This is a genomic window from Sphingobium sp. B2 (genome assembly GCF_007693735.1).
GTDB classification, from domain to species: Bacteria; Pseudomonadota; Alphaproteobacteria; order Sphingomonadales; family Sphingomonadaceae; genus Sphingobium; species Sphingobium xenophagum.
Map to the genome: position 1 here is coordinate 1 of NZ_VDBZ01000006.1, position 55,942 is coordinate 55,942.

Below are 55,942 nucleotides of genomic sequence, written 5' to 3' on the forward strand. Positions count from 1 at the left end.
ACGATTGCCATGACGATCGCGCTGCGCGAGGTGCACTCGGCCAATCCGAAGGCGCCGAAGTACGAGGTGCTGGCGCTGTCGGCATCGCGGGCGTGGGTGCAGGTGGGTGCGCTGTTCGAGCTTTTCTCTAACGGCACGGGCGAGGCGTTCCTCAACGGCAAGATCGAGGATCCGAGCCTGGCCGCGCCGCTCTACGTGTCGGCGTTCCGTCAGGAGGACGGCAGCTACAACGTCGTGTGGTCGCGCCCGACGCGCCGCCGCGACCTCGCCTCGGAGATGGCGCCCAAGGCCGACGAGGGCCTGCCGCCGCTGCCCGGTGCCGACGAGACCGCCGGCCCCGCCACACAGGGCACCGAAGCCGGCCTCGGACAGTCCTCCGCAAGCCATGCCTTCGCTGGCTGATCGCACACGCCAAGTCACGAAAGGCCCTCGCTCTTCGCGGAGCGGGGGCTTTTCGCAATTTCCCCGGCCGTGCGGCCGCANGCTGCGAGCCGCAGCAGGAACAGCAGCAGGAAGGCGGACGCCGGCAGCGTCGTCAGCGCGCGCCGGAGCAGGCGGAGGAGCCCGAAACCGTCTGAACCTCCCCGTGCCCGGTCCCACACCTCCAGGCCGGGCACACCCTCCCGCTGGGCTCGCTTCGCTTCTCGCGAAGCGGGCCCTGTTTTCATTTACCCGGCAGCCCGCACGTCTGCATTCCGGCTTCAGTCTCCCTCTTGCGGAACCCGTCGTCGTGCCATGGCCAGCAGCGCAGCGACGACGCATCCCGCGACGATCCCGAAGGTCAGGTCCTTGACCAGGGTCAGCCCAAAGGTCGCCAGGAGCACCAAGGCCGTGGGCCAGCTGCGGATCAGGCGCAGAAACTCCGCCTTCTCGGCCATGTTCCAGCACACCACCAGAAGGACGCCGGCGAGCGCGGAGAGCGGAACGTACCGTGCGAGCGGTGCCGCGACGAGCATGAAGAGCAGGACGAACAGCGCGTGCATCATGCCCGACAGCGGACTGATCGCGCCGGCCCGAATGTTGGTTGCTGTGCGTGCGATCGTGCCGGTGACGCTGATCCCTCCGAACAAGGCGGACACGATATTGGCAAGCCCCTGCGCAACAAGCTCCATGTTGGAGCGATGCTTGCGCCCGGACATGCTGTCGGCGACCTTCGCTGACAGCAGACTTTCGACGCCGCCGAGCAGCGTAAACGACAGGGCCGACGGCAGCAGCTGGAGAACCAGCGCCCACGACAGCTGCGGCGCCTGCGGCGTCGGAAGCCCACGCGGGATCTCTCCGAAACGGCTGCCGATCGTCTCTGCCGGAAGCTGCAGCCAGGCGGCAGCTATCGAGGCCAGGACGACCGCGATCAGCATACCGGGCCAGTTCGGCCGGAACCGGCGCACCACGAAAATCAGCGCGGCGCATCCCAGGCCGAGCACCGCGGCCGCGGGCGTCACCGTCGAAGCCGCGTTGCCCAGCCCCACCAGCTTGGGGATGAGGGGGCCAGGTTCCGCTCCGTCGAGATGAAGACCGAAGAGGTCCCGGATTTCTCCGGAGAAGATCGTCACCGCAATGCCGCAGGTGAAGCCCACCGTCACCGGATGGGGAATATGGCGGATCAATGAGCCCAGCCGCGAAAGTCCAATCAGCGTCAGCAGGGCCCCGGACAGCATCACGGTGACGAGGAGGCCGTTCAGACCGAATTTCGTCGTGGTCGCCGCGACCAGAACAATGAAAGCCCCGGCGGGACCCCCAATCTGATAGCGGCTACCGCCCAAGGCCGAAACGAGGAATCCGCCGATGATCGCGGTATAGAGCCCTCGCTCGGGCGACACCCCCGAAGCCACGGCGATCGCCATCGACAGCGGCAGAGCGACGATCGCGACCGTCACGGCGGCCAGCACGTCCTTGCGAAACGACGAGAAGGAGTAGCCCTCGCTCAGGACCGTGAGCAGCTTCGGCCGGAAGAGATGCGATGTCGCCGTTCCGTCAGGCATCGCTATGACGCCGACGCATTGTCCGGCGTGCGCCGCACGGGCTCGCGCAGGGTCGGGCTGGTGGGATCGCGCAGCCGGACGCCACGCCCGCCACTCGTGCTAACGCTGTTTTCCCGGATGAGTTCGATGCCCTCGCGTTCGAGCGCGTCGACCACCTTGGTCAAGGTGTCGACGACGCCCCGGACATAGCCATCGCTCGCCGCTTCCATCCGCTGGATCGTGGGAAGCGATACGCCGGCGCGCTCGGCGAGCGTGCGCTGGTCGATTCCGAGAAGCGCGCGCGCCGCGCGAAGCTGGGCCGGAGTGAGCATCGGCATGATGTAAAATACATCAGAAATGACGTCAAGGATCGCTTAAAAGCGTTGTAGAGTATCTATCATGCTATCCTAAACTTGCTTTCAGCGCCATCAAACTGCTAACGCTCAGGCACCCAAACCACCTTTTTAACCGCGCGCGCTCGACGCGACGCCCAGGTATTCGGAGAGTTTCGATGTCGGACGCCCTTATCGCTGAAACGCTGGCCGCCCCGACTCGCCATCGTCGCCTCGCCGCCTGGGTGGACGAGATCGCCGCCCTTACCAAACCGGACCGGGTCCACTGGTGCGATGGCTCCGAGGCCGAGTGGGACGCGCTTACCGCGCAGCTCGTCGCCGCCGGAACCCTGCGCCGCCTCGATCCCGCGAAGCGTCCCAACTCCTTCTGGGCCGCATCCGATCCACGCGACGTCGCGCGCGTCGAAAGCCGCACCTTCATCTGCGCCGAGGACGAGGCCGACGCCGGCCCTACCAACAATTGGCGCGCACCGCATGAGATGCGCGATACGCTCCACGGCCTATTCGACGGCTGCATGCGCGGACGCACCATGTATGTCGTGCCCTTCTCCATGGGGCCGATCGGCTCGCCCATCAGCGCGCTCGGCGTGGAGATCACCGACAGTACCTATGTGGTGCTCTCGATGCGCGTGATGACGAGGATGGGCGCACCGGCGCTGGCAGCCCTGGGCGATGACGGCGAATTCGTTCCCGCGGTCCACTCGGTCGGCGCTCCGCTGGCGCCCGGCCAGGCCGACGTCGCCTGGCCCTGCAACGAGACCAAATATATCGTCCATTTCCCTGAAACGCGCGAGATCTGGTCCTATGGATCGGGCTATGGCGGCAACGCCCTGCTAGGCAAGAAATGCTATGCGCTGCGCATCGCCTCGGTCATGGCCCGCGACGACGGCTGGCTTGCTGAGCATATGCTGATCCTCAAGCTGACCTCGCCCGAAGGCGGCGTGCATTATGTCGCCGCCGCTTTTCCCTCGGCCTGCGGCAAGACCAACCTCGCCATGCTGCAGCCAACCATTCCAGGCTGGAAGGCCGAAACGATCGGCGACGACATCGCCTGGATGCGCTTTGGCGACGATGGCCGGCTCTATGCCATCAATCCCGAGGCCGGATTCTTCGGCGTCGCACCCGGGACGAGCGCAACGACCAACGCCAATGCCCTGGCCAGCCTCAACGCCAACACGATCTTCACCAACACCGCGCTCACCGCCGACGGTGATGTCTGGTGGGAGGGCCTGACGAAGGAGCCGCCCGACGGGCTTACGGACTGGCGCGGCCAGGCCTGGTCTCCCGATCTCGGGACGCCGGCCGCCCATCCCAACGCGCGCTTCGCCTGTCCCGCCGGCCAGTGCCCGGCCATCGCACCCGAATGGGAGGATCCCAAGGGCGTCCCGATCTCGGCGATCCTGTTCGGCGGCCGGCGCGCGACGACCGCTCCGCTCGTCACCGAGGCCTTCGACTGGCAGCACGGTGTGTTCCTGGCCTCGAATGTCGCCTCCGAAGGTACGGCTGCGGCCGAGACCAAGATCGGGGATGTCCGCCGCGACCCCTTCGCGATGCTGCCCTTCTGCGGCTACAATATGGGCGACTACTTCGCGCATTGGCTCAAGCTGGGAGCAGAAGCAGCGGATCCAGCCAAGCTGCCACGCATCTTCTACGTCAACTGGTTCCGCAAGGATGCCCATGGCCGCTTTCTCTGGCCCGGCTTCGGCGACAACGCCCGCGTCCTCAAATGGATCGCGGACCGGCTCGACGGGTGCGTCGAGGCGGAAGACAAGGCCATCGGCCGCCTTCCCAATAGGCACGACCTCGATCTGCAGGGGCTCGATCTGTCGGATGACGCGGTCACCGCCTTGCTCGCCGTCGATGACGATGAATGGCGCGCCGAGGCCGAGCGCATCCGCCGTGACTATGCGCGCTTCGGCGACCGCCTGCCCGCCGCCTTGACCGCCGAACTCGGCGCGCTCGAAGCCCGTCTGGCGTGAAGGGCGCCATCGATCGTGACCGACGCAAACGACGACTATGTCTATGACGAAGCCTCTGGCGACTGGATCACCGCTGCCGAGGCAGCCGTGAATGCCCGGACCGCCGAGACGATCGAGGTCCGCGATGCCGTTGGCAACGTCCTCGCCGATGGCGACAGCATCATCACGATCAAGGACCTCAAAGTGAAGGGGGCGGGGCAGACCCTGCGCAAGGGTACCGTGATCAAGGCGATAAGGCTGACCGGCGACGCTCAGGAAATCGACTGCCGCTACGAAGGCATCAAGGGCTTGGTCCTGCGCGCGGAATTCGTCCGCAAGCACTGACATGGCTGGCGAGGCTTCGCCGACCGCTCCAAGGACGAAGCAGGCCGGTGCCCCGCGGCCCGATGGTCATGGAGCCTGACCGAGTTGCGTGGACGGCGTCAGAACCTGCGCCCATCGCCGTCCACGCGGCCGGTGATCATGCCCGACCACTTGGCGCCGCGCCCTTCTCGTGTCTGGCGCTAGCCGAGCGCCGCCCGGCATGACCTGACGGCGTAACGCCGCCGTGGAAGGCGCGCCGATGTCAAGCTGCGACGCAGGCCGTCCCCGACCATTTGGGCACCGATGAATGTCTGACGCGCGCTGCAGTCGTGCTGCCGGCGTGTCTCGCCGTGGCGGGTCCGTGTGAAGACCGTCCATGCCGCGCGCCTTGCCGATATCACCGCGGGGCCATCCGCTTGTCTGGATGAACGCTACGCCCGTGCGGGATCCCCGCAACCCGCCATTTTCCGACCGTGTTGAGGCCTGACGGCCTCTGCCCGCACCACTCGAAAAATGGGGGTTTCCCCGCGCTGAAGCGCAGGTGCGGTGCCCCCTCGATCACGGGCCTTCGCGATTGTTCATCCCAGCGGGATCGGCCCGCTGGCGTGAAACGCGAAAGGCATCAGGCCATGAACAAGGTTTTTCTCTCGGGCCGCATCACCTCGGACATCACCCGCTTCGGCACGGACAGCAAGGGCGGCGTCAGCTTCAGCCTCGTCACCTCGAAGCCGGTGATCAAGGACGGCCAGGTCCAGAAGGACGACAACGGCTACACCGAAACCTACGACGAGTTCCATCAGGTCAAGGCCTTCAACGGCCTCGGCAAGTCGGTCGCCAACAACAAGAAGAAGGGCGACAAGCTCCTGGTGGTCGGCGAGATCCGCTACAGCCGCAACGAGCGCGACGGGCGCACCTACTACAACACCGACATCGTCGCCGAGGAAATCGAGTTCCTCTGACCGTCTCCCGGGCGGTCGCTCGCGGCCGCCCTCCACCTTCCTTCAGATGGAGAGCAAGATGTTCACTCTCACCAGCTTCGACGACATCGCCGGAATCGCCCAGGGCGTCGAGATCACCAACCCCAACATGGTCGAGCGCATCCGCCGCGCGGCAGACAGCCTTAACCGCCACGAGATCGCCGCGCACCTCGGCCAGGCGATCACCGAGGCGACCGACGCCGCGCATGTCCGCGACTTCGAGGAAGTGCAGTTCGGCGAGGCGAGCGCCGATGCGATCGTCGATTGCGAATATTACGAAGATCTCGCCGCAGCCTGGTCGCTGATCGCCAGCGAGCATCAGCTGACCATTCCCCATTCCATCTTCGCGCACGACGGGTCGGTCCACTGACCCGTCACACGCCTTTCGAACGGAGTACCGTCATGATCAAACCTGCCCCTTCGAACACCGCCGCCGCCCATTGCTACGGCATCGTCCTTCACCATCGGCTCGCCTGGTGGCTGGTCGAATTTCCCGAACTCGACGCGGCGCCGACCGCCGCGCGCAAGCTTTCGGGCAAGCTCACGCCGGGCATGGCCGACTGGCTCCGCTCCGAGACCGGCGATGCCGGTCTCGCGGCCGACGTCGCTGCGCTCCATCCCCAGAGCCGGTGCTGGTCCGGCGAATTCTCCTACCTCCCCGCGGCCGGCGCCGCCGACCAGATCGACATCGATGCCCATCCCTGGGGCAGCGAAGCCGGTGAACTCGAGACCCGGCTCGCGCGCACGATGATCGATGCGACACTGCATCCGGTTCCCGCGGGCTTCATCTCAGTCTTCACGGGCCTACCGCCGGAGAACCAGCCCGTGCTCGCGATCAGGTTGAGCGGCTACACCTGTTCGACCTTCGAACTGCTCACCGCCCGGCATATGCCGACCTATCGGCCGCGGTCGCCCTGGCGCGACATCTCGGCCGATGCGGTCAGCGATAGCGGCAGCGACATCATCGGCTGGCAGCCGGCGGCCGACTGGATCAGGCCTATCTGATCCGTGCGGCGAAGCCGGCGAGTGTCGTTGGCTTCGCCCTGCCTTTCGCTCGAGCCTGACTATCATCTGCCCGCGCGAGCGCACAGCCGGGCGCCACCACCGCTGGTGGCGTTTTCCACTTGCCGTGCCCACCTCCCGGTGAAATCCGGACGCCGGCGGCTCCTGTCGTGACCCGGCTCTCATGCGTGCCGCAGGTTGTGCCGCGCCTTGTGCCGCGTGAGGTTCATCGCCCTGCCGCGAGCCGCGTTCACTGCGCCCGGGCCCTATCGCTCAGCCCCGTTCGGACATGCGGGCGCGAGCGTGTCAGCCGGCGATCGAACTGCCTCGCAGCCAGCTCCTCAATCCAGGTGATCGATACCGTGACGCCCCAGGACGTCAGGCACCGGGGAGGTTTGCGGTGACCATCCAGTGCCGGGCGGGCCGGCGAGGTTTTGCCCGGACAAGAAGAAGAGAAGAGGGTTTCGGCGCATCCCGCCCAACGCTTCGCGCCGGGCGGGACCGGGGCTCTATTCGCTAAGCCGCCGCCCGCGCGTACCGCACGTGCCCCGGCCAAGCTCACGGAGCCAGGCCTTCGGCCCGTCTCCGCCCATTCGGGTGACGAACCCGCTTGCGGGATTCCCCCGGTGAGGTTTGAAATCCCTATTCCTCTCTTGTGTCTGCCTAGTTTGGCATGCGGGGTTGGCAGTCCGTCGAGGATGAGCGGTCCCCCCAATTTTTTCGTGCGGCCGCTGCCGCGCCCACCCGAAAAAAATCGGTTCCCCCGCTCCCCGCTGGTGCGGCGTCAACCGGGGTCCGGCCGCGGCCGGCTTCCCGGTTAACGTCCCCGACCTCCCTGACCGCCGCATGTCCTGAACAAGGCCTCATCGCGTGGATGAGACATCCAAAAGCCACGGAGGCCAACATGTCCAAGTCCTTCTCGAACTTCGCCGATTTCGCCAGCTTCATCGCCAGCGAGACGGGAACCGACCAGCGTAGCCCGCTCTACGAAGCCGCCTTCATCGAGCATGACGAGCGCGCCAAGCTTTCGCCTGTCGACGAGAGCGAGCAACTGGAAATGCCCGATCCGGAACAGAGCCGAGCCGCCGTCGAAATGGTGATGGCGACGCTCTTCGATGTGTTCCGCGACACCCGCCTCGAACCCTTCGCGAGCGATCTCGCCTGGGGCTTCGTCAACAGCTTCCATGTGGTGGCGAAGCGCATCAGCGACCGCGAGGACGATGCGGCCAAGGAGCTTGGCGAACTCGCGCGCAGCTTCGATCCCAGCGAAATCTACGCATCGCAGATCGAGGAGGCGCAGCTGCTCTGCCAGACGCTGCAGGGGTGCCGGGATGCCATGGAATGCATGCGCGACCACGCCGCCGACGTCTACCGGGTCGAGACCGGACGGCCCTATTCGCCGACGCGCGGCAGCCGGGTCTCGAAGGGCGTCACCGCCTCGATGATCGACGCCCGAGACTATCTCGCCGCCCGGATGCGGGAACGCCGTGAGCAGTTCGCTCCGGAAGGTCCGGTCGTTGCCTTCTCGGGCGGTCAGGTCTGGGAGGATCATGACATGCTCTGGAAGGGTCTGGACTCGATCCTGGCCCGCATCCCGGAGATGATCCTCGCCACGACAGCACAGACCAAGGGCTGCGATGCCATCGCGCAGGCATGGGCAGCAGCACGCGGCGTGAAGGTCATCATGTTCCGCCTCGACCGCCGGCTGGGGGCCAAGGCCGCCTTCGTCCGCAACGATCGGCTGCTCGCCCTCAAGCCGGTCGAAGCTGTCGTCTGCGAAGGCTCCGGCATCCAGATGAACCTCGCCCAGAAGCTGCGGCAGGCAGGCGTTCCCCTCCACATCGTGAAGCTCGAACCGTCAGCCAAGCCGCAGCCCGCCCAGCCCACCGGCAGAACCGCAAAGTCGCGGGACGAATTCGATCCCTGGACCCAGGACGACTATTACGCCGCCATGGTGAACGGCGGTGGTCGCCGTCGTCGGTGACGCGTCCGGGAGAGGCTCCGGCAATCGCCGGGGCCTCTCCTGCTTTTTCGCTGCGAGGATGCGGTGCGCGGGGGCATCGAACCCCCGCGCACCGCCGGGCGCTGGCGCGCGCCGCACGGACAATACCCGAAAGGGCCAAGGAAAGAGGGGAGAGGCGAGGCGCTTTCAGCCGAGGAGACCAAGCCCGTGTCCATCCTGTTCCGCATCACCGAGCCGGCCGACGATACAGCCTCGCCCAGCGCCATCATCACAGCCCGCAAGCTTGCGGCTTTCCGCCGGTTCCTCCGTTCCGAAGGAGATCGTATCGGCATCGCGCTGCTCGAACCCGACGAATATCTTGGCGACAGCTTCGAGGCGCGCGTCTGTCCACTCGCGCTCGCCGCGATCACGGGCATTTTCGACCACGAGGCCACTGTCATCGCAGTCGTCGAGGAGGCCCAGTTCAGAGGCAAGCGCATCGCGATCCATCACTGCCCGAGCAGCGCCGAGATCATCCTGCGCGTCGCCCTCACGTCCGATCAGGGCGTCGAACTCGATCTCGCCTACGGCAATGCCTACGCGCTGCTCGAAGCGCTCGCGATCGAGCCTGACAGCGTCGGTGACATCCCCATCGATCTCCTACGCGCCCGGCTGTCCGATCCGGCCACGCCGAGCCGCGCGGCGCTGCGCGGTGTCGGTCATTACCTGCCCCGACTAGAGCGTCTCGTCGCGAGCGCGCAGGAGCGCGAGGCTGCCCGCTTCGCATGGGCCTGACATGCGTTAGTCCCGGCAATTCTTCTCCGGCGGGATCCTGTCGGTCCTTCGACGCATGAGGCTGTCGATCGCCGCCTGTAAATGACAGGTCGCCATCTGCTCGCCAGCTTGCTCGAGCGCCGCCATCGCCTCACGCATCAGCACGACTGCGAGGGCCCGGCGGACGTTTGAATCGATTCCCTGCGGATCATATATGTCGATTGATTCCGGCGTGCGCGGTGCGGCTTTCGCGCGGCGGGGAACAATCTCTCGTCCCGAATTGGTCATCCCCAGGCTCCCCGCAATGCGCAAAGGTCGAACCCTTGCTCAAAACTCCCGCGCACGAGGCGCGGGAGCCGGGGCTGGTAACACGTCGAGACATGCGCCTACGCTTTTAGCACCAAGGCACCTGGACATATGCGCAGGCACCCCGGCGTGAGATCACACCGAGCTGCCTTTCTCGACGGGATTACCAGTCCCGGCGCCACGGCCTTCGCGGCGCAAACAGCCACCTATCACAGACATGGGAAGACACCAAGGTGGGTCGTCTGAACAGCGAGCCACAGTGCCTTGCCGGCAGGCACGGACACGTGCCTAAGATGGGAGACGGGACCCAAGCTCTCTCACATCTCGGCATCAGACGAGGCTTCATCGCCAAAGCATGACGCTGGGTGTCGATCGGCCGTCAAGGATCAGCGGTCCCCCCAATTTTGCCGGCCGGCGCGCTGCGCTTCCCGGCGACAAAATCGGCTCCCCCCGCTGCCCGCTCACGCGGCGGCCATGCCGTCCCTGACCGCCTCAACACCGCGTCCAGATGAGCCCATCCTCATCGATGCGAGATGGGGAGCGCACCATCATCAACGGAGGCTTCGATGGACAATCTTCACCACTCCCTGCGCACGCTGTTCAGCACCCCATTCTGTCCAAACTGCACGACCCTCTTCGACGCCGAGCAATATGATCATGTCGACGAACGCGCGCGCTGCTCGCACTGCGGAACCGTCTATCGGATCCCCGACGACCATGTGCCGGACAATCCGGATGACGACATCGACGACGTCCGGCCGGATACCGCCCATATTGTCCAACCGCACGAGCCGGGCTACTGGCCAGCGCAAGCGACTGGCTTCCGGCTCATTCGCCTGCTCGAAAGATATCTCGCACTTACCCAGACCTGCGGGCGCTTAGTCAGCGTTGCCCAAACCTCCACCGAACGGGATTTCTTCAGGGCCGAGCATGACCGGCTCTACCGCCTAACTTGCCGCATCGCACGCCAGGTCGCCCGATCGAACGGCTACGCGATCCTTCGAGCACTCTCGGACGATAGCCCGGCCTATCGCGTGGTGATCCAGAACCAGCCTATCGCTCTATCCGGGGGTTCGTGCATCAAGGAGACGCCGCAGTTTCTGACCCTCGAACAGTTGCGTGCCGACGCGGAACGGCTCGCCGAAGCGGAGATGCGGGCCACCGCCGGCGCGACGTACGAACTCTACGCCCGCCAGTTCTCCACGGCCTGTGCACGCGCCATCAACAAGCTTGATCCGGACCTGCGCCGCTACGCCGTCAAGATCGCCAATGACCACGGCTACATCGCGGGCGAGGACGAGCGATATGCCGACTTCGGACCCGGCCTATGCTCCCTGACCGGCATCGACGAACACTATTGCCATTGCGGCCGTCACCCCTGACGGCAGCCGGGACCGGGCCACGCGCTCGGTCCCGTTCTTTCGACGAGATGGCTCGATGCCCCGGCTCGCTCGCGTGCCATGCGGACCCTTCGGTCCGCACGTCGCTACGCCTCGGCCGAGGTCTCCCGACGAGAGGGAACATCTCTCACAGTCTTCCCATTCTGTCAGACGTCCGAGGCCGCCTCAAGGACGGCGGGGCCCCACGATTTTCTTCGGCGGATCGAGGGGAGGCGCTCGTCCTTCGGCGTGGTGGCCGCCGAAGAAAATCGTGACCCCCACCGCCGCTTCGCGGCCCGCTTCGCGGGTCCTTGACCCGGCCTCGGCCGCCTGACGCGCCGCTCCTGTCATTCAAGACAGACAGGAGCGAATCCATGCAGATGATCTCGACCAGCGCCGCCGCCGACAACGCCGCCTTCTTCGCAGCCATCGCGAACGCCGAACGCCGCGCGCTTCACAGCTACTTCGACCAGCACGTCGTGGCGGACGACGAGGCGGGCTACATCACCATCGACGAGGGCGATTACGGCGCGCTGCCGATGACGATCATCGACCGGATCGTCCACAGCGTGCCGGGCGGACTGCTCGACGAATATTGAGGCAAGACGGGGAGGGGCGCGCACGCGCCTCTCCCTTATGGGATGGCCCGCCCCTTTTCCCCGGCATCAGGTATGATGCCGGTGCTTGAAAAGGAAAGGAGCGGACCGATGTCTATTGTTATCCTTGGCGTTGATTTGGGCAAGAATGCCTGCAGTGTCGTAGGCGTTGATGCAGCAGGCGCTGTCATCGTGCGTAAGTCGATGCGCCGACAGACACTTATCGATTACGTGACCAAGCTTCCGGCTTGCGTGATTGCAATGGAGGCGTGCTGTGGTGCCCACAACCTTGGTCGCCTTTTCGCCGCGCAGGGGCACGAAATCAGATTGATGTCGCCGGAGTACGTACGCCCGTATGTCAAAGCGCAGAAGAATGATGATCGTGATGCGGAGGGGATTGCCGAGGCCGCCTCGCGCCCGACTATGCGCTTCGTCGAACTCAAGACTCAGGAGCAGTTGGACATCCAGACCCTCCACCGCGTCAGGTCCCGCCTGGTAGCCGAGCGCACAAACCTTATCAACCAACTGCGGGCGATCCTCCTGGAGCGGGGGACCATTTTTCCGGCCGGCCGGCGCAAGCTGGAGTTGGGCATTGATGCCATGCTGGCCGCCGAAGATACGGCCCTATCACCACGCTTGAAGCAACTGGTGGGTGAACTGCGCGCCGAATGGCACGAACTTGATACCAAGGTCGAGGCACTGAACGGCGAGTTTGTCGAACTGGCTCGCAATGATGCAGCTGCCCGGCGGCTCACGTCCATCCCCGGCATCGGCACGTTGAACGCAACCGCTTTGATTGCAGCCGTGGGCGATGCCAGCAGCTTTGCCAAAGCGCGAGACTTGGGTGCTTGGCTCGGCTTGGTACCCAGGCAACATACTACCGGCGGCAAGCCCCGGCTGCTCGGCATCTCCAAGCGTGGCAACACCTATTTGCGCACTTTGCTCATCCATGGCGCCCGGGCAGCATTACCGTCACTGGCGCGCAGCGAAACCCCGCTGGGACGTTGGTTGACAGGAATGATCGAGCGAGGAGTTCATCGCAACGCAATCGTCGTCGCATTGGCTAATAAACTGGCGCGGATCGCTTGGGCAGCCCTTCGCAAAGAAGTGAGCTTCGAACGCGGCTATCCAGCAGCGGCATAACGGATCGGCTGCGTGCTTCTGCGCGCGTAGCCCAACGATGTTTGCAGGAAGGATCGTGAAGATGGCCTGACAGTCGATCGGCGTCTGGAAAGCCCGGGCAAAAAAATGGCACCTGTTGCCGGTTCCCTTATTGTGGCTCCAGACGTGCGGATGTCCATCTTGGCCACGGGATGCTCCCGTGAGACCGCATACGTTGACGCAGACTGATCAGAACACCGTAAAATCCTACTTGCAAACGGGGCGGGCCATACGTTTTTTTGTGTGGCGATGTTACGGGCATGGGGGGCATCGAACCCCCCATGCCCGTGCCGCGACAAGGGTCGCGGCGGGGGCTGTTCAGGCCGTGAGGCGCTTTTCCACTTCGTCGATGCCGAGCGACCGGATACGGGCAACGAGCCCACCCAATCGCTTGCCGTCGAGCTTCAGCAGGCCGGTCTTCTCAAGAGCCTGGATCGCGGCCTCGCGTTCCTTCTCTTCCAGCCGTTGCCGTCGCTCCTCGAGCTTGCGGCCTTCCTCTTCTATCGCTGCTCTTTCCTGTTCCAATGTGCGTGCCATGAAGGGCCTCTCGGTTCACGCTGATCGGGCTATGAACAGGCCCACTATAAGCGCTCACCGGCCATGCCGGAAGCACGGAATGCGCGCCCGCCAAGCGGTTGGTCAACTGCCGCAACCATGGCTTTCCTTCCGTCCACCGGACGGCCTGGCGTCCCGCCGGAGGCGCTTCCCCATGCCATTTGATCGCGTCACAAGACGCCCCGGGGAGTGGATCAGCCCTGGTGCAGAGAAGCACACCGAACGCACCTCGGTGCATTGGGTTCTGGAACAATTCCAGCGACTTATGGCGGTCTTGGTGCGTGTGCGGCTGTGGGACAGGATTTCGCTGCCCACAAAACACACGAAAATCGGCCATTTCAGCGTGTTACACGAGAACACGCTCCGCGCCGCGCATGCGATTTTCTTGCTCCACCGACACGATTGCGCTATAAGTCGGATCGGTTTCTGAGACCCCACCAGCCTCCCTGCTAGGAGGCTCGGTTTGACCATTCCCTACAAGCATTGCTCGGTCCGGCTCGACCGGAGCAAATATGATCGCCTCGTAGCGCTCGCCGCGGAGCGCGGATGCACGCCGTCCGACCTGCTGCGCGCGGCCGTCGATGCCTTCCTGGGATCCGGCCAGCTCTTGACCTCAAGCCACCGTCGGATCGCCCGCATCAGCGAGTTCCAGCATCTCGCGCTCGACATCATCATCCGCGAACAATTCCCCGAATATCGCGACCGCATCATCGCGGAAACCGACAAACGTCTGGAGCAATATCATGGCGCGTGAGGACATCCGCACGGACGGGCGTCCCGTCCCGCTCACCCATCATTCGGCGCGCGGCCGCGTGCAGCGCAATGCCGGCAATTTCACCCGCGGCAGCCAGCTACTCACCCATGAGATGCTGATGTGGTTCTCGGGCGCCAAGCTGCCCTTCATCCTCTGGTTCTTCGCCTTTCTCGCCGCCTGGTTCATCATCATGTCGCTCAAGCTCGACGAGCATGGTTTCCAGCTCGTCTGCATGAAGGTCTATGCGACCCTCTGGAACTGGATCGACCTCAATCCGAACAAGCGCGTCAACGTCACGCTGCCGAACGGCGACCTCATGCGCACCGTGATGAAAGCGGTGCCCTATATTCCCGAGGTCATCACAGCCTGGGCCGTCGCGATGCGGGGCCTCATCGGCGCTTTCCTGATCTCGGTCTTCATCACCATTCCGGCCGCCATCTGGTTCGTCGACATCTCGCATCGGCGCGGCCGTTCGATCCTTCAGGAACGGCATGAACGCGGCGCCATGCTGGTTGATCGCAGCGTGCTTCTGGTGGAGATCAACGAGCATAACCGGGTGAAGTTCGAAGAGGAGGCGGCCGACCTCTTCCCCGGCCTGTCCTCGCGGCAGGTTCTCGCGCTCCCGTTCCGAGCGCGCAAGGAAGCCGGCATCCATCATCCCTACACGCTCGCGGGCATCCCCTTTCCGCACCGCACCGAACAATCCCATGCGATGCTCATCGGCACCACCGGATCAGGCAAGACGACCGAGCTCAGAAGCCTCGTCACCCAGATGCGCGAGCGCCAGGACACGGCCGTCATCTTCGATCTCACCGGCGCCTATGTCGAAGCCTTCTACGATCCCACACGCGACACGATCCTCAATCCCATGGACGCGCGCTGCCCGGCCTGGTCGATCTTCAACGATTGCCGCACCCACAGCGAATTCACGGCCGCCGCGGCGGCGCTAATCCCTTCGGATGGCGGTTCGTCCGAACCCTTCTGGGCGCTCGCAGCGCGCACCCTCTTCATCGAGATGTGCATTCGCCTGATGGAGCGGGGGCAGACCAGCAATCTGGCGCTGTCCGAGAACCTGATGACGGCCGACCTGAAGCGCGTCCACCGCTTCCTCGCCAACACCATCGCCGACCCGCTCACTGCCCCCGAAGCGGCCCGCATGGCGGAATCGATCCGCGCCGTCTTCAACACCAATGCGCAGGTCCTTCGCTTCCTTCCCGACGAGGGCGAATCCTTCTCGATCCGCGACTGGATCACGCGGGACAAGAAGCCCGGATCGATCCTGTTCGTGACGTCGAACTATGTCGATCTGCCGATGAACCGGGCGCTGCTCACGCTGTGGATGGATCTCGCGATCAACCGGCTGATGACGCTGCCGCGCACCCGCAGCTTGCGCACCTGGTTCATGTTCGACGAGCTTGGCGCACTGCATCGCCTTCCGGCGATCGAGAATGGTCTCCAGACGGCGCGCGCGTTTGGCGGCGCGATGATCCTGGGCATCCACAGCTTCGAGAAGCTGGTCGAAGTCTATGGCGAGCAAGGGGCACGCAATCTCGCCTCGCTCGCCCGCTCCAAGCTCATCCTGTCTCTTATACACATCTAGATGTGTATAAGAGACAGCTCCAAGCTCATCCTGTCTCTTATACACATCTATCCACAGCTTCGAGAAGCTGGTCGAAGTCTATGGCGAGCAAGGGGCACGCAATCTCGCCTCGCTCGCCCGCTCCAAGCTCATCCTCGCGACGGCCGATCTCGACACGGCCGAGCAGTGCGCGCGCTACATCGGCAACCGCGAGGTTCGCCAGATGGATGAGGCCTATAGCTACGGCTACAATAACACCCGCGACGCTTCGACCCTGACCCCGCGCAAGCAGGTCGAACCACTCGTCATCGCCGATGACATCACCAACCTGCCCTCGATGCACGGCTTCGTGAAATTCCCCGACGGCTTCCCCGCCGCGCGCATCCTGCTCGAGTGGAAGGACTATCCCCAGGTCGCCCAGGGCTTCGTCCAACGGCCCGATGTCGGGCCGGTACGCTCAAGGCGCGGAGAGGAGGTGTTCGAGGAAGACGGGGCAGGGGAGGCGGGCGGGCGCGACGGCTCGTTGCAGGTCGTGGAGGAAGTGGCCGAGATCACCAATCTCGCCCGCGATCTCGCCGCACGGATCCTGTCGGCCGAGGTCGAGGAGGAGGACGATGCCGCCCGCCGCGCGGCGCAGCGGGCGGACGACCGGGACGAACAGGCGACGCCTGGCACGCATAGCGCGGACAGGGCGCAGGCGGCGCGCGCCAGCGGCGAGGAACAGCCGGTTTCCGCGCGCGACCGGGACGATCGTCGTGATGGCCACCGGCACGGGGAGACGAGCCCACAGGTCGAGGACCAGACCCTGATCGAGCTGCGCCACGACTTCTCCACCGGCCGCGAGGATGACGGCATGGACATGGGCATCTGATGCTCTCGGTCGCCGGCGTCCGCTCCGCTTCCGGTGCCGCGAACTATTTCGCGAAGGACGACTATTACACGGTCGAGGGCTCGTCCGAGATCAGCGCCTGGGGAGGGGAGGGCGCCGAGGCGATCGGCCTGTCCGGAGAAGTCTCGAAGGACGCCTTCGAGGGCGTGCTGAACGGTATCCTCCCAAGCGGCGAAGCGGTCGCCCAGGTCGAGAACCGGCGCGCCGGCTACGACCTCACCTTCTCCATGCCGAAGTCGGCTTCGGTCATGGCCTATGTCGCCGGCGACAAGCGCGTGCTTGACGCCAATATGGCCGCGGTCAAGGCGACCATGGCCTGGGTCGAGAAGAACCTCGCGGAAGGGCGTCGCGACATCGAGGGGCGCAAGGTCCCGGTCCAGACGGGCAATCTCGTCTACGCGCTCTTCCAGCACGACACGAGCCGGGCGCTCGATCCGCAGGCCCACATCCACGCCGTCATCGCCAACCTCACCCGCATGCCCGATGGCAAATGGCAGGCACTCCACGCCGACAAACTCTGGAGCCACAACAGCATCATCGGCTCGATCTACCATGCTTTCCTGCGCGCCGGGCTCGAGCGGATCGGCTATCAGGTGGACCTCAAGGGCAAGCATGGCACCTTTGAGATTGCCGGCGTTCCCAAGGCGGTCATCGGCGAATTCAGCCAGCGCCGCGAGGAGATCCTCGATCACGCAACGCGGCTCGGCATCAAGTCGCCGGAGGGCCTGCGCGAAATCACCAAACGCTCGCGCGATCCCAAGCTCGACGTCGAGGACCGCGCCGCGCTGAAGCAGGGCTGGATCGACCAGGCCGCTGCCCACGGCTTCGACGGCAAGGACCTGCGGGCAGCAGCCGAGGCGCGCGCCGGGATGGCGTCTTCGGAAAATGCTCTCGAGCGCGGCTACCGCGCCATTGTCGATGCCGTAACTGGTGCCCGCCAGACGCTGGGTGCGCTGCTCCGCCCCCAGGACCCTTTAGTGGACAATGCGCTCGCCCGCGCGGTCAAGTCGCCAGCGGAAGCGCGCGCGCAGCTCGCGGTCGCGTCCGCCGTCCGGATCCTCTCCGAACGTGAGGCCGCATGGCCCGTCAATCTGCTCGGCAAGACCGCGCTCGATCTCGGTCTCAAGGGCGTCACCGTCGACCTGATCGAGAGGCGGATCGACCGGCTCGTGCAGAACCGTCAGCTCATCCCGGGCGTCGCGACAGCCGCGGACCGGACTGGCCGCATGGTGACCACGCAGGAGGCGCTGCGGACCGAAGAGAAGATTCTTGCCGCCGTCGAGGAGGGGAAAGGGAAGTCCGAGCCAATTGTGGCGGCCGCCGATGCGCCGCAGCGATTGCAGGATGCCGCCGAACGGCCGCTCAATCCTGGGCAGCTCGCCGCCGCGACGATGATCCTGTCATCCGCCGATCGTACCGTCTCGGTGCAGGGCGCCGCCGGCACGGGCAAGTCCACCATGCTCCAGGCGGTCGCGCGGGTCGCCGAGGAGGAGGGCGCCCGGATCACCGGACTTGCCTTCCAGAACAAGATGGTCGCGGACCTCGCCGAAGGGGCGGGCATCAAGGCCCAGACGATCGCTTCCTTCGTGCTCGCCAACGAGCGGTTCGTGACCGAGCGTGACACGCTGGGATATGAGGCTGCGCGCGAGAAGCTCGCCGGTACCATGCTTCTCGTCGACGAAACCTCGATGGTGTCGTCGAACGAAATGCTCAAGCTCCACCAGATCACAGCAGCCTTGGGCGTCGACAAGCTCGTTCTGGTCGGTGACCGGCAGCAGCTCTCTTCGATCGACGCGGGCAAGGCCTTCGCCATGATCCAGGCGGGCGGCGGCACGATGGCGCGGATGGATCAGAATATCCGCCAACGCACCGACCAACTGCGCACCGTCGCGGCGCTCGCCAATATCGGCAAGGCCGGCGCGGCGCTGAAAGTGCTGGGGGACCGTGTCGTCGAGGCGGGGGAGCCGGCCGCCGCTGCGGCCGACATGTGGCTCGAGCTCTCCCCTGGCGAACGGGAGGCGACCGCTGTCTTCGCTTCGGGCCGCGACGCGCGCGCCGTCATCAACCAGCGCATCCAAGATGGCCTGATCGCGGAAGGGAGCGTCAAGGGCCAGGCGATCCATCTCACTGTCTTTGAGCGGGTCAACACCACGCGCGAGGAGCTGCGCTATGCCTCGACCTACCGTCAGGGCCAGACGCTCGAGGTCGGCCGCGGCGGCGCGCAGGACGTCGGGATCAAGGCGGGACGCTACGACGTCCTCAAGGTCCACGCCAACGGGAAGGTCGAACTGTCGGACGGTCGGCGCAGGATACGCTTCGATCCCCAGAAGCTGTCGCCGACCGAGCAGCGCGATCGCCTGCAGCTTTCTGAAAAGAAGGACCTTCAGCTGCGCGAAGGGGACCGCATCCGCTGGACGGCCAACGACAAGCAGCGCGGCCTGCACAATGCCGCGCTTGCGCGCGTTGTGGGCGTCGATGCCGATGGCGTGAAGGTTGAGACTGCGGACAAGGTGCTCCTCACGCTCAGCCTCGGTGACCCGATGCTATCTCGGCTCGACCTTGCTTATAGCCTTAATATGCACATGGCCCAGGGGATCACCACCGACAAGGCGATCACCGTCATGTCGTCGCATGAGCGCAACCTCTCGAACCAGCGCCTCTTCAACGTCGGGGTCACGCGCGTGCGCGACGAGCTGACAATGGTCGTGGACGACAAGGAGAAGCTCGCGCGGCAGCTCGACATGAATCCCGGCAACAAGACCTCCTCGCTCGAGACGCTCGGCCGCCTCGATATCGACGGCAGGAAGGGGCCGGGCGCGCAACCCCGCGAGAAGTTCGATCCCGGTCCGATCGACGGCGTCAACCTGTCCGATCTTGCTCCCGTTCCAAGCGATCTGCCGCCTCTGCCCGATGGCGCGGCATCTGCGCCGGCCGCGAAGGCCCCACAAGCGCCGCCCGATCTGAAACCCGATCGCGGCGATCCGCTGCCACCGCTGCCCGAGCGCAGCCTCGGGCTCGACTTGTGAATGGAGAAGTCGCCGGCGTGGTGCCTGCGGCGAAGAGAAGGAGACGAACGATGGGTTGGGAATTCGATGAGGCTGGCAAGTTCGGGAGCGAACGGGCAGCCGAAGACTATGCGAAGCGCAACAACATCGATCCGCGTGATGTCCAGCTGACCCGCAAGGGTGAGGAGGTCGAACTCAACATCCGCCGGTCGGCCCTCGATGGCCGTAAGCTGCGCGACAATGGCGAAGGTCGCCGGGACGGCTGGGGCTGAACGGAGGGCTACAATGAGCACATTTGAATTTCTCGCCTCGCTTCTGCTGGTGGGCGTCATCGTCGCGCTTGGCTGGTCGAAAATGTCCCGAGGCTTCACTCCACAGAAACCGCTCGACCCAGTGGCGCGGCCATTCATGACGCAGCGCGAGCAAGCCATGCTGGCCGCGCTCGAGCACATCCTGCCCATGTACCGCCTCCATGCCCAGGTCTCGATGGGAGCCCTCCTCAAGGTTCCATCGGTGCCGGGCCGGCGGCCGACCCCAGCGGACTGGAATCGCTTCCAGCGAAAGATCATCGACTTTGTGGTCGAGGATCCCACGACGGGAAGGGTGGTCGCCTTGATCGAGATCGACGATCGTTCGCACGATCCCGGCAAGGATCGGGAGCGTGACGCGATGACCGCCCGGGCCGGCTATCACACATTGCGGATCCCCGCTGGTGCAAGCCCCACGGTACAGACGGTGCTCGGTTTCGTGGGTGACCTTCGCGACGGTGCGGCGAGCGCCGCATATCAGGGATAACCGGCATGGGGCTCAAAGATCGCGACTATATGCGCGAGCGCTATCGCGCGCGCGCGAAGGGAACCCGATGGAACGATCGGGCCGGGCGCGTCGAGGGCGCCTGGTTCGATCCCGTCAACCGCGGTTTCGATTATCAGCGCGGCCGGTTGAGGGGATCGCGCGGTAATGCCGGCGGGATGCTGCGCTGGATGTCGCTCGCGTTGAGCCTGTTTCTCATCGCTATCCCGGTGTGGCATTCGCTGAAGCGGGAAGGCTGGCTGGCGGATAGTGAACCCGGATTACCCTTCCCCGAAACGGGCAGCGTGACGGTCAACCCCGCATTGGATCCGGCCGGGGCGACATCGCGGATGGCAGTCACGACCTCCGATGCGAACGCCGTCGTTCAGCTCTTCGACCCTCAAAGCGGGCGGCATGTGATCTCGGTCTATGTCCGCAAGAACGATCGGGCGATAATCGCGGTTCCACCTGGAACCTATCGGATGAAAGTGGCGGAAGGGCAGCGTTGGCACGGCCCGGTGGACTTTTTCGGTTCGTCAACGACCTATGACGCCGTCGTGCCGCTGATGGTGTTCACCAGACAACGGGGCAATGGCATCGACCTGCACAGGCGTCCGAACGGCACATTGCCGACACGGCCCAACTGGCGCGGTCCAGCGCCCCTGTAACGAACGATCATGCGGAAGCGCGGCCGAAGACCCGGTCCTATCGAGCGGCGGGCGCCGATACCTCTTCGGTTTTCAGCGCATGGGCAATTTCGAAGATATGAAGAATGATCGGGTCCTTCTCAGCAGATCGGATCGCTGCCTGCAACAGAATAGGAGGCGGTGACTGATCGAAAACGCGAACGATCTCGCCACTAGATATCTTCTCTCCCACCATGTTGAGAGGAAACAAGCTTACGCCGCCGCTGGACACGATGATATCGATCAGAGAATGCAGGTCGTTGCAGGTGTTTATCTTCCCGTCATGATATCCCAGTCCACCCAAGGCATCATGCATGATCGCATGCATGGGGGAGCTTCGTGCCAATGACCAGAACAGCAGGTCTTTTGGGGGCACGAGTCGCTGCTCCAGCATGTTCGCGAGGCTGGGAGACGCGAGCCATATCAACTCGACCTCGCCGATCCGCCGCGTCTTGATGCCGGGCATTTCAACGGGACCGATCGCGAAAACCAGATCGGCCGCGCCACTTAGAAGTCCATCGATCAGTTTCGATGTCAGGTCGATTTCGATCTCCAGTGAAAGCCCTGGCATCTCCTGACGGATCGCATTCACGAAAGCGGACAGGCAACTGGCGGCCGCAATTTCACCCGATCCGATACGGACGATGCCGGCCACGCTGCTGAGGTCCACCGGATTGAGCAGGGCCTGTTGAAGCGACGGCCACACCTGCTCGCATCGGCGCACCAGTTCACGGCCCTGGACAGACAGGATCATGTTACGCCCTTGTCGCGCGAACAACGGAATTCCCAGGTGATTCTCAAGTTCGCGTATTCGCGCGGAAATGCCCGGTTGCGTGGTGTTGAGGCGATTCGCTGCCGCGCTGAACGAGCCAAGGCGGTTGATCCAAAGCAGGGTTTCCAGATGGTAGAGCGCGATCCGATTCATCACCATTGGTTATACATACATCGAATGAACTATGATTTGAACTGATGTGACATTTATCTCATGGCCAGACCCCGAAAGCGCAGCAGGCAGGGGAAGGGAAGGGTTCGTGGCCAAAGAGCAGCATGTGAAGGCAGAGAGCCGAGCCGGGCCGGCAAGGCGGGCTTCGGTTTCATCTGGATCCGCCTCCAATCGCGAACGTCCGGCCGAGCCCGTCCGCTATCAGGCGACCAATGCGGAGATGCTGGAACTCTACCGCCAGATGCTGCTGATCCGCCGTTTCGAGGAAAAGGCCGGCCAGCTTTACGGCTTCGGCATGATCGGCGGCTTCTGCCATCTTTATATCGGGCAGGAGGCCGTCGCCGTCGGCCTGCAATCGGCTATGAGGGTGGGCAAGGACAGCGTCATCACCGGCTATCGCGACCACGGCCACATGCTGGCCTACGGGATCGATCCCAAGGTCATCATGGCAGAGCTGACCGGCCGCGCTGCGGGCATTTCACGCGGCAAGGGCGGGTCGATGCACATGTTCTCGGTCGATCATGGCTTCTATGGCGGCCACGGCATCGTCGGCGCGCAGGTGGGGCTGGGCACGGGCCTAGCCTTCAAGCATAAATATGCGGATGATGGCGGCGTCTGCCTCACCTATTTCGGCGACGGCGCGGCCAATCAGGGACAGGTCTACGAAAGCTTCAACATGGCGGAGCTGTGGAAGCTGCCGGTGATTTTCGTGATCGAGAACAACCAGTACGCCATGGGAACCAGCGTCAACCGCGCGTCGGCCGAGGACCAACTCTATCGGCGCGGCGAGAGCTTCCGCATCCCCGGCATCCAGGTGGACGGCATGGACGTGCTCGCTGTCCGTGGCGCTGCTGAGGAAGCCCGGCAGTGGGTGCTGTCCGGCAAGGGGCCGATCCTCCTGGAATTGAAGACCTACCGCTATCGGGGCCATTCCATGTCCGATCCGGCCAAGTACCGCTCGCGCGAGGAAGTGCAGGCGGTCCGCGACAAGTCCGATGCCATCGAGCATCTCAAGCAGGAGTTGGAGGCGGCCGGCGTCACCGAGGATGAGTTGAAGGCGCTGGAGAAGGAGATCCGCCAGATCGTTCAGGAAGCCGCCGACTTCGCCGAGCAGGCCCCGGAGCCCGAGCTTGCCGAACTCTATACCGATGTGCTGGTGGGGCAATATTGATGGCGATTGAACTGAAGATGCCGGCGCTTTCTCCCACCATGGAGGAGGGTACGCTCGCAAAGTGGCTCGTCAAGGAAGGCGATGCGGTGAAATCCGGCGACATCCTCGCGGAGATCGAGACCGACAAGGCGACGATGGAATTCGAGGCAGTGGACGAGGGCATCATCGCCAAGATCGTCATTCCTGAAGGCACCGACGGCGTGAAAGTGGGCGCGGTGATCGCGCTGATCGCTGGCGAGGGTGAAAGCGCCGTGACGGTCCAAGCCGCCGCCCCCGCTCCCAAGGTCGAGGCACCCGCGCCCAAGGCGGCGGAGCCGGCCCCGCAGCCGGTTGCGGCGCCTGCGCCCCGCGCGGCGGTTGCCGATCCCGATATTCCCGCCGGCACCGAGATCGTGAAGACCACGGTGCGCGAGGCGTTGCGCGACGCCATGGCCGAGGAGATGCGCGCCGACGACCGCGTCTTCGTGATGGGCGAGGAAGTGGCGCAATATCAGGGCGCCTACAAGGTGACGCAGGGCCTGCTGGAAGAGTTCGGCGATCGCCGCGTCATCGACACCCCGATCACCGAGTATGGTTTTGCCGGCATAGGCACAGGCGCGGCGATGGGCGGCTTGAAGCCGATCGTCGAGTTTATGACCTTCAACTTCGCCATGCAGGCGATCGACCACATCATCAACTCGGCGGCCAAGACCAACTATATGTCCGGCGGCCAGATGCGCTGCCCGGTGGTGTTCCGCGGCCCCAACGGCGCCGCCAGCCGCGTCGGCGCCCAGCACAGCCAGAATTACGGGCCCTGGTATGCTGCCGTTCCTGGCCTGATCGTGATCGCGCCTTACTCGGCCGCCGACGCCAAGGGGCTGCTGAAGGCCGCGATCCGCTCGCCCGATCCGGTCGTGTTCCTGGAAAACGAGTTGCTCTACGGCCAGAGCTTCGACGTGCCGAAGCTGGACGATCATGTCCTGCCGATTGGCAAGGCCCGCATCGCCCGCGCGGGGCGTGACGTGACCCTGGTGAGCTACTCCATTGGTGTCGGTGTCGCGCTGGAAGCCGCCGACAAGCTGGCAGATGAAGGTGTTGACGCGGAGGTGATCGACCTGCGCACGCTCCGCCCGCTCGATAAGGAAACCGTGCTGAAGTCGCTCGCCAAGACCAACAGGATGGTGGTGGTGGAGGAAGGCTGGCCGGTCTGCTCCATCTCCTCGGAGATCATCGCCATCGCCATGCAGGAAGGCTTCGACGACCTCGACGCCCCGGTGCTCCGCGTCACCAACAAGGACGTGCCGCTGCCGTATGCCGCGAATCTGGAAAAGGCCGCGCTCATCAAGGCGGATGACGTGGTCGCGGCGGTCAAGCGCGTCCGTTATCGCTGACGCCTGCGGAGTTTCGAAAATGCCGATTGAACTCAAGATGCCCGCGTTGTCTCCCACGATGGAGGAGGGTTCGCTCGCCAAATGGCTGGTGAAGGAGGGCGATGTGGTGAAGTCTGGCGACCTGCTGGCCGAAATCGAAACCGACAAGGCGACGATGGAATTCGAGGCGGTGGACGAAGGCATTATCGCGAAAATCCTCATCCCCGAAGGTACAGAAGGCGTGAAGGTCGGGACCGTCGTCGCCATGCTTGCCGCCGAAGGCGAGGATATCACCGCTATCGGGGAAGGGGCTGTTCCCGCGCTTCTGCCGGCCCCCGAGATTGCCGACAAGGTCGCTACATCCATTCCCGCCGCTGTTCCTGTCGCGTCGTCAGCCGCACCCGCAATTGGTGCCAGCCGTATCAAGGCCAGCCCGCTTGCCCGTCGTCTGGCGGAGGCAAGCGCCATCGATCTTTCTACGATAAGAGGCTCCGGGCCTAATGGCCGCATCGTCAAGGTTGACATTGATGGCGCGACGCCTGCCTCGATGCCGGCCGTCGCTCCGGGGGTCCCCGCGGCGTTTGCCGCCGCAGTACCGTCGATCGAACCCGACATTCCACACGAAGTCGTCAAGCTGTCAAACATGCGGAAAGTCATTGCCCGACGGCTCACCGAATCGAAGCAGCAGGTTCCGCACATCTACCTCACGGCCGATATCCACCTCGATCCATTGCTGAAGCTTCGGGCCGATCTCAACGACGGGCTTGCCGAACGCGGTGTCAAGCTCTCGGTCAACGATCTGCTGGTCAAGGCCTTGGCGGCCGCCCTTATCGAAGTGCCCAGCTGCAATGTGCAGTTTGCCGGCGACAATCTGCTGCGGTTCAGCCGCGTCGATATTTCGGTGGCGGTATCGATCCCCGGCGGCCTGATCACGCCGATCATCGCGGGCGCGAACGCCAAGGGCGTTGCCGCAATCTCCAGCGAGATGAAGGATAGGGCGGAGCGCGCGCGCAACGGTAAATTGCAGCCGCATGAATATCAGGGCGGCACCGCCAGCCTGTCGAACATGGGCATGTTCGGCATCAAGCAGTTCGAGGCTGTCATTAACCCGCCCCAGGCCATGATCATGGCGATCGGCGCGGGCGAAAAGCGGCCTTATGTAGTGAACAATGCGCTGACCGTTGCCACGGTGATGTCGGTAACCGGCAGCTTCGATCACCGCGCGATCGATGGGGCGGACGGTGCGCAACTGATGGCCGCTTTCAAGCGCATCGTTGAGAAGCCGCTGACACTGTTGGCCTGAATCTCAAGGAATTTCCGAACATGGCTGATAGTTACGACGTGATTGTCCTTGGCTCAGGCCCCGGCGGCTATGTCGCCGCGATCCGCGCCGCTCAGCTCAAGTTGAACACGGCGATTGTCGAGCGCGAGAATCTAGGCGGTGTCTGCCTCAACTGGGGTTGCATACCCACCAAGGCGTTGCTGCGCTCGGCGGAGGTTTTTCGCTACATGCGGCATGCCAAGGATTATGGCCTGGTCGCGGAGAAGATAACCGCCGATCTGGATGCAGTGGTGAAGCGCTCACGCGGCGTTGCCAGGCAGCTTAATCAGGGTGTCTCGCACCTGATGAAGAAGAACGGGATCGCCGTTTATATGGGTGAGGGGAAGCTCACCGGCAAAGGGAGGCTTTCTGTCACAGCGCCGGATGGTAAGACCAGTGAGTTGACCGCGAAGAATATTATCATCGCCACGGGCGCGCGTGCTCGCGATCTGCCGTTCCCGAAAGCCGATGGAAAGCGCGTCTGGACCTATCGCCACGCGATGAACCCGCCGGAAATGCCGAACAAGCTGCTTGTTATCGGCTCGGGCGCGATCGGCATCGAGTTCGCCAGCTTTTACAACGACATGGGCGCGGAAGTGACAGTCGTCGAGATGCTGGACAGGATCGTTCCGGTCGAGGATGCAGATGTCTCGACCTTCCTGGAAAAAGCGTTGGTGAAGCAGGGCATGAAGATCTTGACGGGTGCAGGTGTCCAAAAGCTCGATATCGGTGCCACCGGCGTAACAGTCGCGATCAAAGCCCGGGATGGCAAACTTGTTTCGGACGAATACAGCCATGTCATCGTGGCAATCGGGATCGTCCCAAACACCGAAACCGTTGGGCTTGAGGCACTGGGTGTGAAAACGGAGCGTGGCCACATTGTTACCGATGGCGCATGCCGCACCAATGTCGAGGGAATCTGGGCGATCGGAGACGCCACGGCGCCGCCTTGGCTAGCGCACAAGGCCAGCCATGAAGGTGTTATCGCGGCAGAAACCATAGCGGGTCAGCATCCGCACGCAATGGACCCCAGGAACATTCCCGGCTGCACCTATTGCCACCCGCAGATCGCTAGTGTCGGCCTCACCGAAACAAATGCGAGGGAAGCAGGTCACGAAGTGAGGATTGGCACCTTTCCCTTCATCGGCAATGGCAAGGCTATCGCGCTCGGCGAGCCAGAAGGCTTCGTCAAGACGGTATTTGATGCCCAAACTGGCGAGCTGCTGGGCGCACACATGGTCGGCCCGGAGGTGACCGAAATGATCCACGGCTTCACCATCGGTCGTACACTGGAAACAACCGAGGCGGAGCTGATGGAAACGGTTTTTCCGCATCCGACCATTTCCGAAACGATGCATGAAAGCGTGCTTGCTGCCTTCGGGCGCGCAGTCCATATTTAGGCTATCTTCCATATTTGGGAGAGATCATGCCTCCTTCTGCTGCCGAACCACGAGCGGCGAGGCGTCAAGGTCAGCTACGTACTCTTGAAAGAACCCGTGCGGCGACATTGCTTCGCACCGCGAGCTTTCTACCGTAACGTAGCGCGGTTGTCGGTGAACTCCATCGCAGCGCCTGCGCAATGCCGGCTCCGTCCTCTCCGGCGGCGAAGAGGTCCTGGGTCAGGCCAACGCGCAGCGAATGTGTGGACAGCGCCTGAACCGCATCGGCCAGCTTGCTGGCGCTCAGGTTGACCAGCCCCATTTCGTAGGCGGCACTCGCCACGCGCCTGTAGATCCCATTGACCCCCTGCCGACTGAGGGCCTCCTTGCCGATGGTGTAGGTCGTTCGGGCCAGTGCCGTTTCCGGATCGGAGCCGCGCGCGCGCCGGCGATAGACACCAACCCTGCGAAACAGCAGCCCGTCCTCGATCGCGCTTTCGGCCTGCCACAAGGCGACCCTGCGCATCGTCTCGGCCGACAGCCACGCCCACGCGCCTTCCTGCTCCTGGTCGGTTTTGGAGAAGGGGATGAACAAGGTCGCCGAGCCGTCGTCCTGCGCATCGATATGCGTGGCTTCAACCCTAGTGAGCTCGCTGACCCGGAGCCCTGCGTCATAGCCGAGCGAAAGCAACGCCGCGTCCCGTAACCCCTGAAGATCGCCGCCACACGCTTCGAGTAGCGCAGCCAGGGTGAAGCCTTTGGCGGCGTGGTGATCCAGCGCCTTGCCTAACCGCAGAGGCGCAGCCTGACGCTGAAGTGCGCCTCTCTGCCGGCGGATGGCCTTCAGCGCGGCGCGAACCATCGGGGCGTCGGTCGGCGCGGCGGGCGAGGCCAAGCCCAGCATGCGGTGGACCGAGGCGATGCTGGCGATGCGCCGCGCCAGCGTCGCGGGCTTCCTGCCTTTGGCGTCCAGCGCGTTTACATAGCGCACCATATCTTCGGGATCGGCTGGCAATGGCCTGCGGCCTTCTTCACCGCACCAGTCGCGCCAGCAGTCGAGATCGGCGGCTATCGCCGCCTTCGTCGCGTCGGCCATCGCCGCCAGGGTCGTCTCGAGACCGAGCTGACTGATCGGCGGTAGATCGGTCGGAATGATTTCCCCGATCGTGCGCAGCAGCCGCACATCGACGGATTCGGCGTCTGTCTTGCGCGATCGTGTCGGCAGAGCAGTGTCGTTCGTCCTGACGACGATGATTTCCATGGGGGAGGATTTGGTGGAACTCTCGGTCATCGTTCGCTATATGTCTTCCCGGAGGATATGATGCAGCTCAACTCGGCAAAAGCTCTGGCCCTTGGCCGGGAGGTCCGCGAAACCTTCGGCAGCTGGAAGAAGGCACGCGAGGCGGCCGTCCAGCGCGATGGCGTCTATGTCATCGATCGGGCGAAGATTCGTGCTGAAAAGGCCAAGAAGCTCGCCAAGACGGCCTGATCTCGAATGACATTCGGCTACGCGCTGCTTGGCGCTCTGGTTCTTCTGCTTCCCGGGTTTGCGGGTTATTTCGGTCTTCGTATTGGCGAGGCGAGTGATTTTGTGTCGCCGCGGCCCGACCGGCCCAATTCCAATCTCACCATTTTCCTGATTGTGCTGCTGGCGCTCGCTGCGCACACCGCCGGGGCGGGAATTTTTGCCTTCAACGAAGCGATAGCGGCGTGGAAGCCGCTGATCTCGCTTCCCTATGATCCCAATCCCTACAAGGCACTTCTGTCCGGCCAGGTCCCATCGGGGCTTTCCGCGCTCGCAATCGAACTGGAACTGCTGTTCTGCCTGGCGCTTTCCTTTGGGACCGGCTGGGTCTGCGAGAGAATGGCGCGCGCCAAGCCGATTACGACCCGAACCGCGCCCTTGCGCTTCGGATGGCTCCTGCCGATCGTCGAGAAGGTCGAGGCCGGTGGCCATGTCGCGGTCGGTTATGTGCGCACGACGAGCGGCCACAACGGTGCCTGGGTCGCCTATGAAGGCAGCATCCGGCGCCTGACGCTCGACGATGACGACGGAATCCGCATGGTGGTGCTCGAGCAGTGCGATCGCTTCATTGTCCGGATGACGGACGACAAGATCGAGCGGGTCGACATGGACAGCGCGCCGATCGCCATGATGCATCTTGCCGCCGACCAGATCGCCGATTTCGCAATCGAACTGTTCGAGGTTCCCGAGATCGGCGCTGACTGAGGCGAGCGGCGGCGTTCTGCTCAAAACATGCGGCACAAGGCGCGACACATCTGTGCCGCATGGTTTTTCCCCGTTCGTCATCATCCGCAAAATTTGCCCTTCCCTGCCGTTCCAGCAGCCCTGTACTTACCATAATCTCCCATTATGGTAAGTGAGAAAATCACGCGGGGAGGGCGGTTTACGCGGAGAATCGGCCTTGCACATCCCGCCTGGCCGGATAGCGGATTGGCGCCGTTCTTGTTTTGATAACGCCGAAGCGCTATATGCGCTGAACGATCCACGAGATCATGGTACAGGTTAGAAATGGCAAAGGCGGTAAGCTTGGTGTTGGCGACGGTGAACGCTCCTTATGGGGCGAACCTTTCCGCGCATCAACTCGCTGCGCTGATCGCCGACCCAAAGAGCGCGAGCGATTTCAACGCGCCCGTGTTTTCCTTCTTCTCGGAAGTAAGCCCGGCTCTGCAGCTGCAGTTCGTCGAGGAAATGGGTGTCGACGCCGACAAGGTCTGCGCGGTCGCCGACCAGTTCTCCCACCTCTCGGGCTACGCGCTCCCGCTGGCGGCGTAACGCATGGTCGAGCGCGGCCCAAGCCAGTGGCCGGTCCTGTTCGATCTTGCGATGGAAATCTTCGCCCAATTCGAGGAGAACGTCGGCTTCGTGCCCTCGTGGAGCTTCGGCGGCGGGACGGCGCTCATGCTCCAGATCGATCATCGTGAAAGCCACGACATCGATATCTTCCTTGATGATCCGCAAATCCTGCCTTTTCTCAATCCAGAGATCCAGGATTTCGCAATGACCCGTCGGCCGGACGAATATAAGAGCGACGGGACGCAGGCGCTCAAACTCGCCTTTGACGAACTGGGTGAGATCGACTTCATTTGTTCGTCCGCCATCCTCGATGTTTCCAGTGAGCGCCACGATGTGAGGGGGCGGACGGTCGACCTTGAAACTCCGGCCGAGATTGCAGCGAAGAAAGTTTACTTCCGGGGCTGGAACTTGCAGCCACGCGACATGTTCGATCTTGCTGCCATCGCCGAGCACCATGGTGACGACTATGTCGTGTCAGCATTGCGTGAATGCGGCCATGAGCGATGCCGCAAGGCGCTGGAAGTCGTCGAGAAGGTCAACCCGAAGGCTGTCGAGACGGTGATTGGCCAGCTGCTGTACAGGGAAAAGAACAGCCATCTGGTCGCAGAGGCGCAGGCGATTACGCACCGAATTTTAGGGGCTTCACTTTCCGATTAAGACGGTCGCAGCACGGGCGCGAGGAGCCGTTCGGCACGAGCCGAACCGTATTCCTTCACCGCACGCGCGAGCTGCGCGCTATTCATCTCCCCTGCCTTGGCAAGCGCACGCGGCAGGATGGCCACCTTGTCCTCGGGCAGCCTGTCGATGTTATGGAGGAGGTCGACAAGCAGGACTTCCTTGGACAGCCGCCTGGGCACCGACGGCCGCATCCGGAAATCGTACATCCGGCCATCCAGTTTGAACCGGCCATGGCGTTTGCGATTATAGACCACGGGCTCGTTGTGGAGCTGGGTCGTGCACACGCCAAGCCCATTGAATGCGCTTGGAGAGACCAGCAGGAACCGATCGTCGCCGAGAAATGTGAAGCTGCGATCCTACCGCGCCGCAGCCGCTCGAGGCTGAGCGTGTGCGCCTCGTACATAAGGCTGCCGCCGGTTTTCGCTGGTCACGATGCTCGGCTGAAGCGCGGCGCGGACCGCATCCGTGACCGTATAGACCGCATGACGCTGCGCACCGCGGTTCTCATGGTCCACGAAAAAGCCCTGGTAATGCCGTCTGATCAGTCCTGCCTTCACCAACTCCGACACCGCCCGGCTGATCGCCGTCATGCCGGTTTCGCGGATGCGCTCGCTGAGTTCCGCGTCGACGCGGCGCGCGGCCTCCACCGGATCGCCCGGCAATTCTCCTTTGGCTGCGAGCGCAGCCCGGACGTTATCGGCGGTGGCCCGGCGCTGGTGGTGACGCGCGCCGCTCGGCGCAATCGCCGCGGCCAGCCATTCGCGGATGGGCACCAGAACCTCGCCTTCTCGAACCAGAGGCCCCGCCTCCCCGTTCGTCCGGGCGGCCCTGGCGATGAGATCGAGCACCATGAAGGTGTAGCGCGGCCGACCCGAGTGCTCCGCGATGATGCGCACGATATCCGGCAGGCCAACTACTGGTGCTGGCGCCGGGGTTGGGATCGATGGCGCGAAGAGATCGAACTGAAGCATGGAACGAATCAAGCACAAAGCACGACTCTTGTGAATCCCCCAATCGCTCACAGAAACGACCGAAAGACGTTTTGCCATCCGTGTCACTTTACCCGACCGGTACCTGAAGGGTAAAGTGACGCAGCCGTCATTGATCGATGCATCTGCCCCGTGGCCACAATCATTGACATTTTGTGGCCACGCCCTATAACCATCGTCATTGGCAGCGAAGGTTGGTTGGTATGGACGTGCAGCTTCTAGCCGGAATCGAGAGGATCTGCTCCCTTCCAGAGCATCAGCTAGAGGTTGAACTCGGCAAACTGCTCGAAGGTCGGGCTCCGATGGCCACTATCACCATTCGCGCCGCGCGTGACAGCTTCACCAAGCTGCTTGCGCGTGCGCGTGACGGATCGGTTCAGCTTGTCGGCAAAGACAAGGGAGAGCAGACCGTGATCCTCTCGGTTGCGGCTTTGGCGAATGTCATTAAGGCAGCCGCTGGCGGTATTTCCGCCGGAGAATTTCTTGCCGCCACGCAGTTCCAGCCGTCACGCGGAAAGCTCGTCCATGTCGAGAGCGACGACGACAGCAGCCAGGAATTCACTGTCCGATCCGGAGAAGCTTCCTGGCAGCAGGCCAGCGCCTAAGCGGCCATGTATCTTCTTTCGACCCAATGCCTGCTTGACCGGATCACGGGTCAGGCGCCGGCCTCGATCGATGCGCTGCCTGCCCGAGAGATCCACCTGAGCGCGGTTTCCCTCGGGCAGGCGCTGCTGGCCATCGAGCAAAGCCCGGCGGGTGAACGCCAAGGCCACCGCGATGCGCTGCGCGGCTATGTCGGCATGGTGCGCAGCTTCGATAATATCGTGCCGTTCGACGAAAAGGCCGCCATGCTGTGGCCTGGTCTGCGGGCTCAGAAGCTGATCGCCACCAACCCGGCCGGTGCCGTGATCCCGGTCAGCGAGGCGACGACGATGGTCGTTGCCTCGGCTCTCGCTACCAATCTTGTCTTCGTCGACTATCCGCAGCCCTACCATAGCGGCGTCAGCGGGCTGACGGTGGTGAACCCTTGATATGACCGAGAGCGACGTCGGGATCAGGGAAGGTGCGCGCGCGCAGCCGGCCAAACGGTTCCGCATTCTGGCGCTGACCGGAGGTGGGTATCGTGGCCTCTTTACCGTTCGGATCCTCGAACAGATCGAGCGGACGATCGGAAAGCCGATCAAAGACCATTTCGATATCATCGCCGGCACTTCGATCGGCGGCATCGTGGCCATCGGCCTGGCCCAAGGCATTCGCCCAGCCGTGATCGGCGCCGCGTTTGAGAAGCACGGCCAGGCGATCTTCCCGAAGCGGGGTTTACTCGGTCGCTGGGGGCTGGCGCGCTCGCGCTATGACGCGGCTGGCCTCGCGCAGACGATCGACGCCGTTCTTGGCGAAGCGGGAAAGACGCCCCTGTCCGGCCTGAAGACACCCCTGATCGTGACCGCGGTCGATTTCGGCGCCTGGGCGCCGGCAATATACGAAACCACTGGCATGTCACCGAAGCTCGAAGGAACCTCGCTACGGGACATTGCCCTCGCCACCTCCGCGGCGCCAACCTATTTCCCCGACCATGTGATCGACGGGCATTCCTATGTCGACGGCGGACTGATCGCGAACGCTCCGGATAGTATCGCCCTGATGCGGGCGCTTGGGCGCTATGGGCGCACGCCCCAGGAAATCGACCTCATCAGCGTCGGGACCGCAGGAGAGCTGCGATGGGATGTGCCGCGTGCGCCCAGGCGCCGCGGCGGTGTGATGCTGATCGCAAAAGACGAGCTCGTGTCGAGGACGATGAAGGCGCAGGAGAGCCTGTCGCTCGACCTCGTGCAGTCCGTCCTGGGCTCGAGCTACGTCCGCATCGATAGGGTGCCTTCGCTCCAGCAGCAGAAGGAACTTGCGCTCGATCGGGCAACCGACAAAGCGGCCGAGATCCTGGGACAGCTCGCGCGCGACGCCTATGCGGGAGCCTCGGCGAGCAGCACGTTCAAAGCGATGCTTCGATAGGGGACGGGTGGCGGACTGACCAAGCCTTACGTTCCAGAAAATGCTGCCTGTCCGTCAAGCATCTGCCCAACATGACCTCAACACGGATCTACTCTGACGATGGCGAAGAAAACGACCAAAAGAACGCCGAAGGTCTTCCTGGATGCGAACATCGTCATCAGTGCCGGCAAACCACCAGGCGGGCCTGAAATCGCCCGTGTCGTCGATCTTGTCGATGCCGGTCTGATAACGGTGTTGACCACCGATCTCACCATCACCGAGGTTGCCAAAAAGTACATCCAGAGTGATTTCGACGCGATCAAGGAGATCAGCCAGCCGCATTTCCGGAAGATTGTCGAGGGAGCGACCGGCGTTGCGCTTCCCGCGCTCAAGCGGCCGGAGCTTCGCGCAAAGCTGAAATCGATCTACGATGAGTCGACTACGCAGATGTTCGATGCGCTGGAGGCCAAGACGCTCCAGATCGACGAGGTGAAGCCGTCGGCAGTGTTCAGCGCCTATGCGGCAGGGGAAGGTTTCTTCTCAGGCGACGGCAAGAAGGACCAGTTCCCCGACGCCTTTGCCTTCGAGTGCCTCAAGAAGGAGGCGTCGAGAAATAGCCCGGTGATCATCGTTTCGAACGATGGCGACTTTGATGGCCCGGTCGGGTCTGCGAAGCATATTTCGCTGGTGAAGTCGTTGCCCGAACTGTTCGCGGCGCTTGGCCTCGAGATGGCCGCGCCGCAACTCGATCCCTTCCTGGAGACGCAGGAGGAACAGATCGTCGACCTCGTCAGTCAGGAACTTACGAATTGGGGACTGCACAGTAGCGACGTCATGGATGCGGAGATCGACGAGATCACCGTCAATTCGGTCGAAGTGAAAAAACTCACCGCCTTCAAACCAAGTGAGGCAGGTAAATCAATCCTTGTGGTCGGCACGATCGAGGTCGCAGCATTGGTGTCTTTCACTCATCCCAACTGGGATGAAGCGATGTATGATTCCGAGGACAAGGTGCTTATCCCGTTCGAGGATGAGAGCGGGGAGACCGAGATCGAGCTTACCATCGACGTCGCCATGTCGATCGCGGTCGACGAGGCAGGCAATCCCGAGGAGATTGAAGCCTTGCGGTTTCGCAACAGCGATTTTCAGTATGTGACGCTCTATCCACCCGACATGTACAAATAGGGTCCGTGGATGAGACGATTCGAGGTCGAGAAGCAGTTCTGCGACATGGTCAGCCGGATCACATCGTTCAGGTCGAGTCGGCGACTCTGTTTCGGGTAGAAAAAAGCCGCCCACAAGGAGGCGGCTTGATAGTTGGGAGAGGATGCCTGAAAGGCCCGTCTCTTGTGCATTGCATCATAGAATATTGCAACTGCGAAATTCGCAACTATGGACACGCCTGATACCGGCGTTTGCCACTAGGTGCCGGCAAAAACTATCGCTCATGGCCTGTCCGGCCAATAAGCCGGAATCCTTCAATAAGGTCGAGCATTGAGATAGCGCCGCACGCTCCTCGCCACTATTAGAGGAATCCCGAAAAATTGCAGAAGGAACAGCATGATGAACAATAGCGACCTTGCCGATCATCTCGCCGGTGCGACCGGGGCCACCAAGGCTGATGCCCGCAAGGCGGTCGATCTCGTCTTCGCCGCAATAGCTGACGCCGCCGCCAAAGGCGAAGAGGTGAGCCTCAACGGCTTCGGCAAGTTCAAGGTCAAGGACGTTCTCGCCCGCGAAGGCCGGAACCCGGCCACCGGCGAAACCATCAAGATCGCAGCGTCGAAAAAACTCTCCTTCAGCGTGGCGAAGGCCGTCAAGGACCGGCTCAACAGCTAAAGCGGGCTTGACGCCTCGATACCAAGAGATCGAGGCGTCCCCCTTCCCCGCAAGAGGCTTCCCGCAAGACCGCCACTCGCGGCTTTAATGATCGAACGACGCGATAATCTCCGGGAAGAACATTGCAACGGCCTGTATCGGCGAACGGCGTGACCTGCCTGGACCTGCTGACACGACAGATCGCCATCCATGTTCCAGCATTGCAGGATTGGTCGTTCGTAGCGGTCGATGTCGAGCTGGCGGTACATGACATTGCCCCTCGCGAGCAAGGTACGCAAATTCTCGCGGCTATCGTAGGGATTGTCCCGCACGCAGAGCAAGTGCTGAATTCGGGCACGTCGATACCGTAAAGCCGGGAGTGACCAAACGCCTCGCACCGGATTATAGTCGCCGTCGTAGATGTAGGGGCGGATGCACGGCACGGGCTTGGTCTGCGCGGTCGAGAAATGACCACATCCTGAGTCCTGAAGTAGTTTGCCGGTGCTCTAGCACCGACATTTGGTAACGAGTCTTTGCAATGACTGTTGACAAAACACGTCCTCTATCTGTTGGCGCCATCGCGCAACGTAGCGGAGTCGCGGTTTCGACGATCCATTTCTACGAGGCGAAAGGCCTCATCAAGGGCGAGCGCACAGCCGGCAATCAAAGGCGGTATCCTCGATCCGTATTGAGACGGATCGCCATTATCAGAACCGCCCAATATGTCGGGCTTTCGCTCTCCGAACTAAAGGATTTTCTTGACCGGATTCCAGAGGGGCCGGTTACGTCAACGGATTGGCGTCGGCTCAGTGCCGAGTGGAGTACGCTATTGAACGAGCGGATAGCTAGTCTCATGAGGCTGCGTGACCGCCTCGAAACCTGCATTGGATGCGGCTGTATGTCCCTCACCGACTGCCCCTTGCGAAACCCCGAAGACAGGTTGGGCGCAGTTGGGTCAGGCCCTCAGCTCCTCTTGGTGAATTTCGCTCGTGAACCTCGTGATGATGAAGATAGCCCCGTTCATTTTCGCACCAAACGTCGCTCCTTGGCGGCGGTCAAATCCACTCTTGACGTTAACCAAGACACAAAAGGGAACGATGACTCATAGCTTGGTGCCCTTCCCCGGTCGTTCGGGGCGGTGCTTCAAAAATCATCCTTCCGGCATCACTCTTCGCATGAATGCATCGAACAGGGGCACGGTGAACGCTGTATCTCCATGCGCGGGACTATAGAGCATTCCTTTCGCGATCAGGCTGTTTCGCGTCGGCGCCACGCTTGAAACCTTCACGTGCAAGGCATCGGCAACATCTCCCGACCTGTGCGGTCCAGTGCCCAAAGTGGCCATGGCGCGCAGATAGCGCTTCTCGGCAGGGGTCAGACGATCGAACCGAACGCGGAAAAAGCTGGCGTCAAGTTCCGCGAGCGCGCTACGCGTTGCCGCCGCAACATCGTCTTGGGTGATCGGCGACGCCTCAGCTGCATCCCAGCTATGCTTTCCCCACTCCTGGAGGAAATAAGGGTAACCTTGGGTCTGCTCGCAGATCGCGTCCAACGCCGCATCATCGACAGCTTCGCCTTCCCGCTCGATTGGAAGCCGAATGGCATCGCGCGCGGCGTGATCATCGAGCGGTCCGACGGAGACGAACTCGAAAAGTCGCTCCGCATAGGACTTGGCCCGGCCCATCTGCCCAACGAGTTGCGGCAAGCCAGCGGCGATCATTGTAATGGGAAGCTGCTTCTGGCTGGCCCGGTGGAGCGCACTGATCAATGCGGCCAATTGCTCTTCAGGCACATATTGGAGCTCGTCGATGACGAGTACCACAGCTGACCCCTTCTCTCGCGCCGCCTCGCCGATTGCAACCAACAGATCGGCGAGATCAGCTTCAAGGTCGCCGCTGTCGGCCAGGCCCGGCTCGACGTCGAAATCGAGTCCCACTTCGAGATCGTCATATTTGACCTTGAGCTTTGCGAACCCGGCCAGCGCGCGAAGCGCGCGCTTAACGCCGTCCGAAGCTTGCTTCATGCGATCGAGCCTCAGCAGCGTCGCCCGAAGGGCAGGCACGAGGATGCCGGGGAGCGAACGGTTCTCGGGAGCCTCGATGGCGACGATAGCCATGCCCTCCCCCTCGGCTGCGTCACGCATCGTCGTGAGCAGAACGGTCTTGCCTACACCGCGCAGTCCATAGAGGACGCTCGGGCGTGCCGCGCGCCCCGCGCGGATTCGGTCGAGCGCGACCGCGTTGCGTTCAAGCAACGCATCTCGCCCCGCCAACTCTGGAGGGCGAGTGCCGGCGCCAGGCGCGAAGGGGTTACGACGAGCATCCATAGCGAGGTTATGGTGGTTTATCGTTTTTTTGTAAACTTGATAATCTCGCTATAAGTCGCGTCTCAAGGGTTGCGGAAAAGCGCCCCAACCGCTATTCTCCGTCACAGGAGAAAGCATGCGCTTCCCAAAATTCGACCTCGACACATATAATCGAACGAAGGATTTGTCCGGCGGTCCCATCTACGCGATTGTCGAGGAAGAGATTCCTGAGATCGAAATGATCACCGACGAAAACGGGAACCCCACTCGTGGCGGTCTAATAGGCTACGCCCTCGCCTACGTTTGCATGGCCGGCCTCGTGGGAGCGATGTTCTACATCCTCTAAGCTCTATTCGCGAAGCTTGGGGTCTTGGAAGAATCCGCGATCGTGGTCGCGGTTCACCTCCTGCTCAAGATCAGCGGCCCCTTGAACCCGCTGCCCTCGCATCGTCTGCGCCGCAGCGCGGTCGCCCCCCAGCTCTGCCTTGCCGGCCTCGATGATCGCAGCGGCGCCGACATCCCCGCCGCCGCCAGGACCGGCGGGCAGCCGCCCAGGACCATGCGGCCGGTAGGAGGCCCTGACATCCGCCTCGTTCCCCACGCTCGGCCGATTGACATCGACCAGGTCCGGATCGTGGAGGCGCCCCGCAATCTCCGCCCGGATGCCATCCTGCTTGTCATGCATCCAGCGCGTGATCATCTCCTGGCGCACAAGCCGCTGCTGGTCTGTGAGATCGGTTGCCCAAAGCTCGGGCGCGTCAAGCCCCGGATTTTCGACCTGTTGGCGGCGATACCATTGCGCAAGATCCTGGCTCAGATTCTCGCTGAGCTGCATGCCATGCGTCTCGGCATAGCTGGCGTCGCGTGACAGCTGCTGGGAAAGCTCCTCAAGGCGCCGGGCCGTCTCAGAGTACGACTTTGCCAGCGCCAGAGAATCCTCCGTACTCGCCGACGCCGATGATGTGGCGGATGCCCGGCTGAAGCTACCGCTGCGCGAATAGGTCCCATCGGACATCGAGGCGCCGCTTCCGCTCGAATGTTCGTCACGCACGCCACTCGAGGATGTGTTGGCGCTGTCGCTGCCGCGGGTTTCGTCAGTCGCATGCCTTAGCGCATCTGTCTGAGACCCTGATTTCGATACGCTGCCGCCAATGCCGGGAAGGCGGCCCAAAATTCCTCCGCGACCGCCCGACCCTCCAGCCGTCTGCCGTCCCGTTCCTGCGGACACCACCCCGGAGATCTGGTCGCTCGTCTGCGCCTGACGATCATGGCCCTGAGATATTCGCTGACCTTGAGAGATCGTATCCCGTTCCTCCAGACCCTGCGTGCTGCTCCCGGTCCGCCGGTCGAATTGATCGACGGACGTGTTCGCCTGCCGGCCGCTGCTCGAATCCCAGCCGGACGACCGCTCGGTCGAGGTGCCGAATGCACTGCGGTTGGCATGCGTAGCGGTCAGGACCTCGGCCGCGGCATTCTCATAAGCCTGCGACTGTCGGTGCGCCTCGCTCGCCATCTCCCGCCATTCCGCGACCGACCCGGTCGTCATGGTAGGGGTGAAGCCGAGGCGCGAAATGGCCCCCGACGTGTCGAAGACGTCCTGACCATTGCCAAAGCCGTTGATCATCGCGCCATTATCCTGGCGCCAGCCCATGCTCGGGGCGCCGCTCATATAGCTCGGCGCCGTGGTCCACTGATCGGCCTGCCGCATATTCGAAGTCGAGTTCGCCCAGCTCACATTGCCATAGGAGTAGTTTCCGGTGGTCTGCTCGAGCGCGGCGGCCTCCGCCGCGTTCTGCGCCGGCGCCAGCATCGACATGGACTGGCCAGCAATCGACATCGCGCCGCGAGCAAGACCGGCCGCGAGGAAAGGCACGCTCATCAGCATGAAGCCGGCGATCGTCGCCGTCTCGCCGTTGACCGCGCCGATGCCGGCATAACTTCCAAGCGTCACGCCTCCCCCGGCCACGCCGTTCGCCGCGGATTCCGCCCTTGTCATGCAGATCATGTGGAGGATGACATAGAGCGGGCCCCAGGCAGCCAGGTAGAAGAAGCCCATGGCATAGCCCTTGAGCGTGCCAACCCCCGTCTGGGGCATGAGGAACAGCGGGAAGATGACTGGGAACATCGCGAAGAAGACGACGGTCAGGACGATGTTGAGGATCGGCACCCAGGCCATCGCCTGCTGGGCAATCGAATTATAGGTGTTGCGCGCCTGGATGTCGGCGCGCGTCTGGGCGAAGGTGTCTATCGCGGCCGCGCCTGCCCCACCAGCCATGCTGTTGCGTGCTTGCATGAAGGCGTTGATCGCTGTGTTCTGCCGCATCGTTTCGGTGAAATTGCTCCCCGATCCGGTGAACGCCGTGTTCGCGATCGGCACGTCATGCTTGAGCTTGTCGGCGGCCAGGGCGTTGCTGAGCCTGGGATAGACCTCCTTACCCCAGATCGGAGCATTGGCCTCGATCATCGGCGCCCATTGCGCGTCGAGCGCCTGGTAGGCCTGGCGGCAGGTGATGATGAAGTTCTGAACGGTGCCGTCGCCCTGGCGCTCCAGCCATTCCTGCGAGCGCGCTTCCGAGCCCGGCCCGATCGCGGCCCACAGGTCGGGCGCCTTGGCGAGGTTCGTGAGCGACTTCTGATAGAGCATCACGTCGCCGAACACGCAGTTCTTGAAATGGTTTTCGAGGTTGGTCGAGAACTCCGCGTCGCGAACAACGAAATTGCGGGTCGCGTCGAACAGGCGCGCGCCATAGACCATGCCATTGCTCGAATAATTGAGCTCGCTGGGCATGACGAACACCGTCTCGGCCGTCCGCGTCAGCCAATCCCCGACCTGCGTCGTAAAGCTCGCCAGCACACCCAGGCCCATCGGCACATTGTCGATAGTCGATGGCGCGAGGCTCGGGTTGATCCGGTCGGTCACCTTGATGCTCACCGTGGGCACCATCAGGCAAAGATAGATCGCCGTCGCCTGGAGGAACCAGTTCATCCACGCCTTGTAGTTAAGCGTGAAGGCGACAACGAGCAGCGAGTAGATGAGGCCCATCACCATCACGACCCGCAGGAGCGAGCGGTAGCCCCCTCCCCCTGACCAGGCAGCGACGGCGTTGAACACGTTTACGAGATACTCGCCGCCCCCGACCGTGAAGACCTCCAGCATCGACGCGCTCCCGCTTCAGTTCAGCCGCACTAATTCAGACCTTGGGCGTTCAGCCCGCGCGAGAAGTTGAGCGCGGACGCCATCCCCGGCGTCATCGAGTTCTGCAGGGTAGACTCCAGCATGATGCTGCGGTTGATGATCTGCATCGTCACCTGCAGTTTGTTGTTGAGACGGACATCCCGCTGGCTGAACTTGGCGCGCGTGGCCGCGATCTGTTGCTTCCACTGCGTCGCGGTCTCCTGGTCGAAGGTCTGGTAGTGAACCTTCGCCTGCTCGACCCGGTCCAGCATATTGTCGAGCATGGCAGAGAGCAGGTCGACGGCCACAATCTCGGACAGCGTCTGGATCTCGCCGTCGGTCAGCGCATAGTGGGCATAGGCCTGCACGGCGAGGATCTTGTAGATCGGCACGGTCGCGAGGTTGAGGAGCTGCTTTTCGGCGGCGTTGAGCGGCGTGTCCGACCGGATCTTGTCGCTCATCGACTTGATCATCGTGGCGATCCGCGGGCGCAGCGCCGACGATGCCGGGACCGACAGGGTCTGTTCGCCGACATCGTAGCAATTCTCGTCGTTGCACTTCAGCATCTTGACCGGCGGCGCGTCCGCCGTGCCGTCGAGCAGCGCAGTGACGACGGCGTCTTCCGCCGGACCGAACATCACCACCTTGCCGCCAACGCTCGGGTCCGTCGACGGCGTCGTCACGACCGTACCAACGAGCGTCATGATATATTCGGAGAAGGACTGGTCGAACGCCCCGAACTTGGCGGACTTCTTCAGCGCCTCCCAGGTATAGTTGTGCGGTTCGCCGACCAGCTGGTCCTTCATCGACGCATCGGTGTTCCCGGCGATTGTCGAATCCCGCCGATTGCCGTTGTTGCAGCCCTGACGCGAGGCGGCCCAGTCGGAAAAGACGCCCTGGCTGTTGCCGACCGCCTCGCAAATGGTCGCCCGGGTCGAATCCATCTGGGGCCAGATTCCGCCGACCAGCGCCTGAGCGGTCTCGCAGCTGGAGATGTTCATCTGGTTGAGGAGCTGCGCCTTCTGGCTGAACTCGTCCATGACCTTACCGATCTCGGGCGAGACGGAATCGATGGCCAGCTTGAAGGCGAACCCAAGCGCGTTGTTGGCCGTCGCCTTCAGCATCGCCACGATCTCGGACGCATTGATGAAGGAGAAGCTTCCAGAAAACAGGTCGATGCCGCCGCAGCCCGCACGGGCGCTCGGAAGCTGAAGATTGAACGGCTGCACGCTCTTCTGCGGGAAACGCGTCCAGACATTGCCGAGAGAGTAATAGCCGGCCGACTGACCCTGATAGGCCGAGGGGCCGGTCACGTTGGCAGCGCCGCCCGCGTCGGAGAAGAAGTTGTTCATCTCGGACGCGACGTCGGCGCGCGCGACCCCGACGATGGAAAAATTGAGCGCGGCCATCATGGCCATCGAGCCGGCGGCCGAGCGGAAGAAGCGGCGGGCGCGCCCTTTGCGATGATCCTGTCCCATCAGTAATCGCTCCCCACTTTCGTGTTCGTGAGCGTGAAGATGCGATCCATGATCTCATCGGCGCTCAGGATGCCGTATCCAACCGGAATGGTCCGTTTGGTCACCGTGTCGAAGAGGACCAGCGCCGGTGTCTCATTGCCCGGCACGCCCATGCGCGCCCGCTGCCCGGAATCGACGACATGTTCCGGAAAATCGCGGCTCGGCCCCCCGTCCATCGATACGGCCATGACCGCCATCCGGTGGCTGTCGGTCACCGAGCGAAGGATCGGGGCGAACAGCTCACAGGCGCCGCAGCTCTGCGCGAAGAAGTAGAACAGCCCGTAGCGCTGCCCCAGGTTGGTCAGGACCGCGTCGCGATCGGCCTTTCGATTGTCGAGCCAGGCACGCTTGCCGACCGTCGAGACGGGCCTTTGCAACGTGTAGTCGATGTCGGGGTTCTGCCAGAGCGCGCGCTGCCACACGTCGGAGAAAGTCGAGGCGCGGTCGAGCTGCTCGCGCTGGAAGCGGACGTAGGCGATGACGTTCTCTTCGGTCGGCTCCAGGATCGCCTTGGCCTTCAATTCGTCGAGCTGCTTCGTGATCGCCGCCATCCGGTCGACCGCGCTCGGCGGCGGCGACGGTTGCGCCTCGCGCGGCAAGGGTCTGGGCTTGTCGCAATAGAACCATTGTCCGAGCTTCCGCTCGCCGCAGTAGAAAGCATCCGGCCGGTTCTGCTCGATCGTGTCGCGTGACGGCGGCGCATCCTGCGCCAACAGGGGAGCAGCAGTCCCAATCGACAGGGCGAGCAGCATCGAGAGTTTAGCGACGGGGGACATCACGCTTCGTCCTTTCATCGGCTGAGGCGGTTTGCGCGGAAGGGAGTGCGAGCGGTGGGTTGGGTGTCAGACTGTCCCAGGCTGCGGGGTGGACGCAGCAATCGGCCACGGTCGCGGGAGAGCCACCGCAACGATGGTGGGGCGTTGGGGCCGACGGTTGCAGCGCCAGGGATGCCAGGACGAGGGGCAGCTCGAGAACAGGGATAGGCATGGTCACTTTCCTTGGGTTTGCGCTGCGGCCCCTGCGGCAAGGAGATCGGATCGGCCCATCTCACTTGCCGTGGAGGTCGTAGTAGTTCTGAATTTTCTGCTGGATTTCGGTCATGGTCTGGACTTCGTCCGGCAGCTTGGCCGCATCCATGAAGTCCGCATAAACCTCGGTGAAATCCATTACCGACAGGTCGAGCCGCGAGAACTCGTCGATCGTGAAGCCAATGCACTGTTCCTTTTTCGGCGCCCCCCACGGCTTGCCGAGCTGCACACGGCCCTGCTCCTGGAGGATGCGGGAGAGCTTGCTCTCGAAGCAGCAATAAGCGGTGCGCCGCGTGCTGCAGATGCCGAGGAAACTCGACGAGCAATAGGTGCCGAGATTATGGCACAGGCCCATCCGGTCCTTGATGTCGAGCCTCATCTCGTCCTGTGAACATGCGAAAAGGACCAGGAAGGGGGTCGCGAGCGCGGCGATCGCCGCGGGACCGCCCGCCAGCGCAGCCGCGCCAGCGCCGACCGTCAACAAACCCGACGTCTTGCCCGCACAGCAGTTGATAAGGCCGAACACCGGCTTGTGGCAGGTCTCGCGCGTGCCGCTGAAGACCCGGAGATCGGCTTCGTTGAACTCCTTGCCCGCCTGGTCGATCGCATGCAGCGCAACGAGCGCGTCCTTGAACTCGGTCGACGCTTCGCGAACGATCGGCTCGCAGTCGCCGTTGATGCAATAGACGTCGTCGCCGCAGATATATTGCGGCGCATCGCTCGTGCCTCCGGAAGGCGTCGGGCACCTGTAGACGCGGTTCTCGACTTTGCAGGGCCCGCCATCAGGCTCCTCGTCAAGGCATTCTGTGCGCAGATAGGTGCAGCTCCCGTTCGCCTCGAGATCACCGCAGTCATTGGCTGTTGAGATCCGGTGGCATTGATAGGTCCGCTGCCAGGCCCAGCAGGGCTGGGTGACAGGAACGCCGTCGACGATCCGGGTGACCGGGTCGCTCGACGTGCACACTTCGGTCTCGAGCGTGCAGTTCGGGTCGCCGGCATTGGCGGCGCATAGCCCCTCGTTGCGCGTGATGACCGGCACGGCCGGTTCTTCCTGCTTCGTGAGCCAGTAATTGCCGGTCGAGAGCACATAGCCCGGATGATACTCGCCCGGCGTGATCCCCTGGGCCTCGGCGGTGCATTTGACCTCGACGGCGGTGTGGCCAAGGCTTTTGCAGGTCGGCGCCGCAGTATATCCATAGGCGCTCATATTGTCGCAATAGTCGATCGGGCGGCTTTCCCAGCAGATGCCGGTGGCGATCTCGTCGTCAAAAGCCGCGCGGGCGGGATAGGGCCCGCCATCTGTCGGCAGGAAGCTCAACCGACCCGTGTAATAGGTGTAGATCGTCCGCTTCTCGGTGTGAACGTCAAGGCTGACGTTGCAGGTCCGGGCTTCCGTGGTGACCTTGCTGCCGGCGTTGCAACTCGCCTCATAATAGCCCGCGCTCCCCGGCGCGGCGGGCAGCGGCACGCATGTGCCCTTGGTGCCGCCCATTTCCTCGCCAGCGAGATAGGTCGAGGGATCGTTTTCGACCGATGTCGCGCGCGCCGTGGTCGCGAGGATCTCGGAATTGCTGAACGTGGCCCGGCTGTGATCGGCATCGGTGGTGATGCGATATTGCTCGTTGGACGACTTGGCCGCCTGGGCGTCGGACTCAAGCTTACCGGGATCGTCGAAATAGGATCCTTCGGGCAAGCTCGTGCCGGAATAGCCGGGGACCGCGGCGGCTTGCGCATCGCTGGACGGCACCAGCGTGGAATCGTTGCGCTTCTCCGTACCCAGCGCCTTCCCCTCCTGGCGCGCCTCGTCGAGCGTCATCTGGGCAAGCGCGGGCGAACTCGCCATAACGACGCCGAAGAGCGCAGCCAGGACGAGATACGCCCTCATGGATGGGCCTTGCGCATGTTGGCGAGGCCAACCGCTGCGACCCGTGCGCCCGGGCCATTACCGTCCGCGAACTGCTCGAGCGCATATTCGACCGAGACGTTGCCGACGAGCCGATCATAGGGCGGCAGCTTGGTCTGGCAGGAGAAGCCGGCGCAAAGATCGAAGTCCGACGAGACACTGACGTATGTCGGCACTGCCTGGACATCGAAAGCGCGGAACAGCCGCGGATCGATGCCGACATTGGCGAAATCGTCCTGCCGGTCGATGATCTTGCCAAGGCTCGTGGCGAACTCCTTCATCGAATTGTTGGGGAAGCCGCGGAACACGACCACCCCGCCGGCCCTGGCCGTGTCGCCGATCAGCTTCTGCAGCGACTGCGGTGGCATCGACAGGCTCGCGAAGACGATGAACTGGGGCGCCTCGCCCTTCCCTGCCGTCGCGTTCGACGCGGCACCGGCCACGATCTCGTCGAAATCGACGGGGCCTGCCGGTCCCTTGGGCAGATCGCTCTTGGCGACCCGCTGCATGTTCTCCATGCCAGCGTCGCGAACGGTCTGCGCGTCCTCGCGGAAGGCGTCGCCCCTATCCTTCACATGGTTGACGAAAGCCTCGGCATCCGCCTGTAGGTCCGCCGAACGCTGCTTGATCGCCTGGACGTCGATCCCGTCGACGGTCTGCGCGAGCAAGGCCGTCACGCTCGCCAAGCCAAGGATCGCTGCGAAGCCCCAGAGGTATTTGCGCATTGGACGGCCCCCTACAGCACGCAGCAATTGCGTTTGCGCCAGACGAGGTAGCCCATGTCCTCGCCGGCGGCGGGATAGGCGCGACCTGCGTCAGGCGGCATGGTGGATGCCCCGATCGTGGAGCAGGCGAAGCGGCCGCTCACGGTGGGGATCGGATTGACCATCTGGAAGCGGTATTGCTGCTTGCGCATGATCGGCATGAGGTACTTCTTGCAGAGCCCGGCCGAGCCCATCGTCCCCCAGGCAAGAGCTTCGCGGTGCATCTTGTAGGCGAAGCGCGACAGTGCGAGCCGCGAGGACTGAACATGGCCGATCGAGGACGGCACGTTGCCGTTGAGCGGATACATGCTGCCCTGGCACCCCGCACACCAGAACAGCGGATCGAGCGGCAGGTGGACGGTCCCGGCGATGCAGTCGCCGGCGCAGGCGACCTGGGCGATCGGGTTAGCGAAGACGACGGCTTCCGGATTGATCAGCGCCGTCAGACTATCGTCCTGCCAGAGCGGATCGACCTCGGTCATATAGGCGATGTCGAAGCTCGCCTGCTCGAAGCAGACGAAGTCGGTCAGGATCTCCATCCAGTAGAGCAGCGGATAGACGTACCAGTGCACGTGCCATTTGGCCGTGCTCTGCGAGCGGCCGCCCACCATCGAGGGGCCGGCCAGATAGCCCTGGCCGATGTCGAACCCCGGCGCGATGCGCACACCCCCGAGATTAGGAAAGCACCAGGGCTTCATTGTGACGTCCGCGAGCCGCACCGGCTCCCAGAAGCCGACCGAGATGCCGATCCTGGGAAGCGGGCTGCCACAAAAGCAGATCGGGGAAGCGGGATTGCTCGTATCCGGCCGGCCGCTCGGCCAGATCTTGAGGCCGCCGACCGAGAGTGGGAACAGGCAAGACCAACACACGTCGGTGATCGGATTGACGAACTTCCCGTGACAGGTCGGCCCTGCCGCCTGTGCGCTCGGCGCCAGAAAGAAGGCTGCCAGCGCCATGACGAGAAGCCGCAGAGCTGATCGAAAGCCGCGCATCACTGATCCTCCCCGGCAGGTTCGAGAAAGGCGGTGTCCGCGCGATGCTTGCGCGCGAGGTAAAGCGCCGTGGTCAACAGCGTGGCCGCCAGCAGCGACGCGATCGCACAGGGCGCCGCCTGACCGCTGATCCGCATCAACGGCTGCAAGCCCGCGACACTGGCGGCCAGTAGCAGGCAAAGAACCTGCCAGATCCGGCGCAGCCGCCGAAGATCGCGAGTCTCGGGTGCCGCCATCGGCGTTCGGAGCATGTCGAGCCACAGCGGCATCAGCCCGGGCTCCCGGACTTCAACACCACCTCGGAGACGCGCATCACCTTGCCAGCCTGGGTGACCACGGCTGGCGTATGCTCGATGCCGAAGCGGGAAGTGAGCTTGCCTTGCTGATCGAAGTAGAAACGCCGCTTCTTCGCGGTCATCTGCTCGACCGGCGATCCACGCACGAAGATTATCTTCGCCTTGAGGTCCGTGTAGCGCGTCGTGGCCCAAGCGAGCTGCTCGCTATCGTCACCGTCGATGAAGACAAGGTCCTGACGGATCGAGACGAAGTCGAGCGGGTTGATCCGCTGTCCCGCTGGGGCGATCAGGTTGCCCTTCTGGTCGCGGATGTCGCGTTCCATCGTGACCGACGGATCGAAGTCCCAGCTCCGGGCGGTCCGGGCCGGGGTGACCCCCGTGACGGGATCGGGTCGACGAACTTTCGCCTCGACGCGCTTGGCGAACATCTCGTTGGTCCGGGCGAGCTCGCCGCTTGCCTCTGCGCGGCGCAGGCGGTTTTCAATGGTGGAGAGCAGATCGGGCTCGATGACCGGGAACGCCTGCGCGGCCTGGCCATAGTCCTTGGCCTCCGACCGCATCGGCCCAACGACGATCAACCCGCCGACCGTTGCGGCGATGGCCAGCCCGCCTGAGATGAGCACCCTCATAGGATCGGCTCCCCGGTTCCTATGACCTGGCGCGCGCATACGAAGCCGATTTCGGCATAGCGGCTGTCGAAGCCATCCTTGTGCGGCGTAGCCGCGAAATAGCATCCCTGCGGCACCGGGCCGGTTGCGCCCGGCGTCAGGCGTTCACCAAAGCGTGTGAGCGGTTTCATCTGCGCGACGAGGTGGCCGTTCACCGCAACCTGGCGGCCAACGTGGCTGATCGTGTCGCCCGGCATGCCGTAGACGATCTTGCCGAACATCCGCGGCTTCGCGCCGAAGTGGCGACGCAGGAGCGTGCTTGGCGGCGGGTCGAAGAAAACATAGTCTCCGCGCGCCGGCAGCTTGTGGCGCTGGATGAGGAAGGCCCAGTTCGGAAGCGAACCCGTCGTGTTGATCAGCAGCAGATGATCGTCGCGCCATGCGCTGATCGCGCTGAGCAGAACGCTGCCCGCGATGAACAGGCCGAACAACAGCCATAGCCGCGTGCGTGGCCGCCAGCTTGGGCGCGCCTCACTGGCCGCCGATGCCATCGGAGCCTCCGAAGGTCGAAACTTGCGCAGCTGGCGGAGCATATTGCGGAACCGGCTGCTGCTGCCCTGAAGACACCATTCCTGGCGCCGCCATGCCCTGTGCGGCCATCATGGGATCGATCGGAGGAGCAGCCCCGGGCATCTGGCCCGGCATCTGAGCCGGGGCTGCAAGTTGGGGTCTCGCGGCCGCCATCGCCTGGGCATTCATCTGCTGCAGCTCCTCGGCCGAAGCTTGGCGCGGCCGCGGGACGCCCGAGGCGTAGACCGATTGTCTGAGGCTGTCGGTTATATCGGGCACGTTCTTCGTGAGCACGGCTTCGCCGACGAGCACGATCTGGCCGCCAGCACTGCGCCGCTGCAGTTCCTTGTCGAGCGACGCCATGAAGCCCCGCATCTCGGCCTCGACCTGCGCCGGAGGCGATGTCGAGCGCGCCTGCGCCTGCACATATTCCCCGACGATCGAGGAGAGCCGCGCCGAGACGATATGATCCTGCTTGGGCGTCACCAGTGTCTTGGTGACCCACATGCCCCAGACCACAGTGGCCAGAAGGATCAGCCCGGCGAGGATCTGCATACGGCTGAAGCCAGCGAAGAATGTTCGTCTGGGCTTCGCTGGCGCTGCTGGCGATACCGGTGGCGCGGGAAGGTCGAGTTCGGGTTGCTCAGCCATGGCGGGGGTCTCCCTGCGATCGGGCCGAAGGCAGGATCCTGCCTCTCCGCAGGACCATGAGCCCCACGGAAAGGATGAGATGTGCGACGGCGAAGATGGTCTTGAACGATGCGACCCGATCCGGGGTCGCGATGACGTAGCGGGTGCTGAGGTTGTTGAGCTGGTTCATCAGGCCATCGAGCGAGAAGCCGCCAAGGGCGAGAAAAAACAGCGCGAACAGGCCCCAGGTCATGAGCAGCGTTGATGCGAGGAAGCCGCCGAAATACAGGGTGAAATGAAGCATCGCGCGCGCGTCGATCGACGGCGGCGCGGATGGCTGTACCCTCGGCTCTGTGCTGCTGGCCATGGCTCACTCCGCCGCTTGCGCGAGCTCGGGATCCTCGTGAGAGGCCCATTTTTCCGGGTTGTCCGGGAAGGCGATCCGCTCGATCGCCTCATCCATGGTGAGGCCCTGCGTGACGAGATCCTCAATGGCGGCGTAGACGGCCGGACTGGAGGAATAGACCGTGGACGAGAAGGGATCGAGCACCAGGCGGCCGACCGCCAACGTCTCTGGCCCCTTGATCAGAATGTCGGAATATTCGCGGCCGTTGATCTTCAGCGAGCGCAGCAGCGCGTCGGTATAGTCGTCCATCTCGAAACGATCATGCTTCTTGAAGTCGGCGATGGTCTCCGGCTTCTGCTGGAGAATGACGAACCAGTCGCTGTTCTCAAGGGCGGCGATCGAACCCGCAGACTTGTAATAGTCGTTGAGCGACTGGGTCGCGGTGATGAGCGACGCATAATATTTACGGCAGGTACGCGCAAAGGCCTCGATGAACTCGGCCATCGCCCCGCCGCGCATCATCTGCCACGCTTCATCCAGGAATAGCGCCTTGGGGATCGAACGGTCGACCTTACGCATCATTTGCTGTGACATGAACATGATCGCGGCCAGCACTACGCTGCGCAGTTCCTCACGTGACGAAAGATCGGAGAGTTCGAAAACGGTGAGCTGGGCCGACAACTCGAAGGACACTTCGCCCTGGAAGAAGCGGCCATAAGTGCCGGCGGAGGAGAATGGCCGCATAGCTATGCCAAGATCGGTGGCCTGCTGGTTGCCGGTCGCATCCAGGGCGGTGATGATATCATCGATCGAACCAGCCCGCCCCTTCTCCGCCCAGACCGTGTTGACTGCGCCGTCGATCAGGCCGCGCTCGGTATCGTTGAGCCGATCCATGTGGCGCGACATCTGGTTCACGATGGCCTTGAGCATTGCCATGCAGTCGAGGAGATAGTCCTCATCGGTCGCCGCGAGTTCCTCGTCGATCATGCTGAACGGGTTGAGACAAAAGCCCGAAGCCATCGTGAACTCGACGAAAGCGCCGCCCTGGAGCTTGGCGGAATGCTCGAACGAGCGTCCGTCGTCGATGACGACAACGCGGGCGCCGGCGCCACAGAATGACGCGCACAGCTCCTGCAGCGTCACCGATTTGCCGGAGCCCGACTTGCCGAAGACAGCGACATTGTGGTTGCCGGCCGCATTCTCGAACGGGCTCCAGAAGAAGGGCTGACCACGTCTGCCGATCAGCATCAGATGGGGCACCTGGCTCCCGAGGAACTCGCCCTGAATGGGGGCGAGATTAGCGGCGGTCGTGGTCAGCAATGTGCGCATCCGCTTCATGCGCTCGAGATCGCGCGCGAGACCGTTGGCCATCGTCATCGGCATCGCGCAGAGCAGACCCATGATCTGCAGGTAGCGATCGTCGAGAAGATCCCAGCCCGCTGCCCGGTACACGGATTTGAGTACCCGTTCGTTCGCGTCCCCCCGGCCCTTCGGGGAGAAGGCGGTGACACTGAAGAAGACGCGCACGAGCTTGCGGCCCTGGCGCAGCTCGTCGTTCACATAGCGCCATTCCTGGCTCTGATCGCGCAGCTGCGGCAGGAAGCGCGACGATTTTGAATCGGCCAGGCTCGTTGTGCGCATGAACTTGAAGCTGGCCTTGTTGCTCGCGGCCATCGGATCGGGGAATTCGACACAGAGATTGGTCGCGACCGGGCACGGCATGCGCAGCTTGTCGGTAAACATGTCGCCGATCAGCCGGGCGACGTCCCATGGCGCCCAGCGTGCCGGCAGGTTGCGCACCGAGAACGAGCGGACGTCGAAGACGTCCGGCAGAATTTCACCGATCTCCGGCGCTTCGTCGATGGTCTTGCCGGTGGGCCGGAATCGCTCGGTGCGAAGCAGCATCCGGTCAGACTCGATATGCAATTCGACGTCCCGGCGGATTGCCTGGTCCGCGATCGGATCGAGCGGATTATAGCTGACCACGTCCTCGCCGGCAGCAGTAGTCGGCGAGGTAATGTCGTCGATCCAGGCAATGAGTGCCTGCGGATCCATCGTCCTGGCCGACACATTGATCGAGGCAAGCGCCGAGATGATGCCGTCCATGACGGCGACGATCTCCTCTGCCGTCACGCTCGAGCTCTCGGGCGTCGAATAGGAGATCGCCACGCGGTGATTGCGAAGCGAAAAGGGCGCGTCGGCCGAAAGCGACTTCCAGACCCCGTCGGTCAGGAAGTCGACCCGGTGCTTGGCCATGCGCTCATAGACGCCGCGCGCGGAATAGCGCGGGAGATACCATTTGGAGAGGCGCTCGCCGATCCGCGGACTCATCCATTGGTGGAACTGCAGACAGCCGGGGGCAGGAATCGCCTCCGAGAGAAACTGGGTCAGGATCTCGCCCGTGCGTTCGTCCGCGCCGACGAGCGGCGCTGCTTCGATCACGAAGCCGCGCGATGCGCTGTTGTAGAATATCCCGGTCTTGGGATCATAGCTGCGATAGGGCAGCCAATGCGCCAGCATCGGCACGCCAAACTCCGGCCGCTCGGCGTCGGGCCGCTTGGCGTCGCCCAGGATCCCGGACAGCAGGCTCTCGAAGAAGCTCCCCGCCATCTCACTTGTCCTCCGGCACGGCAGCAGGGAAGTTCGCGGCCTTCACCGTCGCGCCGATCGCCGCCGGCGCGGCTGCCGCTCCGGTCTGCGCAACGCCGGCATCCCGGGCATCCTTAGCCGCGCCATTGGCGACCTCCTGATAGTGGGGATCGGCCTTCACGCGCGCGACCGCCGCCGCGCCGGTCGCGCTCATAGGCTGCGGAGCGGGTGCCGAGGCCGCCTTGGCTTCGGGACTGCCGCTCGCCGGTGCATCAGAGGGGGGATGAGGCACCGTCGAAGCGGCAGCCGGCGGAGTATGGCTCAAAGCCGCCGCCGTTCCCGAACCGGATGTCGCTGGCGCCCTGGGAGCGAGACGCGCCCTGACATCCGCTTTGATCGCACTGACCGGATCGGGGGCCGGATCAGGCTTGCGCGCCCGGGCAGCCGCAACGGCCGCCGGGTCCGGTCCGTTCGGATCGCTGTCGGCGAAGCCTGTCAGCGGCGGATCGATGCGGTCGACCGCATCACCAAGCGATTCCTGGATGTCTGGTGCCACCGCCGACGCCCGCGCCGGCATGGACGCCTGCATCAGAGCCTGCTGCCGCCATTCCCCGCTCGCGACGACCGCATGGACCGCACTGGCCTCGTGGAGCCGGCCACGCTCGTCGATATAGGGCTGAAAGACGATCCGCAGCACCTTCTCTTGGCTGCGTCCGGCATCGGTCGAGGCAAGGCGCGCGGATTGGCCCATCGCCACGCGATTGGTTTTCCCGCGCATCGGCTGCCGCATATTGCCGGTGGGCAGAGCATCGCCGTCCGAAGGGTCCGCCGAGATGAGCGCAAGCGCCCTGTCGTCGATCGTCGAACTCGGCGCGCAGATGCCGTCGGGCGCCGCGCAGGAAAAGCTGCCGCGCACATTGCCGCCGAAACTGGCGCAGCCATTGAGCGCCAGGAGACTGGTCAACCCGAGCACACCCGGCAGCCACAGACGACGGCGGCCGCCGCCATGCCCAACCAAGGACCGCCGGATCACGACTGGCCTCCCTTGAGCCAATTCTCGAGGAAGGCGCGCGGCCGGTAGCCCTCGATCACCGCACCGTCGCCGCGCACGATGACCGGCGTGCCGCTGAGACCATGGCGGTGGGCGAAGGCCTCGTTCGCATCGAGCCCCGAGGTGTTGCAGGAAGGTCCTGCCTTGATTTCCTCTCCGGCATAGGCTGCATGCAGCGCGGCCTCCCGGTTCCTGGCGCAGTAGACGCGGTCGGCGACATCGCGGCTTCCGAGCACCGAGATCGGCCGTTCGACGACCCGCACGTTCATGTCCTTCAGGACACTGGTGAGCGCCCGGCAATAGCCACAGCGGAAATCGGTGAAGACCGTGATCGTCTGGCCCGAAGGATTGCCCCAGACGATCGCACCGTCTCGGGGCAGCTCGGCGAGCGAGAGCTTCTGCGGCGTCGCAGGGCGGACTGGCTTCTCCACCCGGCCCGGCGTTGCCGCAGCGAGCTGTGAAGTATCGTCTTCGCCGCCCGCATTTGCCGCCGCATTGGCCTTCGCGGCTGCGCCGACGAGCATGTCGGGGTTCATCTCGAGCAGACGGGCGGCCGTGATGTCCTGCCGGGTCTGCATGTCATAGACGCGGCCGATGACGAGGAAACGCGCGCCCGTATCGACGTAGAACAGGTTGGCGCCCGCGGTAATCTCGCAAAGGCCGCTGATCTTGCCGCAATCGATAGCGGTGACCGGTGTCTTGGGCAGCCGCGTCTTTAGGAGCAACCGGACCCGGTCTTCCGGGCTGTTCGTGTCGGCCGCGAGCGCGATGCCGGCGACGCTCAGCCCGAGGAGCGTGGTGAGGACGAGGCGCGACGGGCGGCCCAGCGCGCGCAGACGATCAATTGCGAACATAGACACCCTCCAGGAAGACAATCTCAACATCGATGCCGGTCGGCATCTCAATCACGGGCTGGTATTGCTCGGCGCGTTCGATCAGATATTTGGAGACCATGTCGCCAGTCTGGGCGACGCCCTCGCCGAAACCGCCCTCGAGGATGTCGCCCGTCGAGAGCTTCTGGCGCTGGCCGTTGGTCGTGATGTTGGTGCCCTGGAAGACCGAGTTGGCATTCGCCGAGAAGCCACGGCCGAAGCCGCCAGCAAGGCCCGCCAGGAAGGCCTGGGTCACGAGCGAGCCTTCGCGGGACACCACCCGGCCACGCACGCCCGTCTTACCCCCGAAGGCGATGAAGCCCTTGACCTCGGAGACCGCGTAGCGGCCGCCGGGCTGCGGGCAGGTCATCTTCTGAAGCTTGACGTAGACCTTCTCGCTCGAGAGGTCGCCGCGCGCCGCGCCGTTGATGAGGCAGCCCTCTATCTTGGTCGTGAGCAGGCGGCCGTTCTGGTAGACCGAGCGCGCCGGACCCGTCACACGCAGCACGACGGGCAAGGGATCGCTCTGGCTGTTGACCCCCGCGCTCGCATCCACGCCCACGATCACCTTCGCACGCGCGAAGCTGTTGGGCGGCAGATAGTTGACGCTGTCGGTATAGACCGTGTTGCCCTTGGCAATGCGGGAGGCGTTGCCGCTATCCGTCGTCGTGAAGTTGACGAGCTTCACTTCCGCGGCCGAAGCGATCGGAGCCGCCGCTTGCGTTCCGCCCTGCGCGCCCGGTCGCTGATAGGCCTGCGGACCATAGGGCCCGTACATTGCGGCCGGGCCGGGCGCCGGTGCTGCGGCAGTCCGGCGATCAGCGACCTGCCGGCGAAGTTGCTCGTTTTCGGCCTGGTAGGCGGACAGGACCCGCTGGCCATCGGCCTGCATCGCCTGATTCTGGCCCTTCAGCGCCTCGACCTGCGCGGTCAGCGCCTCGAGCCGGCTATTCTGCCCGTCGATCGACTTGAGTTGGTTTTCTGTCGACTGAAAGCGGTTCTCCGAAAGCGCCATCCATTCCTGCTGGGAGAGGTTGCGGTTGACGAGATCCTTGGTGGAGACGTCGACCTCGCTGACGCCGTCGTCGGTCTCCTTCGATTTGTCGCCGTCGCCGCCGAAGATCCAGAAGGACGAAAGGACCAGGCCCACGCCCGCGACGCCGGCGAGGAGCAGACGCTGGCGGCGGCGGACTGCGTCATTGGCACCGAGATCGCCCGACAGCGGGGAAACTCCCTCTTCGGTGCCGCCCTCGCTGCCGCCGTCGAGAGGACGGCGACTGCGCTTCAGGAAATCGGAAAGAGCCATATCCTCACCTTCCCGTAGGAGTATTTTGGCCAGCCAAGGGGCTCGGACCATTTTGCGAGACGAGGTAGGCCGTGGTGACCTTGCCCGGTGCGAGCTTGGTGTCGGCGATCGAGACGGCGAGCGCGCTCGAAGGAGCGACCATGCTTGTGGTAAGCTCGACGCTCTGGTCACCCTTGTTCTCGATCCGAAGCACCCGGCCGGTCAGCTCGGAACCCCGATATTCGGCGATCATCTGGACCTTGAGAGTGCCAACATAGACGGGGCGCAGGGTGCGCTGGCGCATCTCGTAGCCATCGGCGACGGCATTCGAATACATGGCCTGGACAAGCTCGACGGCGGCATCCTGGGGTCCCAGCTGATTGGCGGGACCATTCTCGGCCGCCTTTTCGTTGGCGATCGCAGGGTTCGAAACAAAGACCTGGGCGGCCTGGTCCCCGCTGATCCGGCACACGAACTTGTAGACGTAGCCGCGCTTGCTGGTCGCGAAGAAGGAAAGCGCGGGTCGGCCAAACCCGTCTGGCACAGACAGGTAGATGTCACCGCGG

57 protein-coding genes and 2 pseudogenes (1 of these 59 cut by a window edge) are annotated in these 55,942 nt (G+C 63.6%); 34 read left to right on the forward strand and 25 right to left on the reverse strand.

Annotation, left to right across the window (positions count from 1 at the left end; all coding sequences use genetic code 11):
• Nucleotides 1-402 (forward strand): DUF736 domain-containing protein (locus tag FE851_RS22995; protein WP_145206787.1); only part of this gene is annotated, 402 nt, incomplete at its 5' end.
• A gap of 299 nt (nt 403-701) precedes the next feature.
• Here the strand turns inward: FE851_RS22995 and FE851_RS23000 are convergent.
• A complete protein-coding gene (locus FE851_RS23000) occupies nt 702-1,982 on the reverse strand; it encodes a SulP family inorganic anion transporter (protein WP_011950443.1) in 1,281 nt (426 codons plus the stop codon).
• A 2-nt stretch (nt 1,983-1,984) separates the two neighbouring features.
• The gene (locus tag FE851_RS23005; RefSeq protein ID WP_011950442.1) at nt 1,985-2,299 is read right to left on the reverse strand and encodes a helix-turn-helix domain-containing protein; all 315 of its coding nucleotides are present in this window, start codon (nt 2,297-2,299) and stop codon (nt 1,985-1,987) included.
• A gap of 173 nt (nt 2,300-2,472) precedes the next feature.
• Here FE851_RS23005 and FE851_RS23010 point away from each other — a divergent pair, with 173 nt between their 5' ends.
• The 7 genes from FE851_RS23010 (at nt 2,473) to FE851_RS23040 (ending at nt 9,312) form a co-directional block, all read left to right on the forward strand.
• Entirely contained in the window at nt 2,473-4,293 is a 1,821-nt protein-coding gene (locus FE851_RS23010) for a phosphoenolpyruvate carboxykinase (GTP) (protein WP_011950441.1), read from the forward strand.
• A gap of 15 nt (nt 4,294-4,308) precedes the next feature.
• Nucleotides 4,309-4,617, forward strand: a complete 309-nt coding sequence (locus FE851_RS23015) for an alkylphosphonate utilization protein (protein ID WP_011950440.1) — start codon at nt 4,309-4,311, stop codon at nt 4,615-4,617.
• Nucleotides 4,618-5,225: 608 nt separating this feature from the next.
• Nucleotides 5,226-5,555 (forward strand): single-stranded DNA-binding protein, encoded by a 330-nt coding sequence (locus FE851_RS23020; protein ID WP_011950439.1) that lies wholly within the window; start codon nt 5,226-5,228, stop codon nt 5,553-5,555.
• A gap of 58 nt (nt 5,556-5,613) precedes the next feature.
• Nucleotides 5,614-5,943: a hypothetical protein gene (locus FE851_RS23025; RefSeq protein WP_011950438.1), complete on the forward strand. Its 330-nt coding sequence runs from the start codon at nt 5,614-5,616 to the stop codon at nt 5,941-5,943.
• Nucleotides 5,944-5,975: 32 nt separating this feature from the next.
• Entirely contained in the window at nt 5,976-6,578 is a 603-nt protein-coding gene (locus FE851_RS23030; RefSeq protein WP_011950437.1) for a hypothetical protein, read from the forward strand.
• A gap of 901 nt (nt 6,579-7,479) precedes the next feature.
• Nucleotides 7,480-8,559, forward strand: coding sequence for a DUF2493 domain-containing protein (locus FE851_RS23035; RefSeq protein ID WP_011950436.1), 1,080 nt, complete (start codon nt 7,480-7,482; stop codon nt 8,557-8,559).
• A gap of 186 nt (nt 8,560-8,745) precedes the next feature.
• A complete protein-coding gene (locus FE851_RS23040; protein ID WP_017184750.1) occupies nt 8,746-9,312 on the forward strand; it encodes a hypothetical protein in 567 nt (188 codons plus the stop codon).
• A 6-nt stretch (nt 9,313-9,318) separates the two neighbouring features.
• On the opposite strand, the gene FE851_RS23045 is transcribed toward FE851_RS23040, so the two are convergent.
• Complete coding sequence (locus tag FE851_RS23045) at nt 9,319-9,579, reverse strand: hypothetical protein (protein WP_017184751.1); 261 nt, start codon at nt 9,577-9,579, stop codon at nt 9,319-9,321.
• Nucleotides 9,580-10,163: 584 nt separating this feature from the next.
• Here FE851_RS23045 and FE851_RS23050 point away from each other — a divergent pair.
• From FE851_RS23050 to FE851_RS23060, 3 genes are all read left to right on the forward strand, one after another.
• Nucleotides 10,164-10,979, forward strand: coding sequence for a hypothetical protein (locus FE851_RS23050; protein ID WP_011950433.1), 816 nt, complete (start codon nt 10,164-10,166; stop codon nt 10,977-10,979).
• A 371-nt stretch (nt 10,980-11,350) separates the two neighbouring features.
• A complete protein-coding gene (locus FE851_RS23055) occupies nt 11,351-11,575 on the forward strand; it encodes a hypothetical protein (RefSeq protein WP_011950432.1) in 225 nt (74 codons plus the stop codon).
• 108 nt (nt 11,576-11,683) lie between these two features.
• Complete coding sequence (locus tag FE851_RS23060) at nt 11,684-12,715, forward strand: IS110 family transposase (protein ID WP_020818605.1); 1,032 nt, start codon at nt 11,684-11,686, stop codon at nt 12,713-12,715.
• 336 nt (nt 12,716-13,051) lie between these two features.
• On the opposite strand, the gene FE851_RS23065 is transcribed toward FE851_RS23060, so the two are convergent.
• Complete coding sequence (locus FE851_RS23065; protein WP_026002696.1) at nt 13,052-13,270, reverse strand: hypothetical protein; 219 nt, start codon at nt 13,268-13,270, stop codon at nt 13,052-13,054.
• 481 nt (nt 13,271-13,751) lie between these two features.
• On the opposite strand from FE851_RS23065, the gene FE851_RS23070 reads away from it, so the two are divergent.
• The 7 genes and pseudogenes from FE851_RS23070 (at nt 13,752) to FE851_RS23100 (ending at nt 20,975) form a co-directional block, all read left to right on the forward strand.
• Nucleotides 13,752-14,042 (forward strand): hypothetical protein, encoded by a 291-nt coding sequence (locus FE851_RS23070; protein ID WP_011950431.1) that lies wholly within the window; start codon nt 13,752-13,754, stop codon nt 14,040-14,042.
• Nucleotides 14,032-15,612: pseudogene (locus tag FE851_RS23075) on the forward strand (type IV secretion system DNA-binding domain-containing protein); the annotation flags it as partial. The gene FE851_RS23070 and the pseudogene FE851_RS23075, both read left to right, overlap by 11 nt.
• 79 nt (nt 15,613-15,691) lie before the next feature.
• Nucleotides 15,692-16,492 (forward strand): annotated as a pseudogene (locus FE851_RS23080) (type IV secretion system DNA-binding domain-containing protein); the annotation flags it as partial.
• Nucleotides 16,492-19,536: a MobF family relaxase gene (gene mobF, locus FE851_RS23085; RefSeq protein ID WP_011950429.1), complete on the forward strand. Its 3,045-nt coding sequence runs from the start codon at nt 16,492-16,494 to the stop codon at nt 19,534-19,536. The pseudogene FE851_RS23080 and the gene mobF, both read left to right, overlap by 1 nt.
• 50 nt (nt 19,537-19,586) lie before the next feature.
• Nucleotides 19,587-19,787 (forward strand): hypothetical protein, encoded by a 201-nt coding sequence (locus FE851_RS23090; protein ID WP_011950428.1) that lies wholly within the window; start codon nt 19,587-19,589, stop codon nt 19,785-19,787.
• Between the two features lie 13 nt (nt 19,788-19,800).
• Complete coding sequence (locus FE851_RS23095) at nt 19,801-20,310, forward strand: DUF2726 domain-containing protein (protein ID WP_011950427.1); 510 nt, start codon at nt 19,801-19,803, stop codon at nt 20,308-20,310.
• Nucleotides 20,311-20,315: 5 nt separating this feature from the next.
• On the forward strand, nt 20,316-20,975 hold the full coding sequence (locus FE851_RS23100; RefSeq protein WP_011950426.1) for a hypothetical protein: 660 nt from the start codon (nt 20,316-20,318) through the stop codon (nt 20,973-20,975).
• Between the two features lie 37 nt (nt 20,976-21,012).
• Here the strand turns inward: FE851_RS23100 and FE851_RS23105 are convergent, their stop codons facing one another.
• A complete protein-coding gene (locus tag FE851_RS23105) occupies nt 21,013-21,924 on the reverse strand; it encodes a LysR family transcriptional regulator (RefSeq protein WP_011950425.1) in 912 nt (303 codons plus the stop codon).
• A gap of 118 nt (nt 21,925-22,042) precedes the next feature.
• Here FE851_RS23105 and pdhA point away from each other — a divergent pair, with 118 nt between their 5' ends.
• The 4 genes from pdhA to lpdA are packed head-to-tail and all read left to right on the forward strand — an operon-like array spanning nt 22,043 to nt 27,177.
• Entirely contained in the window at nt 22,043-23,107 is a 1,065-nt protein-coding gene (gene pdhA, locus FE851_RS23110; RefSeq protein ID WP_086012022.1) for a pyruvate dehydrogenase (acetyl-transferring) E1 component subunit alpha, read from the forward strand.
• The gene (locus FE851_RS23115; protein WP_011950423.1) at nt 23,107-24,477 is read left to right on the forward strand and encodes a pyruvate dehydrogenase complex E1 component subunit beta; all 1,371 of its coding nucleotides are present in this window, start codon (nt 23,107-23,109) and stop codon (nt 24,475-24,477) included. Before pdhA ends, FE851_RS23115 begins: the two co-directional genes overlap by 1 nt.
• A gap of 19 nt (nt 24,478-24,496) precedes the next feature.
• On the forward strand, nt 24,497-25,759 hold the full coding sequence (locus tag FE851_RS23120; RefSeq protein ID WP_011950422.1) for a pyruvate dehydrogenase complex dihydrolipoamide acetyltransferase: 1,263 nt from the start codon (nt 24,497-24,499) through the stop codon (nt 25,757-25,759).
• 20 nt (nt 25,760-25,779) lie between these two features.
• Nucleotides 25,780-27,177 carry a dihydrolipoyl dehydrogenase gene (gene lpdA, locus FE851_RS23125; protein ID WP_011950421.1) on the forward strand — a complete coding sequence of 466 codons (1,398 nt, stop codon included), beginning with the start codon at nt 25,780-25,782 and terminating at the stop codon, nt 27,175-27,177.
• Nucleotides 27,178-27,247: 70 nt separating this feature from the next.
• Here the strand turns inward: lpdA and FE851_RS23130 are convergent, their stop codons facing one another.
• Complete coding sequence (locus FE851_RS23130; protein ID WP_011950420.1) at nt 27,248-28,447, reverse strand: tyrosine-type recombinase/integrase; 1,200 nt, start codon at nt 28,445-28,447, stop codon at nt 27,248-27,250.
• 27 nt (nt 28,448-28,474) lie between these two features.
• Between FE851_RS23130 and FE851_RS26385 the strand changes: the two genes are divergently transcribed.
• The 4 genes from FE851_RS26385 to FE851_RS23145 all read left to right on the forward strand — a co-directional run bounded on the left by FE851_RS26385 (nt 28,475) and on the right by FE851_RS23145 (nt 30,631).
• Nucleotides 28,475-28,645 (forward strand): hypothetical protein, encoded by a 171-nt coding sequence (locus FE851_RS26385; RefSeq protein ID WP_017184755.1) that lies wholly within the window; start codon nt 28,475-28,477, stop codon nt 28,643-28,645.
• A 6-nt stretch (nt 28,646-28,651) separates the two neighbouring features.
• Nucleotides 28,652-29,386: a hypothetical protein gene (locus tag FE851_RS23135; RefSeq protein ID WP_011950419.1), complete on the forward strand. Its 735-nt coding sequence runs from the start codon at nt 28,652-28,654 to the stop codon at nt 29,384-29,386.
• 324 nt (nt 29,387-29,710) lie between these two features.
• Nucleotides 29,711-29,953 carry a hypothetical protein gene (locus FE851_RS23140; RefSeq protein ID WP_242496070.1) on the forward strand — a complete coding sequence of 81 codons (243 nt, stop codon included), beginning with the start codon at nt 29,711-29,713 and terminating at the stop codon, nt 29,951-29,953.
• A 51-nt stretch (nt 29,954-30,004) separates the two neighbouring features.
• Entirely contained in the window at nt 30,005-30,631 is a 627-nt protein-coding gene (locus FE851_RS23145) for a nucleotidyl transferase AbiEii/AbiGii toxin family protein (protein WP_261371168.1), read from the forward strand.
• Here the strand turns inward: FE851_RS23145 and FE851_RS23150 are convergent.
• On the reverse strand, nt 30,628-30,936 hold the full coding sequence (locus tag FE851_RS23150) for a hypothetical protein (RefSeq protein ID WP_011950416.1): 309 nt from the start codon (nt 30,934-30,936) through the stop codon (nt 30,628-30,630). The two genes, FE851_RS23145 and FE851_RS23150, sit on opposite strands and share 4 nt — an antisense overlap.
• A 72-nt stretch (nt 30,937-31,008) precedes the next feature.
• The gene (locus tag FE851_RS23155; protein WP_145206788.1) at nt 31,009-31,623 is read right to left on the reverse strand and encodes a hypothetical protein; all 615 of its coding nucleotides are present in this window, start codon (nt 31,621-31,623) and stop codon (nt 31,009-31,011) included.
• Between the two features lie 221 nt (nt 31,624-31,844).
• On the opposite strand from FE851_RS23155, the gene FE851_RS23160 reads away from it, so the two are divergent.
• The 7 genes from FE851_RS23160 to soxR all read left to right on the forward strand — a co-directional run bounded on the left by FE851_RS23160 (nt 31,845) and on the right by soxR (nt 36,553).
• Nucleotides 31,845-32,246: a hypothetical protein gene (locus tag FE851_RS23160; protein ID WP_017184757.1), complete on the forward strand. Its 402-nt coding sequence runs from the start codon at nt 31,845-31,847 to the stop codon at nt 32,244-32,246.
• 6 nt (nt 32,247-32,252) lie between these two features.
• Entirely contained in the window at nt 32,253-32,672 is a 420-nt protein-coding gene (locus FE851_RS23165; RefSeq protein ID WP_011950414.1) for a hypothetical protein, read from the forward strand.
• Nucleotide 32,673: 1 nt separating this feature from the next.
• Complete coding sequence (locus tag FE851_RS23170; protein WP_011950413.1) at nt 32,674-33,648, forward strand: CBASS cGAMP-activated phospholipase; 975 nt, start codon at nt 32,674-32,676, stop codon at nt 33,646-33,648.
• A gap of 99 nt (nt 33,649-33,747) precedes the next feature.
• Nucleotides 33,748-34,812 (forward strand): PIN domain-containing protein, encoded by a 1,065-nt coding sequence (locus FE851_RS23175; protein ID WP_011950412.1) that lies wholly within the window; start codon nt 33,748-33,750, stop codon nt 34,810-34,812.
• 378 nt (nt 34,813-35,190) lie between these two features.
• Nucleotides 35,191-35,466, forward strand: a complete 276-nt coding sequence (locus FE851_RS23180; RefSeq protein ID WP_017184758.1) for an HU family DNA-binding protein — start codon at nt 35,191-35,193, stop codon at nt 35,464-35,466.
• 149 nt (nt 35,467-35,615) lie between these two features.
• On the forward strand, nt 35,616-35,816 hold the full coding sequence (locus FE851_RS23185; protein WP_017184759.1) for a hypothetical protein: 201 nt from the start codon (nt 35,616-35,618) through the stop codon (nt 35,814-35,816).
• A gap of 167 nt (nt 35,817-35,983) precedes the next feature.
• Nucleotides 35,984-36,553 (forward strand): redox-sensitive transcriptional activator SoxR, encoded by a 570-nt coding sequence (gene soxR / locus FE851_RS23190; RefSeq protein WP_081095122.1) that lies wholly within the window; start codon nt 35,984-35,986, stop codon nt 36,551-36,553.
• Nucleotides 36,554-36,595: 42 nt separating this feature from the next.
• Here soxR and FE851_RS23195 read toward each other — a convergent pair whose 3' ends face one another.
• Entirely contained in the window at nt 36,596-37,771 is a 1,176-nt protein-coding gene (locus FE851_RS23195; RefSeq protein ID WP_026002697.1) for an AAA family ATPase, read from the reverse strand.
• 115 nt (nt 37,772-37,886) lie between these two features.
• On the opposite strand from FE851_RS23195, the gene FE851_RS23200 reads away from it, so the two are divergent.
• The gene (locus FE851_RS23200) at nt 37,887-38,096 is read left to right on the forward strand and encodes a hypothetical protein (RefSeq protein WP_017184762.1); all 210 of its coding nucleotides are present in this window, start codon (nt 37,887-37,889) and stop codon (nt 38,094-38,096) included.
• Between the two features lie 3 nt (nt 38,097-38,099).
• On the opposite strand, the gene FE851_RS23205 is transcribed toward FE851_RS23200, so the two are convergent.
• The 16 genes from FE851_RS23205 to FE851_RS23280 form a co-directional block, all read right to left on the reverse strand.
• Nucleotides 38,100-40,907 carry a conjugal transfer protein TraG N-terminal domain-containing protein gene (locus FE851_RS23205; protein WP_017184763.1) on the reverse strand — a complete coding sequence of 936 codons (2,808 nt, stop codon included), beginning with the start codon at nt 40,905-40,907 and terminating at the stop codon, nt 38,100-38,102.
• Between the two features lie 29 nt (nt 40,908-40,936).
• On the reverse strand, nt 40,937-42,337 hold the full coding sequence (locus FE851_RS23210) for a conjugal transfer protein TraH (RefSeq protein ID WP_037515325.1): 1,401 nt from the start codon (nt 42,335-42,337) through the stop codon (nt 40,937-40,939).
• Nucleotides 42,338-42,402: 65 nt separating this feature from the next.
• Entirely contained in the window at nt 42,403-43,218 is an 816-nt protein-coding gene (locus tag FE851_RS23215) for a conjugal transfer protein TraF (RefSeq protein ID WP_026002698.1), read from the reverse strand.
• A gap of 271 nt (nt 43,219-43,489) precedes the next feature.
• The gene (locus tag FE851_RS23220) at nt 43,490-45,355 is read right to left on the reverse strand and encodes a conjugal transfer protein TraN (protein ID WP_017184766.1); all 1,866 of its coding nucleotides are present in this window, start codon (nt 45,353-45,355) and stop codon (nt 43,490-43,492) included.
• Nucleotides 45,352-46,098, reverse strand: coding sequence for a type-F conjugative transfer system pilin assembly protein TrbC (trbC, locus tag FE851_RS23225; RefSeq protein WP_017184767.1), 747 nt, complete (start codon nt 46,096-46,098; stop codon nt 45,352-45,354). Before trbC ends, FE851_RS23220 begins: the two co-directional genes overlap by 4 nt.
• Nucleotides 46,099-46,109: 11 nt before the next feature.
• Complete coding sequence (gene traU / locus FE851_RS23230; RefSeq protein ID WP_026002699.1) at nt 46,110-47,129, reverse strand: conjugal transfer pilus assembly protein TraU; 1,020 nt, start codon at nt 47,127-47,129, stop codon at nt 46,110-46,112.
• Nucleotides 47,129-47,398, reverse strand: a complete 270-nt coding sequence (locus tag FE851_RS23235) for a hypothetical protein (protein ID WP_017184770.1) — start codon at nt 47,396-47,398, stop codon at nt 47,129-47,131. The genes traU and FE851_RS23235 overlap by 1 nt, the downstream gene beginning before the upstream one ends.
• A complete protein-coding gene (gene traW, locus FE851_RS23240) occupies nt 47,398-48,054 on the reverse strand; it encodes a type-F conjugative transfer system protein TraW (protein WP_017184771.1) in 657 nt (218 codons plus the stop codon). The genes FE851_RS23235 and traW overlap by 1 nt, the downstream gene beginning before the upstream one ends.
• Entirely contained in the window at nt 48,051-48,584 is a 534-nt protein-coding gene (locus tag FE851_RS23245; protein ID WP_017184772.1) for a S26 family signal peptidase, read from the reverse strand. Before FE851_RS23245 ends, traW begins: the two co-directional genes overlap by 4 nt.
• Entirely contained in the window at nt 48,565-49,254 is a 690-nt protein-coding gene (locus FE851_RS23250) for a type-F conjugative transfer system protein TrbI (RefSeq protein WP_026002700.1), read from the reverse strand. The genes FE851_RS23245 and FE851_RS23250 overlap by 20 nt, the downstream gene beginning before the upstream one ends.
• Complete coding sequence (locus tag FE851_RS23255; protein WP_017184774.1) at nt 49,247-49,600, reverse strand: hypothetical protein; 354 nt, start codon at nt 49,598-49,600, stop codon at nt 49,247-49,249. Before FE851_RS23255 ends, FE851_RS23250 begins: the two co-directional genes overlap by 8 nt.
• Before the next feature lie 3 nt (nt 49,601-49,603).
• Complete coding sequence (gene traC / locus FE851_RS23260; RefSeq protein WP_017184775.1) at nt 49,604-52,189, reverse strand: type IV secretion system protein TraC; 2,586 nt, start codon at nt 52,187-52,189, stop codon at nt 49,604-49,606.
• A 1-nt stretch (nt 52,190) separates the two neighbouring features.
• Nucleotides 52,191-53,201, reverse strand: coding sequence for a TraV family lipoprotein (locus FE851_RS23265; RefSeq protein ID WP_017184776.1), 1,011 nt, complete (start codon nt 53,199-53,201; stop codon nt 52,191-52,193).
• Nucleotides 53,198-54,073 (reverse strand): DsbC family protein, encoded by an 876-nt coding sequence (locus FE851_RS23270; RefSeq protein WP_017184777.1) that lies wholly within the window; start codon nt 54,071-54,073, stop codon nt 53,198-53,200. The genes FE851_RS23265 and FE851_RS23270 overlap by 4 nt, the downstream gene beginning before the upstream one ends.
• Complete coding sequence (locus FE851_RS23275; RefSeq protein WP_017184778.1) at nt 54,060-55,397, reverse strand: TraB/VirB10 family protein; 1,338 nt, start codon at nt 55,395-55,397, stop codon at nt 54,060-54,062. The genes FE851_RS23270 and FE851_RS23275 overlap by 14 nt, the downstream gene beginning before the upstream one ends.
• Before the next feature lie 4 nt (nt 55,398-55,401).
• Nucleotides 55,402-55,942: the 3' portion of a type-F conjugative transfer system secretin TraK gene (locus FE851_RS23280; RefSeq protein ID WP_017184779.1), read on the reverse strand. The gene runs 296 nt beyond the window's last position; 541 of the gene's 837 nt are visible here — the last part of the coding sequence; the start codon falls outside the window, past its right edge — the gene reads right to left on this strand; the stop codon is at nt 55,402-55,404.

Bases quoted from the DNA above. Each gene is read 5' to 3' on its own strand.
- FE851_RS23000 (WP_011950443.1), bottom strand. From the start codon at position 1,982: ATGCCTGACGGAACGGCGACATCGCATCTCTTCCGGCCGAAGCTGCTC.
- FE851_RS23005 (WP_011950442.1), bottom strand. From the start codon at position 2,299: ATGCCGATGCTCACTCCGGCCCAGCTTCGCGCGGCGCGCGCGCTTCTC.
- FE851_RS23010 (WP_011950441.1), top strand. From the start codon at position 2,473: ATGTCGGACGCCCTTATCGCTGAAACGCTGGCCGCCCCGACTCGCCAT.
- FE851_RS23020 (WP_011950439.1), top strand. From the start codon at position 5,226: ATGAACAAGGTTTTTCTCTCGGGCCGCATCACCTCGGACATCACCCGC.
- FE851_RS23025 (WP_011950438.1), top strand. From the start codon at position 5,614: ATGTTCACTCTCACCAGCTTCGACGACATCGCCGGAATCGCCCAGGGC.
- FE851_RS23030 (WP_011950437.1), top strand. From the start codon at position 5,976: ATGATCAAACCTGCCCCTTCGAACACCGCCGCCGCCCATTGCTACGGC.
- FE851_RS23035 (WP_011950436.1), top strand. From the start codon at position 7,480: ATGTCCAAGTCCTTCTCGAACTTCGCCGATTTCGCCAGCTTCATCGCC.
- FE851_RS23045 (WP_017184751.1), bottom strand. From the start codon at position 9,579: ATGACCAATTCGGGACGAGAGATTGTTCCCCGCCGCGCGAAAGCCGCA.
- FE851_RS23050 (WP_011950433.1), top strand. From the start codon at position 10,164: ATGGACAATCTTCACCACTCCCTGCGCACGCTGTTCAGCACCCCATTC.
- FE851_RS23055 (WP_011950432.1), top strand. From the start codon at position 11,351: ATGCAGATGATCTCGACCAGCGCCGCCGCCGACAACGCCGCCTTCTTC.
- FE851_RS23060 (WP_020818605.1), top strand. From the start codon at position 11,684: ATGTCTATTGTTATCCTTGGCGTTGATTTGGGCAAGAATGCCTGCAGT.
- FE851_RS23065 (WP_026002696.1), bottom strand. From the start codon at position 13,270: ATGGCACGCACATTGGAACAGGAAAGAGCAGCGATAGAAGAGGAAGGC.
- mobF (WP_011950429.1), top strand. From the start codon at position 16,492: ATGCTCTCGGTCGCCGGCGTCCGCTCCGCTTCCGGTGCCGCGAACTAT.
- FE851_RS23090 (WP_011950428.1), top strand. From the start codon at position 19,587: ATGGGTTGGGAATTCGATGAGGCTGGCAAGTTCGGGAGCGAACGGGCA.
- FE851_RS23095 (WP_011950427.1), top strand. From the start codon at position 19,801: ATGAGCACATTTGAATTTCTCGCCTCGCTTCTGCTGGTGGGCGTCATC.
- FE851_RS23100 (WP_011950426.1), top strand. From the start codon at position 20,316: ATGGGGCTCAAAGATCGCGACTATATGCGCGAGCGCTATCGCGCGCGC.
- FE851_RS23105 (WP_011950425.1), bottom strand. From the start codon at position 21,924: ATGGTGATGAATCGGATCGCGCTCTACCATCTGGAAACCCTGCTTTGG.
- FE851_RS23115 (WP_011950423.1), top strand. From the start codon at position 23,107: ATGGCGATTGAACTGAAGATGCCGGCGCTTTCTCCCACCATGGAGGAG.
- FE851_RS23120 (WP_011950422.1), top strand. From the start codon at position 24,497: ATGCCGATTGAACTCAAGATGCCCGCGTTGTCTCCCACGATGGAGGAG.
- lpdA (WP_011950421.1), top strand. From the start codon at position 25,780: ATGGCTGATAGTTACGACGTGATTGTCCTTGGCTCAGGCCCCGGCGGC.
- FE851_RS23130 (WP_011950420.1), bottom strand. From the start codon at position 28,447: ATGACCGAGAGTTCCACCAAATCCTCCCCCATGGAAATCATCGTCGTC.
- FE851_RS26385 (WP_017184755.1), top strand. From the start codon at position 28,475: ATGATGCAGCTCAACTCGGCAAAAGCTCTGGCCCTTGGCCGGGAGGTC.
- FE851_RS23135 (WP_011950419.1), top strand. From the start codon at position 28,652: ATGACATTCGGCTACGCGCTGCTTGGCGCTCTGGTTCTTCTGCTTCCC.
- FE851_RS23145 (WP_261371168.1), top strand. From the start codon at position 30,005: ATGGAAATCTTCGCCCAATTCGAGGAGAACGTCGGCTTCGTGCCCTCG.
- FE851_RS23155 (WP_145206788.1), bottom strand. From the start codon at position 31,623: ATGCTTCAGTTCGATCTCTTCGCGCCATCGATCCCAACCCCGGCGCCA.
- FE851_RS23160 (WP_017184757.1), top strand. From the start codon at position 31,845: ATGGACGTGCAGCTTCTAGCCGGAATCGAGAGGATCTGCTCCCTTCCA.
- FE851_RS23165 (WP_011950414.1), top strand. From the start codon at position 32,253: ATGTATCTTCTTTCGACCCAATGCCTGCTTGACCGGATCACGGGTCAG.
- FE851_RS23170 (WP_011950413.1), top strand. From the start codon at position 32,674: ATGACCGAGAGCGACGTCGGGATCAGGGAAGGTGCGCGCGCGCAGCCG.
- FE851_RS23175 (WP_011950412.1), top strand. From the start codon at position 33,748: ATGGCGAAGAAAACGACCAAAAGAACGCCGAAGGTCTTCCTGGATGCG.
- FE851_RS23180 (WP_017184758.1), top strand. From the start codon at position 35,191: ATGAACAATAGCGACCTTGCCGATCATCTCGCCGGTGCGACCGGGGCC.
- soxR (WP_081095122.1), top strand. From the start codon at position 35,984: ATGACTGTTGACAAAACACGTCCTCTATCTGTTGGCGCCATCGCGCAA.
- FE851_RS23195 (WP_026002697.1), bottom strand. From the start codon at position 37,771: ATGGATGCTCGTCGTAACCCCTTCGCGCCTGGCGCCGGCACTCGCCCT.
- FE851_RS23200 (WP_017184762.1), top strand. From the start codon at position 37,887: ATGCGCTTCCCAAAATTCGACCTCGACACATATAATCGAACGAAGGAT.
- FE851_RS23205 (WP_017184763.1), bottom strand. From the start codon at position 40,907: ATGCTGGAGGTCTTCACGGTCGGGGGCGGCGAGTATCTCGTAAACGTG.
- FE851_RS23210 (WP_037515325.1), bottom strand. From the start codon at position 42,337: ATGATGGCCGCGCTCAATTTTTCCATCGTCGGGGTCGCGCGCGCCGAC.
- FE851_RS23215 (WP_026002698.1), bottom strand. From the start codon at position 43,218: ATGTCCCCCGTCGCTAAACTCTCGATGCTGCTCGCCCTGTCGATTGGG.
- FE851_RS23220 (WP_017184766.1), bottom strand. From the start codon at position 45,355: ATGAGGGCGTATCTCGTCCTGGCTGCGCTCTTCGGCGTCGTTATGGCG.
- trbC (WP_017184767.1), bottom strand. From the start codon at position 46,098: ATGCGCAAATACCTCTGGGGCTTCGCAGCGATCCTTGGCTTGGCGAGC.
- traU (WP_026002699.1), bottom strand. From the start codon at position 47,129: ATGCGCGGCTTTCGATCAGCTCTGCGGCTTCTCGTCATGGCGCTGGCA.
- FE851_RS23235 (WP_017184770.1), bottom strand. From the start codon at position 47,398: ATGCCGCTGTGGCTCGACATGCTCCGAACGCCGATGGCGGCACCCGAG.
- traW (WP_017184771.1), bottom strand. From the start codon at position 48,054: ATGAGGGTGCTCATCTCAGGCGGGCTGGCCATCGCCGCAACGGTCGGC.
- FE851_RS23245 (WP_017184772.1), bottom strand. From the start codon at position 48,584: ATGGCATCGGCGGCCAGTGAGGCGCGCCCAAGCTGGCGGCCACGCACG.
- FE851_RS23250 (WP_026002700.1), bottom strand. From the start codon at position 49,254: ATGGCTGAGCAACCCGAACTCGACCTTCCCGCGCCACCGGTATCGCCA.
- FE851_RS23255 (WP_017184774.1), bottom strand. From the start codon at position 49,600: ATGGCCAGCAGCACAGAGCCGAGGGTACAGCCATCCGCGCCGCCGTCG.
- traC (WP_017184775.1), bottom strand. From the start codon at position 52,189: ATGGCGGGGAGCTTCTTCGAGAGCCTGCTGTCCGGGATCCTGGGCGAC.
- FE851_RS23270 (WP_017184777.1), bottom strand. From the start codon at position 54,073: ATGTTCGCAATTGATCGTCTGCGCGCGCTGGGCCGCCCGTCGCGCCTC.
- FE851_RS23275 (WP_017184778.1), bottom strand. From the start codon at position 55,397: ATGGCTCTTTCCGATTTCCTGAAGCGCAGTCGCCGTCCTCTCGACGGC.